The 54,703-nt window shown below is 69.8% G+C and carries 60 protein-coding genes and 3 tRNA genes (2 of these 63 cut by a window edge); 33 read left to right on the forward strand and 30 right to left on the reverse strand.

Going from position 1 to position 54,703, the window contains the following annotated elements; all coding sequences use genetic code 11:
- The 5 genes in view from ASD66_RS07230 to ASD66_RS07250 are tightly spaced (at most 49 nt apart) and all read left to right on the forward strand, a layout consistent with a single transcriptional unit that may run on beyond the window.
- Positions 1–992: the 3' portion of a lysine N(6)-hydroxylase/L-ornithine N(5)-oxygenase family protein gene (locus ASD66_RS07230; protein ID WP_056890426.1), read on the forward strand. It extends 319 nt beyond the left edge of the window; 992 of the gene's 1,311 nt are visible here — the last part of the coding sequence; the start codon falls outside the window, past its left edge; its stop codon occupies positions 990–992.
- Positions 989–1,522 (forward strand): GNAT family N-acetyltransferase, encoded by a 534-nt coding sequence (locus tag ASD66_RS24905; protein WP_056890427.1) that lies wholly within the window; start codon positions 989–991, stop codon positions 1,520–1,522. Before ASD66_RS07230 ends, ASD66_RS24905 begins: the two co-directional genes overlap by 4 nt.
- A gap of 49 nt (positions 1,523–1,571) precedes the next feature.
- Positions 1,572–3,365: an IucA/IucC family protein gene (locus ASD66_RS07240; RefSeq protein ID WP_200949899.1), complete on the forward strand. Its 1,794-nt coding sequence runs from the start codon at positions 1,572–1,574 to the stop codon at positions 3,363–3,365.
- A 49-nt stretch (positions 3,366–3,414) separates the two neighbouring features.
- On the forward strand, positions 3,415–5,427 hold the full coding sequence (locus tag ASD66_RS07245; RefSeq protein ID WP_056890429.1) for a penicillin acylase family protein: 2,013 nt from the start codon (positions 3,415–3,417) through the stop codon (positions 5,425–5,427).
- Positions 5,424–5,960, forward strand: coding sequence for a GNAT family N-acetyltransferase (locus ASD66_RS07250; protein ID WP_056890430.1), 537 nt, complete (start codon positions 5,424–5,426; stop codon positions 5,958–5,960). Before ASD66_RS07245 ends, ASD66_RS07250 begins: the two co-directional genes overlap by 4 nt.
- Before the next feature lie 20 nt (positions 5,961–5,980).
- On the opposite strand, the gene ASD66_RS07255 is transcribed toward ASD66_RS07250, so the two are convergent.
- Positions 5,981–6,940 carry an alpha/beta hydrolase gene (locus ASD66_RS07255; RefSeq protein ID WP_056890431.1) on the reverse strand — a complete coding sequence of 320 codons (960 nt, stop codon included), beginning with the start codon at positions 6,938–6,940 and terminating at the stop codon, positions 5,981–5,983.
- A 165-nt stretch (positions 6,941–7,105) separates the two neighbouring features.
- Between ASD66_RS07255 and ASD66_RS07260 the strand changes: the two genes are divergently transcribed.
- From ASD66_RS07260 to ASD66_RS07275, 4 genes are all read left to right on the forward strand, one after another.
- Positions 7,106–7,693, forward strand: coding sequence for a hypothetical protein (locus ASD66_RS07260; RefSeq protein WP_056890432.1), 588 nt, complete (start codon positions 7,106–7,108; stop codon positions 7,691–7,693).
- A 107-nt stretch (positions 7,694–7,800) separates the two neighbouring features.
- The gene (locus ASD66_RS07265) at positions 7,801–8,406 is read left to right on the forward strand and encodes a YceI family protein (protein ID WP_056684592.1); all 606 of its coding nucleotides are present in this window, start codon (positions 7,801–7,803) and stop codon (positions 8,404–8,406) included.
- A gap of 154 nt (positions 8,407–8,560) precedes the next feature.
- On the forward strand, positions 8,561–9,454 hold the full coding sequence (locus ASD66_RS07270; RefSeq protein ID WP_056890433.1) for a GNAT family N-acetyltransferase: 894 nt from the start codon (positions 8,561–8,563) through the stop codon (positions 9,452–9,454).
- Between the two features lie 71 nt (positions 9,455–9,525).
- Entirely contained in the window at positions 9,526–10,383 is an 858-nt protein-coding gene (locus ASD66_RS07275; RefSeq protein WP_056890434.1) for an ABC-2 transporter permease, read from the forward strand.
- A gap of 129 nt (positions 10,384–10,512) precedes the next feature.
- Here ASD66_RS07275 and trxA read toward each other — a convergent pair whose 3' ends face one another.
- Complete coding sequence (gene trxA / locus ASD66_RS07280; protein WP_056890435.1) at positions 10,513–10,860, reverse strand: thioredoxin; 348 nt, start codon at positions 10,858–10,860, stop codon at positions 10,513–10,515.
- Positions 10,861–10,959: 99 nt separating this feature from the next.
- Between trxA and ASD66_RS07285 the strand changes: the two genes are divergently transcribed.
- Positions 10,960–11,532, forward strand: coding sequence for an NADPH-dependent FMN reductase (locus ASD66_RS07285; protein WP_056684580.1), 573 nt, complete (start codon positions 10,960–10,962; stop codon positions 11,530–11,532).
- A gap of 27 nt (positions 11,533–11,559) precedes the next feature.
- Here the strand turns inward: ASD66_RS07285 and ASD66_RS07290 are convergent, their stop codons facing one another.
- The 5 genes from ASD66_RS07290 to ASD66_RS07310 all read right to left on the reverse strand — a co-directional run bounded on the left by ASD66_RS07290 (position 11,560) and on the right by ASD66_RS07310 (position 16,180).
- The gene (locus tag ASD66_RS07290; protein WP_235529982.1) at positions 11,560–12,621 is read right to left on the reverse strand and encodes an alanine racemase; all 1,062 of its coding nucleotides are present in this window, start codon (positions 12,619–12,621) and stop codon (positions 11,560–11,562) included.
- Between the two features lie 25 nt (positions 12,622–12,646).
- Positions 12,647–14,671 carry a spermidine synthase gene (locus tag ASD66_RS07295; RefSeq protein ID WP_056890437.1) on the reverse strand — a complete coding sequence of 675 codons (2,025 nt, stop codon included), beginning with the start codon at positions 14,669–14,671 and terminating at the stop codon, positions 12,647–12,649.
- A 77-nt stretch (positions 14,672–14,748) separates the two neighbouring features.
- Positions 14,749–15,156, reverse strand: coding sequence for an arsenate reductase ArsC (locus tag ASD66_RS07300; RefSeq protein WP_056684572.1), 408 nt, complete (start codon positions 15,154–15,156; stop codon positions 14,749–14,751).
- Complete coding sequence (locus ASD66_RS07305; protein WP_082599358.1) at positions 15,153–15,824, reverse strand: aquaporin; 672 nt, start codon at positions 15,822–15,824, stop codon at positions 15,153–15,155. The genes ASD66_RS07300 and ASD66_RS07305 overlap by 4 nt, the downstream gene beginning before the upstream one ends.
- Positions 15,821–16,180, reverse strand: coding sequence for an ArsR/SmtB family transcription factor (locus ASD66_RS07310; protein WP_056684569.1), 360 nt, complete (start codon positions 16,178–16,180; stop codon positions 15,821–15,823). Before ASD66_RS07310 ends, ASD66_RS07305 begins: the two co-directional genes overlap by 4 nt.
- A gap of 78 nt (positions 16,181–16,258) precedes the next feature.
- Here ASD66_RS07310 and ASD66_RS07315 point away from each other — a divergent pair, with 78 nt between their 5' ends.
- Entirely contained in the window at positions 16,259–16,681 is a 423-nt protein-coding gene (locus ASD66_RS07315) for an ArsI/CadI family heavy metal resistance metalloenzyme (protein WP_056890438.1), read from the forward strand.
- Here ASD66_RS07315 and ASD66_RS07320 read toward each other — a convergent pair.
- The gene (locus ASD66_RS07320) at positions 16,603–17,397 is read right to left on the reverse strand and encodes a VOC family protein (protein ID WP_162254254.1); all 795 of its coding nucleotides are present in this window, start codon (positions 17,395–17,397) and stop codon (positions 16,603–16,605) included. The two genes, ASD66_RS07315 and ASD66_RS07320, sit on opposite strands and share 79 nt — an antisense overlap.
- 148 nt (positions 17,398–17,545) lie before the next feature.
- Between ASD66_RS07320 and ASD66_RS07325 the strand changes: the two genes are divergently transcribed.
- Together ASD66_RS07325 and ppsA are read left to right on the forward strand one after the other, a co-directional pair.
- Positions 17,546–18,427, forward strand: a complete 882-nt coding sequence (locus ASD66_RS07325) for a pyruvate, water dikinase regulatory protein (protein ID WP_056684563.1) — start codon at positions 17,546–17,548, stop codon at positions 18,425–18,427.
- Positions 18,424–20,796 carry a phosphoenolpyruvate synthase gene (ppsA, locus tag ASD66_RS07330; protein ID WP_056890439.1) on the forward strand — a complete coding sequence of 791 codons (2,373 nt, stop codon included), beginning with the start codon at positions 18,424–18,426 and terminating at the stop codon, positions 20,794–20,796. The genes ASD66_RS07325 and ppsA overlap by 4 nt, the downstream gene beginning before the upstream one ends.
- 179 nt (positions 20,797–20,975) lie before the next feature.
- On the opposite strand, the gene ASD66_RS07335 is transcribed toward ppsA, so the two are convergent.
- Both ASD66_RS07335 and ASD66_RS07340 read right to left on the reverse strand, forming a co-directional pair.
- A tRNA-Arg gene (locus ASD66_RS07335) sits at positions 20,976–21,048 on the reverse strand.
- Between the two features lie 63 nt (positions 21,049–21,111).
- Positions 21,112–21,447 carry an ArsR/SmtB family transcription factor gene (locus tag ASD66_RS07340; protein WP_056685258.1) on the reverse strand — a complete coding sequence of 112 codons (336 nt, stop codon included), beginning with the start codon at positions 21,445–21,447 and terminating at the stop codon, positions 21,112–21,114.
- A gap of 141 nt (positions 21,448–21,588) precedes the next feature.
- Here ASD66_RS07340 and ASD66_RS07345 point away from each other — a divergent pair, with 141 nt between their 5' ends.
- A complete protein-coding gene (locus ASD66_RS07345; RefSeq protein ID WP_056684557.1) occupies positions 21,589–23,424 on the forward strand; it encodes a phosphoenolpyruvate carboxykinase (GTP) in 1,836 nt (611 codons plus the stop codon).
- Positions 23,425–23,537: 113 nt separating this feature from the next.
- On the forward strand, positions 23,538–24,524 hold the full coding sequence (locus ASD66_RS07350) for a hypothetical protein (RefSeq protein WP_056684554.1): 987 nt from the start codon (positions 23,538–23,540) through the stop codon (positions 24,522–24,524).
- Positions 24,525–25,046: 522 nt separating this feature from the next.
- Here the strand turns inward: ASD66_RS07350 and ASD66_RS07355 are convergent.
- Together ASD66_RS07355 and ASD66_RS07360 are read right to left on the reverse strand one after the other, a co-directional pair.
- A tRNA-Ser gene (locus ASD66_RS07355) sits at positions 25,047–25,137 on the reverse strand.
- 60 nt (positions 25,138–25,197) lie between these two features.
- A complete protein-coding gene (locus ASD66_RS07360; protein WP_235529983.1) occupies positions 25,198–25,644 on the reverse strand; it encodes a hypothetical protein in 447 nt (148 codons plus the stop codon).
- Positions 25,645–25,744: 100 nt separating this feature from the next.
- On the opposite strand from ASD66_RS07360, the gene ASD66_RS07365 reads away from it, so the two are divergent.
- Entirely contained in the window at positions 25,745–26,119 is a 375-nt protein-coding gene (locus ASD66_RS07365) for a hypothetical protein (protein WP_056684551.1), read from the forward strand.
- 51 nt (positions 26,120–26,170) lie between these two features.
- A tRNA-Ser gene (locus tag ASD66_RS07370) sits at positions 26,171–26,258 on the forward strand.
- 86 nt (positions 26,259–26,344) lie between these two features.
- Here ASD66_RS07370 and ASD66_RS07375 read toward each other — a convergent pair.
- The 3 genes from ASD66_RS07375 to ASD66_RS07385 form a co-directional block, all read right to left on the reverse strand.
- Positions 26,345–26,581, reverse strand: a complete 237-nt coding sequence (locus ASD66_RS07375; RefSeq protein ID WP_056890440.1) for a biotin/lipoyl-binding carrier protein — start codon at positions 26,579–26,581, stop codon at positions 26,345–26,347.
- 111 nt (positions 26,582–26,692) lie between these two features.
- Positions 26,693–27,769, reverse strand: coding sequence for a hypothetical protein (locus tag ASD66_RS07380; RefSeq protein WP_235529984.1), 1,077 nt, complete (start codon positions 27,767–27,769; stop codon positions 26,693–26,695).
- 10 nt (positions 27,770–27,779) lie between these two features.
- A complete protein-coding gene (locus ASD66_RS07385; RefSeq protein WP_056890441.1) occupies positions 27,780–28,565 on the reverse strand; it encodes a carbon-nitrogen hydrolase family protein in 786 nt (261 codons plus the stop codon).
- 58 nt (positions 28,566–28,623) lie between these two features.
- Between ASD66_RS07385 and ASD66_RS07390 the strand changes: the two genes are divergently transcribed.
- From ASD66_RS07390 to ASD66_RS07405, 4 genes are read left to right on the forward strand one after another with little or no spacing between them, the layout of a single operon-like run.
- Positions 28,624–29,199 (forward strand): molybdenum cofactor guanylyltransferase, encoded by a 576-nt coding sequence (locus tag ASD66_RS07390; RefSeq protein ID WP_056890600.1) that lies wholly within the window; start codon positions 28,624–28,626, stop codon positions 29,197–29,199.
- 48 nt (positions 29,200–29,247) lie between these two features.
- Entirely contained in the window at positions 29,248–29,616 is a 369-nt protein-coding gene (locus ASD66_RS07395) for a DUF6457 domain-containing protein (protein WP_156388561.1), read from the forward strand.
- A 39-nt stretch (positions 29,617–29,655) separates the two neighbouring features.
- Positions 29,656–30,624, forward strand: a complete 969-nt coding sequence (locus ASD66_RS07400; protein WP_056890442.1) for an NAD(P)H-quinone oxidoreductase — start codon at positions 29,656–29,658, stop codon at positions 30,622–30,624.
- A 51-nt stretch (positions 30,625–30,675) separates the two neighbouring features.
- Positions 30,676–31,287: a bacterial proteasome activator family protein gene (locus ASD66_RS07405; RefSeq protein ID WP_056684536.1), complete on the forward strand. Its 612-nt coding sequence runs from the start codon at positions 30,676–30,678 to the stop codon at positions 31,285–31,287.
- Here ASD66_RS07405 and ASD66_RS07410 read toward each other — a convergent pair.
- From ASD66_RS07410 to serS, 5 genes are all read right to left on the reverse strand, one after another.
- The gene (locus ASD66_RS07410; protein WP_156388562.1) at positions 31,284–31,904 is read right to left on the reverse strand and encodes a hypothetical protein; all 621 of its coding nucleotides are present in this window, start codon (positions 31,902–31,904) and stop codon (positions 31,284–31,286) included. The two genes, ASD66_RS07405 and ASD66_RS07410, sit on opposite strands and share 4 nt — an antisense overlap.
- Before the next feature lie 14 nt (positions 31,905–31,918).
- Positions 31,919–32,515: a hypothetical protein gene (locus tag ASD66_RS07415; protein WP_056890444.1), complete on the reverse strand. Its 597-nt coding sequence runs from the start codon at positions 32,513–32,515 to the stop codon at positions 31,919–31,921.
- A 70-nt stretch (positions 32,516–32,585) separates the two neighbouring features.
- A complete protein-coding gene (locus ASD66_RS07420; RefSeq protein ID WP_056890445.1) occupies positions 32,586–33,377 on the reverse strand; it encodes a Cof-type HAD-IIB family hydrolase in 792 nt (263 codons plus the stop codon).
- A complete protein-coding gene (locus ASD66_RS07425; RefSeq protein ID WP_056890446.1) occupies positions 33,374–34,210 on the reverse strand; it encodes an HAD family hydrolase in 837 nt (278 codons plus the stop codon). Before ASD66_RS07425 ends, ASD66_RS07420 begins: the two co-directional genes overlap by 4 nt.
- The gene (serS, locus tag ASD66_RS07430) at positions 34,210–35,484 is read right to left on the reverse strand and encodes a serine--tRNA ligase (RefSeq protein WP_056890447.1); all 1,275 of its coding nucleotides are present in this window, start codon (positions 35,482–35,484) and stop codon (positions 34,210–34,212) included. Before serS ends, ASD66_RS07425 begins: the two co-directional genes overlap by 1 nt.
- A 115-nt stretch (positions 35,485–35,599) precedes the next feature.
- Between serS and ASD66_RS07435 the strand changes: the two genes are divergently transcribed.
- Positions 35,600–37,180: a diacylglycerol kinase family protein gene (locus ASD66_RS07435; protein WP_056890448.1), complete on the forward strand. Its 1,581-nt coding sequence runs from the start codon at positions 35,600–35,602 to the stop codon at positions 37,178–37,180.
- Positions 37,181–37,306: 126 nt separating this feature from the next.
- Positions 37,307–37,792 carry a nitroreductase family deazaflavin-dependent oxidoreductase gene (locus tag ASD66_RS07440; RefSeq protein ID WP_056890449.1) on the forward strand — a complete coding sequence of 162 codons (486 nt, stop codon included), beginning with the start codon at positions 37,307–37,309 and terminating at the stop codon, positions 37,790–37,792.
- Positions 37,793–37,931: 139 nt separating this feature from the next.
- On the opposite strand, the gene ASD66_RS07445 is transcribed toward ASD66_RS07440, so the two are convergent.
- Both ASD66_RS07445 and pheA read right to left on the reverse strand, forming a co-directional pair.
- The gene (locus tag ASD66_RS07445; RefSeq protein ID WP_056890450.1) at positions 37,932–38,327 is read right to left on the reverse strand and encodes a DUF4446 family protein; all 396 of its coding nucleotides are present in this window, start codon (positions 38,325–38,327) and stop codon (positions 37,932–37,934) included.
- Between the two features lie 23 nt (positions 38,328–38,350).
- Entirely contained in the window at positions 38,351–39,289 is a 939-nt protein-coding gene (gene pheA / locus ASD66_RS07450; protein ID WP_056890451.1) for a prephenate dehydratase, read from the reverse strand.
- 22 nt (positions 39,290–39,311) lie between these two features.
- Here pheA and ASD66_RS07455 point away from each other — a divergent pair, with 22 nt between their 5' ends.
- A complete protein-coding gene (locus ASD66_RS07455) occupies positions 39,312–39,917 on the forward strand; it encodes a TMEM165/GDT1 family protein (RefSeq protein ID WP_056684505.1) in 606 nt (201 codons plus the stop codon).
- A 25-nt stretch (positions 39,918–39,942) separates the two neighbouring features.
- Positions 39,943–41,178: an arginine deiminase gene (locus tag ASD66_RS07460; protein WP_056684501.1), complete on the forward strand. Its 1,236-nt coding sequence runs from the start codon at positions 39,943–39,945 to the stop codon at positions 41,176–41,178.
- Between the two features lie 5 nt (positions 41,179–41,183).
- On the opposite strand, the gene ASD66_RS07465 is transcribed toward ASD66_RS07460, so the two are convergent.
- The 3 genes from ASD66_RS07465 to ASD66_RS07475 all read right to left on the reverse strand — a co-directional run bounded on the left by ASD66_RS07465 (position 41,184) and on the right by ASD66_RS07475 (position 44,379).
- Positions 41,184–42,386 (reverse strand): hypothetical protein, encoded by a 1,203-nt coding sequence (locus ASD66_RS07465; RefSeq protein WP_057294105.1) that lies wholly within the window; start codon positions 42,384–42,386, stop codon positions 41,184–41,186.
- Positions 42,387–42,659: 273 nt separating this feature from the next.
- Positions 42,660–43,595, reverse strand: coding sequence for a DUF5926 family protein (locus ASD66_RS07470; protein ID WP_056890453.1), 936 nt, complete (start codon positions 43,593–43,595; stop codon positions 42,660–42,662).
- 10 nt (positions 43,596–43,605) lie between these two features.
- On the reverse strand, positions 43,606–44,379 hold the full coding sequence (locus ASD66_RS07475; protein ID WP_056890454.1) for a glycerophosphodiester phosphodiesterase family protein: 774 nt from the start codon (positions 44,377–44,379) through the stop codon (positions 43,606–43,608).
- Positions 44,380–44,410: 31 nt separating this feature from the next.
- Between ASD66_RS07475 and ASD66_RS07480 the strand changes: the two genes are divergently transcribed.
- The 3 genes from ASD66_RS07480 to ASD66_RS07490 are packed head-to-tail and all read left to right on the forward strand — an operon-like array spanning position 44,411 to position 47,108.
- A complete protein-coding gene (locus ASD66_RS07480) occupies positions 44,411–45,586 on the forward strand; it encodes a benzoate/H(+) symporter BenE family transporter (protein WP_235529985.1) in 1,176 nt (391 codons plus the stop codon).
- A 53-nt stretch (positions 45,587–45,639) separates the two neighbouring features.
- Positions 45,640–46,233 carry an RNA polymerase sigma factor gene (locus ASD66_RS07485; RefSeq protein ID WP_056890456.1) on the forward strand — a complete coding sequence of 198 codons (594 nt, stop codon included), beginning with the start codon at positions 45,640–45,642 and terminating at the stop codon, positions 46,231–46,233.
- Positions 46,230–47,108 carry a hypothetical protein gene (locus ASD66_RS07490; RefSeq protein ID WP_056890457.1) on the forward strand — a complete coding sequence of 293 codons (879 nt, stop codon included), beginning with the start codon at positions 46,230–46,232 and terminating at the stop codon, positions 47,106–47,108. The genes ASD66_RS07485 and ASD66_RS07490 overlap by 4 nt, the downstream gene beginning before the upstream one ends.
- A 155-nt stretch (positions 47,109–47,263) precedes the next feature.
- Here the strand turns inward: ASD66_RS07490 and ASD66_RS07495 are convergent, their stop codons facing one another.
- Positions 47,264–48,064 carry a hypothetical protein gene (locus ASD66_RS07495; RefSeq protein ID WP_056890458.1) on the reverse strand — a complete coding sequence of 267 codons (801 nt, stop codon included), beginning with the start codon at positions 48,062–48,064 and terminating at the stop codon, positions 47,264–47,266.
- Between the two features lie 144 nt (positions 48,065–48,208).
- On the opposite strand from ASD66_RS07495, the gene ASD66_RS07500 reads away from it, so the two are divergent.
- From ASD66_RS07500 to ASD66_RS07510, 3 genes are all read left to right on the forward strand, one after another.
- Positions 48,209–48,787, forward strand: a complete 579-nt coding sequence (locus ASD66_RS07500; RefSeq protein WP_056890459.1) for a hypothetical protein — start codon at positions 48,209–48,211, stop codon at positions 48,785–48,787.
- Positions 48,788–48,994: 207 nt separating this feature from the next.
- Complete coding sequence (locus ASD66_RS07505; protein WP_156388563.1) at positions 48,995–49,546, forward strand: calcium-binding protein; 552 nt, start codon at positions 48,995–48,997, stop codon at positions 49,544–49,546.
- A 192-nt stretch (positions 49,547–49,738) separates the two neighbouring features.
- Positions 49,739–50,668 (forward strand): hypothetical protein, encoded by a 930-nt coding sequence (locus ASD66_RS07510; protein WP_156388564.1) that lies wholly within the window; start codon positions 49,739–49,741, stop codon positions 50,666–50,668.
- A 46-nt stretch (positions 50,669–50,714) separates the two neighbouring features.
- On the opposite strand, the gene ASD66_RS07515 is transcribed toward ASD66_RS07510, so the two are convergent.
- The 3 genes from ASD66_RS07515 to ASD66_RS07525 all read right to left on the reverse strand — a co-directional run bounded on the left by ASD66_RS07515 (position 50,715) and on the right by ASD66_RS07525 (position 53,006).
- On the reverse strand, positions 50,715–51,305 hold the full coding sequence (locus ASD66_RS07515; RefSeq protein WP_056890462.1) for a TetR/AcrR family transcriptional regulator: 591 nt from the start codon (positions 51,303–51,305) through the stop codon (positions 50,715–50,717).
- A gap of 97 nt (positions 51,306–51,402) precedes the next feature.
- Complete coding sequence (locus ASD66_RS07520; RefSeq protein WP_056890463.1) at positions 51,403–52,617, reverse strand: ATP-binding protein; 1,215 nt, start codon at positions 52,615–52,617, stop codon at positions 51,403–51,405.
- A 104-nt stretch (positions 52,618–52,721) separates the two neighbouring features.
- Positions 52,722–53,006, reverse strand: a complete 285-nt coding sequence (locus ASD66_RS07525; RefSeq protein WP_200949901.1) for a hypothetical protein — start codon at positions 53,004–53,006, stop codon at positions 52,722–52,724.
- A gap of 209 nt (positions 53,007–53,215) precedes the next feature.
- Between ASD66_RS07525 and ASD66_RS07530 the strand changes: the two genes are divergently transcribed.
- A complete protein-coding gene (locus tag ASD66_RS07530; RefSeq protein ID WP_056890464.1) occupies positions 53,216–54,082 on the forward strand; it encodes an Fpg/Nei family DNA glycosylase in 867 nt (288 codons plus the stop codon).
- A 10-nt stretch (positions 54,083–54,092) separates the two neighbouring features.
- Positions 54,093–54,425 carry a rhodanese-like domain-containing protein gene (locus ASD66_RS07535; protein WP_056684462.1) on the forward strand — a complete coding sequence of 111 codons (333 nt, stop codon included), beginning with the start codon at positions 54,093–54,095 and terminating at the stop codon, positions 54,423–54,425.
- Between the two features lie 6 nt (positions 54,426–54,431).
- Here ASD66_RS07535 and ASD66_RS07540 read toward each other — a convergent pair whose 3' ends face one another.
- A protein-coding gene (locus tag ASD66_RS07540) for a hypothetical protein (protein WP_056890465.1) crosses the window boundary here: on the reverse strand, positions 54,432–54,703 show its 3' portion. Its footprint extends 289 nt past the window's final position; only the last 272 of its 561 coding nucleotides appear in the window; the start codon falls outside the window, past its right edge; its stop codon occupies positions 54,432–54,434.

Genomic DNA, 54,703 nt, shown 5'->3' on the forward strand with positions numbered 1-54,703 from the left:
TCGACTCGGTGCGCTTCGACTCACCGGTCACTCGCATCGAGCACGACGGGTCGGCGTACGTCGTGACCACCGGCTCCGGCGAGCAGCACGTGGCGAGGCGGTTGGTGCTCGGCACCGGCACGCAGCCCTACGTCCCCGAGGTGGCGCGTGGGGTGCTTGGTTTCGAGACAGGCGCAGAGCGCCTTCCTCAACCAGCGGGGGTCACGTGTCACTCGGCGGACTACCTGCGGCGCAAGGCCGAGCTCCAGGAGCTCGAGTCGATCACCGTCATCGGCAGCGGGCAGAGCGCCGCCGAGGTGTACGCCGACCTGCTGGCCGGCATCGACGAGCACGGCTACACGCTGACCTGGGTGACCCGGTCACCGCGGTTCTTCCCGATGGAGTACACCAAGCTCACCCTCGAGCTGACCTCGCCGGAGTACACGTCGTACTTCCAGGGCCTGCCGGGCGAGACCCGGGAGGAGCTCCTGCGCGGGCAGCGCTCGCTCTACAAGGGGATCAGCGCAGAGCTGGTGAACCACATCTACGACGAGCTCTACCGGCGCCAGGTGCACGGCGGCACCGAGACCACGCTGGTCACCAACACGGCGGTGACCGCCGCGTCGGCCGTCGACGGTGGAGTCCGGCTCGAGCTGCACCACGTCGAGGAGGACGAGCACTTCGCACTGGAGACCCGGGGCGTCGTCTTCGCGACGGGCTACAACCGCGAGGTGCCGGAGTTCCTCTCCCCGATCCGCGACCGGATCCGGTGGGACGACCACGGTCGCTTCCTCGCCGACGCCAACTACGCGATCGACGTGGCCGGCAACGAGATCTACGTCCAGAACGCCGAGGAGCACACCCACGGCTTCGTGGCCCCCGACCTCGGCATGGGCGCCTACCGCAACTCCAGGCTGATCGCCGCGATGCTCGGCCGCGAGGCCTACCCCATTGAGAAGCGGATCGCCTTCCAGGAGTTCGGCGTCCCCGACCACCTCAGGAGCGCACCGTGAGAATCACCCTGGAACCCGTCGTCGTCGACCGCGACCTCGGGCTGCTGCATGCGTGGGTGACCCACCCGCGCTCGCTCTACTGGGAGATGCAGGGCGCCACCGCCCTGGACGTGGCCCGCGAGTACGACGCGATCCGCGCGAATCCGCACCACCACGCGTGGCTGGGTCGGGCCGACGGCACCCCGCAGTTCCTGACCGAGACCTACGAGCCGCAGCACGGTCCCCTGTCCGGGCTGCCCGAGATCGCGGAGGGCGACCTCGGCATGCACGTGCTGGTGGCACCGCCCTCGACGTACCGCCCCGGCTTCACGACCGAGGTGTTCCGCGCGGTGATGGAGTTCTGCTTCGCCGATCCCGCCGTACGCCGGGTGGTGGTCGAGCCCGACGCCCGCAACGAGAAGATCGCCGCACTCAATGCCGCCGCGGGCTTCGTCGTCGAGCGCCACGTCGACCTGGGCCACAAGACCGCCGCGCTGTCGTTCTGCACCCGGGCGGCGTTCCTCGACTCTGCACTGGGGGTGCCGGCATGAGCACCCCATTCGAATGCTCACTTCGTTCTGCCTCGAACAGGGACCCCGCATGAGAAGCCACGACGTGACGCACCTGCAACCCGATCTGCTCGCGACCGCCCAGATCTCCCTTGTCTGCAAGGCGATTGCCGAGTTCTCCCACGAGCGCCTGCTCGCCCCCGTCGCCGACGGCCACGCCTGGGAGCTGGTCTCCCCCGACGGCTCGGCCCGCTACACCTTCACCGCGCGCCGCCACCAGCTCGAGCACTGGGTACTCGACCGTGACTCGCTCGAGCGCACCGTCGACGACACACAGCGCCCCGTCGACGACACACAGCGCCCCGTCGACGTCCAGCAGTTCCTCGTCGAGTTCGCACCCCTGCTGGGCATTCCCGATGCACTGCTGCCGACCTATCTCGAGGAGCTCGCCTCGACGCTGGCCTCCTCGATGTGGAAGCTCGGAAACTCCACGGCGTCGGCCGACGACCTGGTGCACGCCGACTACCAGGCCCTCGAGGCCGCGATGACCGAGGGCCACCCGGCGTTCGTGGCCAACAACGGCCGGATCGGCTACGGCGGCGACGACTTCGCGGCCTACGCCCCCGAGACCGGCAACGAGGTGCGCCTGCTGTGGGTCGCCGTACGCCGCGACAAGGCGGCGCTGTCCCTGGGCAGTGGCCTGACCGAGGAGTCGCTCTACCGCGACGAGCTGGGCGCGGAGACGCTGGCCGGCTTCGAGGCGACCCTGGCCGACCTCGGGCTCGACGCGCACGACTACCTCTACCTCCCGCTGCACCCGTGGCAGTGGGTCAACCGGGTGGCGATCACGTTCGCCCCCGACGTGGCCCGCCGCGACATCGTGCTCCTCGGCGAGGCGCCGGACACCTTCCGGGCGCAGCAGTCGATCCGCACGTTCTTCAACACCAGCAACCCGCAGCGGCACTACGTGAAGACCGCACTCGCGATCCAGAACATGGGCTTCCTGCGCGGGCTCTCGCCGAAGTACATGCGGGTCACCCCGGCGATCAACGACTGGGTGCACGACCTGGTCGCCGCCGACGACGAGCTGCGGGCCCGTGGCTTCGGCGTGCTGCGCGAGTGCGCCGCGATCGGCTACACCGGTGACGCGTTCCACCACCTCGGCTTCACGTCGCCGTACCAGAAGATGATCGCCGCACTCTGGCGTGAGAGCCCGCTGCCGCAGCTGCGCACCGGGGAACGACTGGCCACGATGGCGTCGCTGCTGCACCGTGACGCCAAGGGCTCCTCGCTGGCCGCCGCGATGATCGTGGAGTCCGGGGTCGCGCCGGTGCAATGGCTGCGCAGCTACCTCGACGCCTACCTGCGGCCGCTGGTGCACTGCCTGCTGCGCTACGACCTCGCGTTCATGCCGCACGGGGAGAACCTCGTGATGGTGATCGAGGAGCACGTGCCGGTGCGGATGTTCATGAAGGACATCGGCGAGGAGGTCGCCGTGATGGGCGACCTGCCCCTGCCCGAGGAGGTCGAGCGGATCCGCGCGGCGGTGCCGGCCGACGAACAGTCCCTGGCGATCCACACCGACGTCTTCGACGGCTTCTTCCGCCACCTGGCCGCAATCCTCGACGAGGACGGCGTCCTGCCGGCCGCCGACTTCTGGAGCGAGGTGCGGGCCTGCATCGAGCGGCACCTGACCGACCACCCGGAGCTGGCCGACGGGGCGGCGAAGCACGACCTGCTGCGTCCGACGTTCCGGCACAGCTGCCTCAACCGCCTGCAGTTGCGCAACACGCTGCAGATGGTCGACCTGACCGATCAGGCAGGTTCCCTGCTGTTCGCCGGGGAGTTGGCGAACCCGGCCGCTCCTGCAACGGTTGCGGAATGACCACCCCATTCAAATGCTCACTCCGTTCCGCTTTGAACAGGGACACCGAATGAGCTCCGAGGTCATCCACGACGCACACGGCATCCCGCACATCCGGGCCGACTCGCTCGAGGAGCTCGCCTTCGCCCAGGGACACGAGATGGCCACCGCCCGGGCCGGCCAGCTCGAGCTCGAACGACTCCGCAGCGAGGGGCGAACGGCCGCCCACCTCGGCCGGGCCGGACTCGAGTGGGACCGCTTCTCCCGGCGGGCCGGCATCGATGACCTCGCACAGCGCGGCTACGACGCGGTCGACGACGAGACCCGCGACTTCCTCGTCGCCTTCACCGACGGCATCAACGTCGCCTTCCGTGACCGGCGCTGGATGCCCTGGACGCCGCTCGGCGTCTTCCTCGTCCAGCAGCTCCAGTTCGGCGCCTACCCGTCCAAGCTCTGGCGCCACAGGGTGTCCACCACGCTCGGGCCGGCGGGGGTGCGGGCCCTCTCGGTGGAGCCGCCGACGGTGGCCGGCAGCAACGCCTACGCGCTGGCCGGTGACCGCACCACGACCGGCCTTCCGCTCGTCGCCGGCGACCCGCACCGGGTCTTCGAGGCACCCAACGTCTACCTCCAGACCCACCTCGCCTGTCCCGACTTCGACGTGGTCGGCTTCTGCTTCCCGGGCGTGCCCGGCATCCAGCACTTCGGCCACGCCGGCTCGGTGGCGTGGGGCCTGACCAACGCGATGGCCGACTACCAGGACCTGTACGCCGAGCAGCTCGAGGTGCACGACGGCCGGTTGGTGGCACTCGGCCCCGACGGCTGGGAGCCGGTCGAGGTGCGCGAGGAGTTCCTCGACATCCTCGACGACGAGCCCGAGCCGGTCGAGATCGTGGTCACCGAGCGCGGACCGATCGTCTTCGAGTCCGACGCGCTCTCGTTGCGCACCGCCTCGTGGGCGCTGGGCGACCTGGGCTTCGGTGCCCTGCTCCCCCTGCTGCGCTCCCAGACGGTCGCCGACGTCGAGTCCGCCCTGGAGCACTGGGTCGAACCGGTCAACAACTGGGTGATCGCCGACTCCGCGGGCGTCGTACGCCACCGGGTGGCCGGCCGGGTGCCGCAGCGGGACCTTGCCAACCGGTTCGGCATCGTGCCGGCCTCCGACGGCCGGCACGCATGGTCCGGCTGGGTGGACGACCTGCCCGTCGTCGATCCCGGGAACGACGGTCGCGTGGTCACTGCGAACGAGCGGACCACCCCGGCGTACGACGCGATCAGCAGTCACTTCGCCGAGTCCTGGCGCGCGGACCGCATCGGCACGCGCCTCGACGCCGAGGAGTCCTGGTCTGCCGAACGCGCGATCGAGCCACTCACCGACGTCCGCCAGCTCGGTGGCGACGCGCTCCTCGCCGCGGTCGCCGCACTCACCGACCTGTCGCCGGAAGCCGCTGATCTTCAACGCACACTGGGGTCCTGGGATCTCGCGATGGCCGTCGACAGCGCCGGAGCAGCGGCCTTCAACGACGTCCGCGAGCGGATCGTGCTGGCTGTCAGCGCCCACCCGGCGTTGGCCGGGCTGACCGATGCCACGGTGTACGGCGACATGTACGTGCCGTGGCTGTGGTTGCCCGGACGCGTCGGCCAGTCCCTGACCAAGCTGCTGGCCCACGGTGAGGGAATCGGCATCGACCTGCCGGCACTCGTGCGGGCCGCCGTCGAGGAGTCCGCCACCGCCACCCCGCGGGCGTGGGGCGAGCGCCACGGCTTCGGGCCGTTGACCGGACTGGCCCAGTTCGGGCTGGACGACGACGTCGTGCCGGTGGCCGGCGAGCCGCTCCCCGGCGACGCCGAGTGCGTCGCGGCAATGGGCTGGCTGCCCGGCACCGACACCTCGGTGCGGGGGCCCGTCGCCCGCTACGTCTGGGACCTCGCCGACCGCGACCACAGCCGGTGGGCCGTCCCGCTCGGCGCCTCGGGCATCCCCGGAGACCCGCACCAGGTCGACCAGTTCGAAGCCTGGCGCGACGGGACGCTTCTCCGGGTCACCACCGACTGGGACACCCTTCGCAAGGAGCACTCGTGACGATCACGCTGAACGCCCGCCTCGCCCTCCGCCCGGTGCACCCCGAGTCCGACGGTGCCCTGCTCCACGGCTGGGTCACCGAGGAACGGGCCAGGTTCTGGGGCATGCTCGAGCGGCCGCTCGACGAGGTCATCGACATCTACACCTACATCCAGGAGCAGCCGCACCTGGCGGCGTACCTCGTCTGCTGGGACGACGAGCCCTGGGCGCTGTTCCAGACCTACGACCCGGCGGTCGACGAGATCGGTGAGTTCTACGACCGACGGCCCGGCGACGTCGGCGTGCACCTGCTGATGGGCCCGGGGAAACGACCCGACGGGTTCTCGGAGGCGATGTTCACGCACCTGCCCGGGTGGGTCTTCAGCGATCCCGGGGTGCAGCGCATCGTGCTGGAGCCCGATGCCCGCAACAACGCCTCGGTGAGCCTGATGCCGCGGATCGGCGCCCGTCTCGGACCCCAGGTCGAGATGCCGCAGAAGACGGCCCAGTTCGCGTTCATCGAGCGCTCGGGGTGGACCGCGCCGAGCGTGTAGACCGCGTGGCTCCGCGCCGGTCAGACGGCGAGGTCGTCGACCGCACGCAGCCGGCGCCCGCCGACCGTGTCGCGCACGAAGCCGGCCACCCGGTCGATCGCCTCGCTGCTCTCGGGCAGCAGGTCGCCCAACACCGGGAACGCGTGCACCTGGCCGTTCCAGATGTGCAGCGTCACCGGCACGCCGGCCCGCTGGAGTCGCTCGGTCATCAGCTCCGCGTCGTAGCGCAGGATCTCGTCGGCGGCACAGATGATCAGCGCCGGCGGCAGTCCTGCGAGGTCGCGGTTCACCGGCGACGCGGCGGGGTCGAGGATCGGCTTGCCGGTGACCAGGCGGGTGATCGCGTCGAGGCGTCGGGCCGGGATGTAGTGGTCGCGCCGGGCGTTGACGTGGTTGCGCCGCTCGGTGTTGTCGAACTCGAGCCACGGTGACAGGCCGACGACACCGCCGAGGCTGATTCCCTGCGCGGTGGCCTCGATCGCCACGGCGAAGGCGAGGTGGCCCCCGGCGGAGTCACCGGCCAGCACCATCGATGAGGCGTCGAAGCCGCGCCGGATCATCCAGTTCGTGGCGTCGACGCCGTCGGCGATGCTCTGGTCGACAAGGGCCTTGTCGTGCTGGCGGTAGGCGACCGACAGCACCGGGACTCCGGTGCGCAGGGCCAGGTGCTCGACGATGCGTCGGTGGGTGGCGAGCCCGCAGAACACGAAGGCGCCGCCGTGGAAGTAGACCAGGCCCGCTGTCCCGGGCTGTGCGTCGTGGGGCGTGACCAGCTCACCGATCCAGCCGTCGCCGGTGACCTTCTCCACGCGCGTGCCGCGGTGGCGCGGGGCGATGCGGGCGCCGATGTCGAGAGCGTGGCGCAGGGGCGCGATCGGCCCGTTCACCGGGAACCAGCGCAGTGCGGGCCGGGCGACGAGCTTCGCGGCCGTCCCGAGCGCGACGGACCGGCAGCTGGTGCGTTCATGGATCTCGATCACGACTCAGTCCTTCCGCCCGAGCGCTTGCTCGTGCAAGCGTCCGGCGACTGTACGACGCCCGGGTGGCCCAGGTCACGTGTTTCAAGCAAGTTGAGTCTTCAAATTTCTCGGACTTTTTCCAACAGGGGTGGGCAATTCGGGCCCCGATCACTACTGTCCAGAGGCATGAGCGACGCCGATGAGCCGCGACCTGAGTACGTCTCCTACGAGGACTTCGGCCGCCAGTTCTTCGTTGCCGCCGTCACCGCCGACCGGATCCTGGCCGGTGTCGACGTCCTCGCCGGCGAGCCCATCGAGTTCGGCCCCATCGGGGTCGGGCCCGGCCGATTGGCCAAGGTGGACGCCAAGGGCCGTATCGGCCGTCCCACGGCCAGCCCACGCCCCGGCGAGCTGGTCGGCTACCGCGTCGACCTTCCGGTCGACCTGCACCCTACCATCGACCTGCAGCTGGACACGCACCGGTTCGACGCGCACCTCGTCGTACCGCTCGAGCTGACCGCGCGAGCGCTGGACGGCTGCACCATCTTCATCGAGGCAGTTCCTCCTCGGGCCGAGCAGGTCGAGCTCGAGCTGAAGGCCGGTGGCCTGCGCGCCTCGCTGCTGCAGAGGGTGGCCGGGGTCGAGGGCGAGATCCAGCGCTTCGTGGCGAAGTACGTCGCCCGCGAGCTCGACAAGCCGGCACTCCGGGCGGCGCGCACGATCGACGTGGCTCGCGCGATCGACTCCTCCTGGAGCGGACCGAGCGCTCAGTGATGTGACACGCGCCACATTGGGTGCAACTCGGGAATGACCTCGCCTAACCTGTAGTTGAAAGTTCAATGAATGCCACGAACACCTCAACTTTCAGGAGCAGACCCGCAATGAGCATCTTCAGCCGCAGCAAGTCCACCGCCACCGCCGAGCCCGTCTTCGACGCCGGCACCAGCGCCCTCGCTGACATCTCGGGCGACTACACCATCGACGCCTCCCACACCTACATCGGCTTCCAGGCTCGCCACGCGATGGTCACGACCGTCCGCGGTGCGTTCAAGGAGTTCGAGGGCACCGCGACGATCGACGCCGCGAACCCGGCCGCCTCGAAGGCCGAGCTGACCATCGCCGTGAACAGCGTCGACACCGGTGTCGCCGACCGCGACGGCCACCTGGCCTCCGGCGACTTCTTCGACGTGGAGAACTTCCCGACCATCACGTTCACCACCACCAAGGTCGAGGCGGACGGCGACGACTGGGCCGTCACCGGCGACCTCACCATCAAGGACGTCACCAAGCCCGTCACGGTTCCGTTCGAGTTCACCGGCTCCGCCCAGGACCCGTTCGGCAACGTCCGCGTGGGCTTCGAGGGCGAGATCGCCGTCAACCGCAAGGACTGGGGCCTCTCCTGGAACGCCGCGCTCGAGACCGGCGGCGTGCTCGTCTCCGAGAAGGTCAAGCTCAAGTTCGACGTCTCCGCGATCAAGAACGCCTGACGAACCGTGGCTTCTTGATGCGCGAACCGTGCGTTCTTGCGCCTCGAACCATGGATTGTTGATGCGCCAGCCGGCCGGTCCCCTTGGGGCCGGCCGGTTTCGTCGTCCCTGAAAACCAGGTGCGCCCCGGGCGACCTGACCGGACAATCGGGACATGCCCCTCCTCGCAGGCCTGACCACCCGGCCCCTCGCCCTCGACGACGCAGCGGCCGTGACCGCGCTGATGGCCGCCGAGGAGCTGGCCGACATCGGCGAGGTCGCCATCGAGGAGGCCGACATCGTCAGCGACTGGCAGCGCCCCAGCTTCGACCTGGCCGCCTCCACCATCGGCGTCCTCGACGGCGACCGCCTGATCGGGTACGGCGAGCGCTCGCTCGGCAGCAGGGCCGACGCGGCGGTCGACCCGGCGTACCACGGCCGCGGCATCGGCACGTTCATCGCCGAGTGGCTCGAGGAGCACGCCCGCCGCGCCGGTGCACCGCTGCTGGGCATGCCAGTGCCGCAGGGGTCTCCGGGCGACCGGCTGCTCGAGGCCCGCGGCTACCGGGTTCGCTGGACGTCGTGGGGGCTGGAACTCCCACCGGGCAAGGCGATTGAGCCTAGGCCGCTGCCCGAGGGGTTCACCCTGCGCGAGGCGCGAGCCGACGAGGCACGTTGTGTCTGGACAGTCGTCGAGGACGCATTCCTCGAGTGGTCGGTGCGGGAACGCGATCCGTTCGAGGACTTCGCTGCCAAGGTGATGGAGCGACCGGGTTTCCAGCCGTGGAACCTCCGGGTCGTCGCCGACGAGGCCGACGCGGTCGTCGGGGTCTCGTTCGTGATCGACGGCGAGTACGGCGCTTTCATCGAGAAGCTCGCCGTACGCAAGGATCTTCGCGGCCGCGGCCTGGCGCAGGCACTGCTCTCCGACTCGTTCACCGTCGCGCGGGAACACGGCGCCACCCGTTCGGAGCTCAGCACCGACTCGCGCACCGGGGCACTGGGCCTCTACGAGAAGGTCGGCATGGAGGTCACCTCGACGTGGGTGAACCGCGCCCTCGACCTGTAGCCCACTTCGTGTCCGTCATGGGATGCTGACCCTCGTCACTGCCAGGGCTACGCATTCCGGGAGCAACCCACATGACCGAGAAGTCTCGATCCGGCAAGAAGGTCGTCCGCGCCGAGAAGACCCCGGCACCCAAGGGCGGCGCCGGCCCCTCGGGCGGTGGCGGCGACGTCGAGGACCCCGGCCCTACCTGGAAGCCGACGCCCGAGGCGAACAAGAAGGCCACGACGTTCCGACTCATCGCCGCGACCCTGTGGGTGCTCGCGATCGCCGGAGAGATGTTCGGCATCTTCTACGTGCTGCGCCAGGACGACGTCAACATGGTGCTCCTGATCGCACTCATCGTGGTGATCGGCGCCCTGGCCATGGGTGGCTCGTTCCTCTGGAAGAAGGCCAACCGGCTCGATCCGGCCTCACGCCAGGACACCGTGCGGTTCTTCGTGCAGAACCAGCTGGGCGCGATCATCACGGTGATCGCGTTCCTCCCGCTGATCGTGATGATCTTCCTCAACGACACGATGGACAAGAAGGACAAGGCGATCGCCGGCGGCATCGGCATCGCTGTGATGGCCGTCGCCACCCTGTTCGGGATCGAATGGGACTCGCCTTCTGTCGAGCAGTACACCGAGGAGACCAACCAGGTCGAGGACGTCGTCGGCGAGAACCTCGTCTACTGGACCAAGTCCGGTGAGGTCTTTCACCTCTGCGCCGACGTACCCGCGGTCAACCGCGAGTCGAAGGACGGCAAGATCTATGAAGGCACGGTCGCCGAGGCACACGAGGCCGGCAAGTCGCGGCTGACCAAGCAGGTCGACTACGAGGCCAAGGTCTGTGGTTTCGACACCGGCACCTCGGGCGGCTCCGACGCACCCGCTTCGGACGAGCCCGAGCCCAGCGGCGCCGTCGAGCCGTCACCTTCATCCAGCGAGTAGCCCCGCGGGCCGGGCCGACTCACTCGCTGGGCTGCGACCCGGATCGTGCAGGTGCATGGTCTGGACACGAAATGCGGCCACATCGACGTCACAACCATGCACGTGCACGATCGTGGTCGCCCGCTGCGGTCAGGCTTCTTCCTCGACGGCTGACAGGTCGAGGTCGCGCACGGCGGTGATGACCTGCTCAAGCGCCTCGGCGGGGAGTGCGCCGGGCTGGGAGAAGACCAGCTGGCCCTGCTTGAAGGCCATCAGCGTCGGGATCGAGGTGACCCGGGCCGCGGCGGCCAGCTGCTGCTCCTCCTCGGTGTTGATGCTGCCGAAGACGATGTCGGCGTGCTTCTCGGCCGCCGCCTCGTAGATCGGCGCGAACTGGCGGCACGGGCCGCACCACGACGCCCAGAAGTCGACCAGCACGATGTCGTTGCTGGTCACGGTGGTCTCGAAGTTGGCGGCACCCAGTTCGATGGCAGACATGGCGTCGAGCCTAACCCGACACGCGTTGTGCTCAACCGGCCTCACCCGCCATGGTGGGTACGGCGCACTCGGCACCAATGACTGATGTGGAGGACTGCGATGACCGTGCACACCGTCGGACACCTGATCGGCAGCCTGTCGAAGGACTCGATCAACCGCCGCCTGGCGACGGCGCTGATCAAGCTCGCCCCCGACAACCTCACCTTCGAGGAGGTGGTCATCAAGGACCTGCCGCTCTACAACCGGGACCTCGACGTCGACTACCCGCCGGCCGCTCGCGCCCTCAAGGATCACCTGTCCCGGGTCGACGCGATGCTTTTCGTCACCCCGGAGTACAACCGCGACATCCCCGGCAGCCTCAAGAACGCCATCGACTGGGCCAGCCGGCCGTACGGCAAGAACTCGTTCTCCCGCAAGCCCTCCGCGGTCATCGGCGCCTCCGTCGGCGCGATCGGAACGGCGGTCGCCCAGCAGAACCTGCGCAGCGTGCTGAGCTTCTGCGACTCGCCGCAGATGAACTCGCCCGAGGCCTACATCCAGTTCACCGACGGGCTCGTGGACGACGACGGCAACGTCACCAATCCCGCGACCGAGGAGTTCCTGCGCGGCTTCATGGCCAACTTCGGCGAGTTCGTCACCCGCGTGCGAGCCGTGATCCCGCCCGAGGCCTGAGCCCGGACCGGGGTGACGCCTCGCCGTTCACGTGTTCCGCCCGCGGGCGTCGACCCGCCACTGCAGTCGTACGCCGTCCTCGAGCACAGTGAAGGTGTAGGCCAGGTTCACCGCGTTGCAGGCATGGTTCGGCACCACCCGGACCCGACTGCCGAGCACCGGGAGCGGGCCGCCCATCTCGACCACCGCGTGGTGCTCGGAGAGCCCGATGATGCGCGCCTCGGGGTGGTCGAGCAGCCGGCCGAAGCCGGTCGCGTACACCGCACGGTCGGCACCGAGCGCCTTGCTGCCCGCGTCGAGTACGGCGCGACCGCCGGCGTGGCTGATCACCGTGGCGACACAGGTCAGCGCGATGTCGTCGGGCCGGGAGCTGCCGAGCTCCCACTGCTGGGCGTCGCCGAAGACGTAGACGCCGGGCCGCAGCTCGGTGACCGCCGAGTCGTCCTCGAGGCTGGCCGCCAGGCTCGGCGTCGAGCCGCCGCTGACGATGCGGGCAGGCAGCCCCACGGCCTCGAGGGCGGCGGCCGCTGCGGCCAGTGCCGCGGACTCGTCAGCCGCCGCGGTCGTCGTACGGTCCGGTGCGTAGCTGTGGCCCGGGAAGGTGAAGACGCCGACCACGTCGTGGCCGGCCTGGCGGGCTGCCGCCGCCACCGTGCCGGCGGAGTCGGGGGCGACGCCGGTTCGGTGATGTCCGCTGTCGACCTCGACCAGCACGCGTTGCGGTCCGGCCAGCGCCAACTGCGCGGCGGCCTCGGCGGAGTCGACACCGACGCTGACCGTGGCGCGTTCGGCGAGTGAACGGAGGCGGGCGGCCTGGGCCTCGGAGACCCAGAGCGGATACGCCACGAACACGTCGTCGCACCCCGCCTCAACGAAGACCTCGGCCTCACCGATCGTGGCCACGGTGATGCCGGCCGCACCTGCATCGATCTGGCGGCGGGCGATCTCGACGCACTTGTGGGTCTTCACGTGCGGTCGCACCGCCACGCCGCGGGAGGCCGCACTGGCGGCGACCCGCGCGATGTTCGAGTCCATCCGCGCGGCGTCGATCTCGAGGTACGGCGTGGGCTGCTCGTCGACTCGGGTCACACCGTGAATCTAGCGGCGGCGCACGTCACGCAGGCACGGTGGCGCGAGGCTTGAGCAGGAACGCGGCGAGGTAGAGCACCCCCACCACGATCAGCAGGTTGCGGTAGCCGGTGAGCAGCGCGGCGTACTCCAGACACCCGCCGACGATCGCGCCGAGAAGGTTCACGCCGAACGCCGCCTGGGAGTCGCCGGACTCGGCGAACCGTTTGGCGAACGCGATGTTGGCCAGGTAGATCGGCGCGAAGGCCAGCAGCACCGCCACCAGCAGTCGCGGGGTGAAGGACAGTCCGAGCAGCCAGCTCGGCTGGACCACCCAGGCGACCGCGAGCGAGACGGCGACCAGGGAGAACACCACGGACAACGACGGCGTGCGGAACCTGCGGGTGGTCTCCACGGCCGCCAGCACGATCAACAGCACGCCAGCGAAGACCATCGCGTTCACGAACCAGGTGGTGCCGAACAACAACGCGAAGGTGGCGATGTTCTTGGTCTCCAGCAGCAGGAACGCGGCCCCCATGAAGAACAGGTCCGCGTAGGGACGCATCGCCCGCAGCGGGCCGCCGAACGCCCGCACCAGGAGGAGCGAGATGAGCAGGATCCCGCCGAGCGCCCACAGGTAGATCGTCGGGATCATGCCGCCGTCGTAGTAGAGGAACGGTGCGTTGTCGGTGGCCGGCTCGAGGTACGACGACGGCAGCGCGTGGTTGTCCGGCCCGCACCTCTGGTTGGAGGGGTCCTTCGCGACCGAGACGACCGCCGTGGCCGCCCCGTAGGTGTCGATGCACGGCGCGTGGCCGAACGCCGCGGCCGCCGTACCGCCGAGCCGGTCGATCAGCCAGTCCTGACGGTAGTAGTTGTACATCGCGAAGACACCGTCGTCGGTGAGGTGATCGCGGGCGGAGCGCAAGGCCTCCTCGGTGAAGAGGAACGACTCGAGTCGGATCTGCGAGGCACCGCTGACCAGCGACAGGGAGTCGGGCAACGCGAACAGGATCAGGTCGTACTTCTTGTCGGTGCGCTCGAGGAACGCCCGGCCGTCGTTGATGTGCCGGGTCACCCGCGGGTCCTGGTAGGCGCCGTCGGGGTTGCCGTCCACGCCGATCTCCACGATCCGCGGATCGATGTCGACGGCGTCCACGTGCTCCGCGCCCTTCTCGAGCGCGATCGCCACGTCGGAACCGGATCCGGCGCCGACGACCAGCACGTCGCGCAGGGGCGTCTGCTGGCGCCGTTCGTAGGGAGCGCCGTAGATCTCCGAGGCGCGGTTCAGCTTCCAGTCGGCCGAGGACATCGACTGGTGCGGCACGCCGTTCACCGAGATGTAGACCCGGGTGCCCGAGGGTGCGTCGACGGACTCCGTCGTGACCTTGTAGTAAGGCGACCAGGAGACGCCCGCGGCGGTGGACTCGGCGACCAGCGTGGCCACGAGAACGACCCCCGCCAGCAGCGCGAGCCAGCGCTGCCATCCGCCGACCAGCACGAGCAGTGCGATGCCGACGATGCTTCCCCAGACGTACGACGGGGCGTGCAGCAGGGAGAGCACCGAGAACGCGACGATCCCGCACAGTGAGCCGACCAGGTCCCACCGGTACGACGTGAGCGGGGGCAGCTGGGCGAAACAGCGGCCGACCGCCTCGGCGGGTCCGGCGAGGATGGCGGCAACCACGAGGAAGACGATCGGCAGCACCAGCCAGGCGGGAGGCCCGGTGGTCTTCAGTGCGGTGAAGAAGATGACGTCGGCGCCCTGCCGGTCGATGGAGACCGGGTAGTGACGCACGACGAGCACCAGGCCGGCGAGCAGCACCGGCGTCCACGGCAGCACCGACCAGGACTTGCGTGAGATGAGGAAGCCGATCCCGATGCCGAGGAACGAGCCGAGAAGCACGAAGTTCGTGAAGTAGGACAGGTGCACGATGTTCGCGCCGAGCCAACGGATGAGCGCCAGCTCCAGGAACAGCATGACGGCGCTGGCCAGCACCAGCCGGGGAGCCGGGCGCGCCACCGCGCGCAGGTCGAGCGAAGATGACTCCTGGGTCCCTGTGGTGACCATGACTCTCCCCGGTTCGCGCCGTGTGGTGCGGGCACGTCGAGCATGGCAGAACGGGAGTGCCGGCGGGAGGGACCGATCTAGACGTTCGGGGCGATCTCGGCGATCAGGGCCTCGATGCGGGTGCGGATCTCGTCGCGGATCGGGCGCACCGCCTCGACTCCCCGGCCGGCCGGGTCGTCGAGCTCCCAGTCCTCATATCGCTTGCCGGGGAAGAACGGGCACGCGTCGCCGCAGCCCATCGTGATCACCACGTCAGAGACCTGCACCGCCTCGGTGGTGAGCACCTTCGGCTGCTGGGCGGCGATGTCGACGCCGACCTCGGCCATTGCCTCGACCGCGGCCGGGTTGATCGAGTCCGCCGGCGCCGAACCCGCCGAGAGCACGTCGACCCGGTCGCCGGCGAGGTGCTGCAACCAACCGGCGGCCATCTGGGAGCGACCGGCGTTGTGCACGCAGACGAACAGGACGGTGGGCTTGCCTGTCATGGAAGCGCCTTTCCGGGCATGAGGTAGCGGACCAGGCCGAGGGCCAGGGCGCCGCCGATCAGCTGCATGAGCACGAACATCGGCACGTCGGCCGGGGCGATGCCGGCGAAGGTGTCGGAGAACATCCGTGCCACCGCGACCGCCGGGTTGGCGAAGCTGGTCGAGCTGGTGAACCAGTACGCCGCGGTGATGTAGCCGCCCACGGCGTACGCGACGGTGTCACCGCGACCGGTGCGCACGGCACCGAAGATGATCAGCACCAGCCCGAACGTCGCGACGACCTCGGCCAGCCACTGGCCGCCGCCGTCACGACTCGTGGCGGCGATCGAGATCGCGTCGAGGTCGAACATCAGGTTCGCCAGCACGGCTCCGGCGATTCCGCCGAGCAGCTGTGCGGCGATCGTGCTGGCGGCCTCGAGGCGGCCGATGCCGCCGAGGACGAGCTCGACCAGGGTCACCACGGGGTTGAACGCCGCCGAGACCGGCTGCAGGGCGAGGATCAGCGCGACCAGTGCGGCACCGGTGACCAGACTGTTCTCCAGGAGCTGGAGGCCGACGTCATTCGGCGACAGACGTGAGGCGGCGATGCCGGAGCCGATCACGGCCATCACCAGGAACGCCGTACCGACGAACTCTGCGACCGCGCGCCGAGTCAGATCCGGCGTCACCCGGCCACACCGCCGATGAGCGCGCCGAGGTCGGTCAGCGCCTCCGGCCGGACCGTGTAGTAGACCCAGACGCCGCGCTTGCTGCGGTCGAGGAGGCCGACCTCGTGGAGCACCTTGAGGTGGTGGCTGATCGTCGGCTGGGAGAGGTCGAAGGCGTCGTTGAGGTCGCACACGCAGGCCTCGCCGCCTTCGTGGGAGGCGACCAGGGACAGCAGCCGCAGGCGCACCGGGTCGGCCAGGGCCTTGACCAGTGGCGCGATCCGCTCGGCCGCGTCGGCGGTCAGTGGCTCCTTCATCAGGGGCGAGCAGCAGGCCACGGTCTGCACGGGCGTCAGCTCGATCAAGGACTTCGACATGAATCTATATTGACAGATGTCGATATCTGGGTGCAAGGTGGTGGGACATCGACATTCATCTATGTATTGGAGAAGCTCATGTCACGCGTCCAGCTGGCACTCAACGTCGACGACCTCGACGCCTCGATCGCCTTCTACAGCACGCTCTTCGGCACCGAGCCGGCCAAGCGCAGGCCCGGTTACGCCAACTTCGCCGTGGCCTCGCCGCCACTGAAGCTGGTGCTCATCGAGAACCCCGGCAACGGCGGGTCCATCAACCACCTCGGCGTCGAGGTCGCCGACACCGACACGGTCGACGCCGAGCAGACCCGGCTGGCCGAGGCCGGCTTCGCCTCTGTCGAGGAGCGCGGAACCACCTGCTGCTACGCCAAGCAGGACAAGTTCTGGGTCGAGGGCGCCCCGAACGGCGAGCGCTGGGAGATCTACACCGTGCTGTCCGACAGCGAGTCGTTCGGCAAGGCCGCGGTCGTCGAGGGCGAGGGCTCCGCCTGCTGCGCCTGAGGGGGCGGGAGGATGCAGAACTCGTTGCCCGACGGGTCGAGGTAGGAACGCCACGGCAGCTCACCCCACTCCGGGCGCAGTCGACTGCCGCCGTGCTCGGCGATGAGGGCCTCGACCTCGTCGGCGTCCTCGCCTCGCTCGAGTCGGACGTCGAGGTGCAGCCGGTTCTTCGTAGCCCCCTTGGGAGCCGGCTCCGCGCAGAACTCGAGCAGCGGGCCCTTCAGCGAAGGGTGGCGCAGCGACCGGGGCGCGGAGGCCGTCACCTCCGACCAGCTGGTCAGCCAGGCCCAGAACTCCCCATCGCGGTCGGGGTCGGCGGAGTGGAGCACGAAGCTCGCGACGGGACCGCTGTCGGCGTACTCCGCGCGATCCTCCAGCACGCACAGGGCGTTGCCCTCCGGGTCGGCGAGCACCACCCAGGGCTCGTCGCCCTGGCCGATGTCGAGGTGTCGCGCGCCCAGTCCGAGCAACCGGTCGACCTCCTCGCCCTGGCGTACGCCGCCGGCGAGGTCGAGGTGCAGCCTCGGCGAGGCCTCCGGCGGCCCGGTCACCGGTTGGAAACAGAGGTCGAGGGTCGGCCCGCCCTCGATGCTGAGCCGGGTCTCGAACCCGTGTTCCGGGTCGTCGGTCAGCGTCTCGCCGCCGACCACCGCCTCCCAGAACCGGCCCAGCCGCTGCGGTTCGACGGCGTCGATGACGAGGTTCTCCAGGTACATGAGCCCACCGTGGCGCAGCGGCCGCGACACCTCAAGCGATTATCCGCGGTCCGCACCACGGCCCTGACAGCCCGTACGACGCCCGGGTGCGCCATGCTGGTCACGCCGAGACACTGGTCTCGCCAGGAGCCGGGAAGGGACGCGCGGGGTGAACGACGACGACGACGGGGTGGTGCCGGTCTTCTTCCTGTCCGACAGCACGGGCATCAGCGCGGAGACTATGGGCAACGCCCTGCTGATCCAGTTCCCCGACCTGCGCTTCGACCGCACGGTGATCCCGTTCATCTCCTCCGTCGACGAGGCCCGCGAGGTGGTCGCGCGACTCGACCAGGCCCTGGACGAGAACGACCGGACGCCCCTGGTGTTCATCACGGCCGCCAGCGACGAGGTGCGGCTGGAGCTGCAACGCACCCGCTGTCCGGTCATCGACTTCTTCGACATGCACATGCAGGCGGTCGAGTCGATCCTGCAGACCCGCGGCACCCGGCTGCCCGCCCGGCTGCACGGTCTGGGTGACATCAAGCGCTACAACAGCCGCATGCAGGCGATCGAGTACACGATCGAGCACGACGACGGCCAGAGCGTCCGTGGCCTGGAGAAGGCCGACGTCATCCTGCTGGCGCCGTCGCGCTGCGGCAAGACGCCGACGTCGATGTACCTCGCGCTCCAGCACGGCCTGTTCGTGGCCAACTACCCGATCGTCGAGGACGACTTCGCGACCATCGAGCTCCCCGAGCCGGTGCGGCACCTGCGTGAGCGCTGCTTCGGGATGACGACCTCGCCCCAGCGCTTGGCCGCCGTACGAGAGGAGCGTCGGCCCGGGTCGACGTACGCCTCGCTGGAGCAGTGCACCTTCGAGCTGCGCCGCACCACCGAGATGTTCGCGCGACACCGACTCCCGGTGGTCGACTCCTCGACCATCTCGGTGGAGGAGATCTCGACCATCATCCTGCAGCGGCTCAAGAAGGATGAAGTCGACGCCCCCGAGCTTTCCCGCAACCGGAACACCCGCACCAGGAGCACACGATGAGCGAGTCCCCCAACGTCCGACCCTTCGCCGAGCTGGGGCTCAGCGACCTCGAACAGGTCGGCGGCAAGAACTCGTCCCTGGGCGAGATGGTGAGCAACCTCGCCGCACTGGGCGTCAAGGTTCCCGACGGCTTCGCGACCACCGCCGACGCGTTCCGGCGCTTCATCGGCGACACCGGCCTGGCCGAGGAGATCTCCGCGGCCCTCCGCGAGCTCGACACCGACGACACGCAACGCCTCGCCGAGGTCGGCCGGTCGCTGAGGGAGGCCGTCGCGAGCCGACCGTTCCCGGAGGACCTCGAGGCCGACATCCGTACGGCGTACGACGCGCTCGTGGCCGGGCGTGACGACGTGTCCTTCGCGGTGCGCTCCAGTGCGACCGCCGAGGACCTCCCCGACGCTTCCTTCGCCGGCCAGCAGGAGACCTTCCTCAACATCGTCGGCATCGACGGCGTGCTGCAGGCGATCCGCGAGGTGTTCGCCTCGCTCTACAACGACCGCGCCATCGCCTACCGCGTGCACCACGACTTCGACCACGACGCCGTCGCACTGTCGGCCGGCGTGCAGCAGATGGTGCGCTCCGACATCGGCGCCTCCGGGGTCATGTTCACGATGGACACCGAGTCCGGCTTCGACGACGCCGTGTTCGTGACGTCGTCGTACGGCCTGGGCGAGGCGGTCGTGCAGGGTGCGGTCAACCCGGACGAGTTCTACGTCTACAAGCCCGCGTTGCGCGCCGACCGTCCCGCGGTGCTCAAGCGAGGCGTCGGCTCCAAGGCCACCAAGATGGTCTACACCGACGACCCGGCGGTCGGGCGGACCACCGAGTTCGTCGACACCGACCCCGCCGAGCGCGGGTTGCTGAGCCTGACCGACGCCGAGGTCGAACAGCTCGCCCGGCACGCGCTGACCATCGAGGAGCACTACGGCCGGCCGATGGACATCGAGTGGGGCAAGGACGGCCTCGACGGTGAGCTCTACATCCTCCAGGCCCGGCCCGAGACGGTGATGTCGCGCGCCGGCGTGCAGCAGCGGTTCCGGATGAACGCCAAGGACGGCACGGTCGTCGTCGAGGGACGCGCGATCGGCCAGAAGATCGGCGCCGGAGCCGTGCGGGTGATGACCTCGATCGACCAGATGCACGAGTTCGTCGAGGGCGAGGTGCTCGTCGCCGACATGACCGACCCCGACTGGGAGCCGATCATGAAGCGGGCCTCGGCGATCGTCACCAACCGCGGCGGGCGCACCTGCCACGCGGCGATCATCGCCCGCGAGCTCGGCATCCCCGCGGTCGTGGGCACCGGACACGGCACCCGCGAGCTGGCCGACGGGCGCGAGGTCACCGTCTCGTGCGCCGAGGGCGACACCGGCCTGGTGTACGACGGCACGCTCGACTTCAGCATCGAGGAGACCGAGCTGTCGTCGATGCCCGAGATCCCCACCAAGATCATGATGAACGTCGGCACCCCGGAGCAGGCGTTCGCCTTCGCCCAGCTCCCCAACGCCGGCGTCGGCCTGGCCCGGCTCGAGTTCATCATCAACCGCCAGATCGGCATCCACCCCAAGGCGCTGCTCGACCTCGACTCCCTCGACGAACCGCTGCGCTCGCAGATCTCCGACACGGTCAAGGCCTACGCCACCCCCCGCGACTTCTTCGTGCAGCGGGTCGCGGAGGGCATCTCGATGCTGGCCGCCGCGTTCGCCCCGGAGCCGGTGATCGTCCGGATGAGCGACTTCAAGTCCAACGAGTACGCCAACCTCGTCGGCGGCGACCTCTACGAGCCGCACGAGGAGAACCCGATGATCGGCTACCGCGGCGCGTCGCGGTATCTCTCCGAGGACTTCGCGGAGTGCTTCGCGATGGAGGCCGAGGCACTGAAGTTCGTGCGCGACGAGATGGGCCTGACCAACGTCAAGATCATGATCCCCTTCGTGCGCACCGTCGCCGAGGCTGAGGGCGTCATCTCGCTGCTGGGCGAGCACGGCCTGGTCCGCGGTGAGAACGGCCTCCAGGTCGTGATGATGTGCGAGGTCCCGTCGAACGCGATCCTGGCCGACCAGTTCCTCGAGCACTTCGACGGCTTCTCGATCGGCTCCAACGACATGACCCAGCTGACCCTGGGCCTGGACCGCGACTCCTCGCTCGTCGCCGCCTCCTTCGACGAGCGCGATCCCGCCGTCCTCTTCATGCTCGAGCGCGCCATCAAGGCTTGTCGGGCCGCCGGGAAGTACGTCGGCATCTGTGGTCAGGGCCCGAGTGACCACCCGGACCTCGCCGAGTGGCTGCTCAAGCAGGGCATCGAGTCGATGTCGCTGAACCCGGACACCGTCGTCGACACCTGGCTCGCACTGTCCAAGGTCGAGGTCTGACACGGCGGTTCATCTCTGCGGAGCGACCCGGATTCGACACCTGCACGATCCGGGTCGCTCTTTCGCGGAAATCCGTGTCAGAGCTCGACACCTGCACGATCGTGGTCACCCCTCTCGCGACGAAGCCCGCCTGAAATGCGTGAAGGCCCCGACCAACTGGTCGGGGCCTTCTCGCTCTGCGCGCCTGTAGGGATTCGAACCCCAAACCTTCTGATCCGTAGTCAGATGCTCTATCCGTTGAGCTACAGGCGCTCATCCTCGCCGACGAGCGCGAGGACTGGAAGAGAATAGCCGAACCGGTGAGGTTCGGCGAAATCAGGAGCCCTCTCGCAGTTCGGCGAGCAGTCCCTCGGTGTCGCTCCAGACCGATTCGAGGATGCGACGTCCGGCCTTGAGGAGGTCCGCGATGTCGGTGGTGCTGATCGCGTAGACGACCGTCGTGCCCTCGCGCGCCGAGGTGACCAGTCCTGCCCTGCGGAGGACGGCCAACTGCTGCGACAGGCTCGAGGACTCGACCTGCAGATCCGCGAGCAGCTCGCGCACAGGCATGGGCCGCTCCTGGAGGAGCTCGAGGACCCGGATCCGCACGGGGTGTCCCAAGGTGCGGAAGAGGTCTGCCTTAGCCTGATTGATGGGGATACTGGTCGTCATCTTCACCTCCCTTGGTCTCACCGGAGATGAACACTACATTAGTTGCAAACTTCTTCAACTAGTGTAACCCTGCATGCACGGGGTGGAACTTACGCAGTCCCACCGAAACCGACACTTCCACCGAGAGGGTCAAGGCACACGATGGCAGACGTTGAGGCAACACTGGATGCGGCAGGGGTCACCAACCCCGACGTTCGTGAGTATGTCCGTTACTACGCGGAGCTCACCGGCGCAGAGCGCGTCGAGGTCGTCAGCGCCGCAGACGACGCCCGCCTGATCCAGGAAGCGCTGGACGCCGGCGAACTCTTCCCGGCCGGCGAAGGGCGCTACTACTCGCGCAGCTACCACAAGGACACCGCGCGCTCCGAGGAGCGCACCATCGTCGCGACCAACGACGAGAAGGACCGCGGCGTCTACAACAACTGGAAGCCCGCCTCGGAGATGAAGCCACTGCTCGAGGACCGCATGCGCGGCGCCTCGGCCGGCAAGACGATGTACGTCATCCCCTACCTGATGGCGCCTCCCGGCAACGACCTCGCCCAGTGGGCCAGTGGTGTCGAGCTGACCGACGCCCGCACCGTCGTGCTTCACATGATCCGCATGGCCCGCGTCGGTGTCGAGCACGTCAACGACGCCGGCAACGACTTCGTCCGCGCCGTCCACGTGACCGGCGACCTGGAGAACCTCGGCCAGGGCACGGACGCCGACCAGCGCTACTTCGTCACCGTCGGTGACGAGCGCACGATCCTGCACTTCGGGTCGTCGTACGGCGGCAACGCGCTCCTGGGCAAGATCGCCCACGGCCTGCGCCAGGGCGCGTACGACGGCTGGGCGAGCAAGAAGTTCCTCGCCGAGCAGTACATGCTCATCGGGATCCACGACAAGGAGACCGGCAAGGACTACCACATCTGTGGTGGCTTCCCGAGTGCCTCGGGCAAGACCAACCTCGCCATGATGCTGGCCCCCGACTCCCTCGGTGAGCGCTACCACGTGTCGTTCTACGGTGACGACATCGCGTGGCTCTGGGTAAACGAGGAGGACGGCAAGCTCTACGGGATGAACCCGGAGTTCGGTGTCTTCGGTGTCGCCAAGGACACCAACGAGAACACCAACCCCACGGCGCTGCACTCGGTCGACCCGGGCACCGGCACGATCTTCACGAATGTCGCCTACAACCCGAACACGCAGGAGGTCTGGTGGGAGGGCCGCACGCCCAGCCACCCCGAGGACGTGCACGGCTGGCTCGACTGGACCGGCTCGCCGATCGCCGACCGCAAGGACAGCGACTCGTCCCCGTGGGCGCACCCCAACAGCCGCTTCACCACGACGCTCGACAACGTCCCGAACATCGCGAAGGACTACAACGCCGCGGCCGGCGTCCCGATCGACGCGATCATCTTCGGTGGCCGCACCCGTGACCGCGAGCCGCTGATCCGCGCGATCACCGACCTCGCCGAGGGCGTCTACGACGGCCTCACCCTGGGTGCCGAGGCGACCGCCGCGGCCGAGGGCAAGGAGGGCGTGCTCCGCTACGACCCGATGTCCAACCGCCCGTTCATGGCGTACGGCGAGGGCGACTACGCGCAGCACTACCTCGACATCGTCGGTGCCGCCAAGGAGCAGCCGATCTTCGCGCACGTCAACTGGTTCCAGCGTGACCCGCAGGACGGCCACTTCCTGTGGAACGGCTACCGCGACAACCTGCGTCCGCTCCTGTGGCTCCTGCAGCTCAAGAACGGCGAGGTGAAGGGTCGCCAGACCGCGGTCGGCATCATCCCGCTCGAGGAGGAGCTCCAGCTCGAGGGCATGAACACCAAGCCCGAGGACCTCAAGACGATCCTGTCGATCGACAAGGCGCGTTGGCAGGAAGAGATGGCCAACCGCGAGGAGCACCTCAAGCAGTTCGACAACATGCCTGAGGCGATCTGGGAGGCCCACCGCCGCGTGGCCGCCGACCTGGAGAACGAAGAGGCCTGACCTCACCAGCACCTCAAGGACGGCCCCGGACTCATCGCGAGTCCGGGGCCGTCCTGCGTCCTCTGCCCGAACTCCGGCATAATCGGTCCCAGGCATCGAGTGGAGGGCGTGTCTTGGAACAACAGACTGGCCAGCAGCGTCGTGAGCTCTTCGAGTCCGCGGCGAGCAGGTTGTTCGAGGACGTCGCCGCAGCGGGCGGAGTCCCCGTCGACGACCCCGTGCTGTCGCGCGACCGGGCAGCCACCGACCTCCTGATCGAGCTCGGACTGCTGAGCCTCGAGGGCACCCGCTACGTCGTGGTCGACCCCCACTCGGCCCAGGCCGCGATCGTGGCGCCACTGGGCCAGCAGGGTGCGCAGATGATCGCCGAGTCCAGCCGCTGGGCCCAGGCCTTCAGCAGCCTCAGCCAGGCCTACCGGCGTTCACCCTCGACGGTCGACGGACCGATCACACGGTTGCGCGGTGACCAGATCGACCGGTTCCTCGCGGACGTCGTACCCAGCGCCCAGACCGAGCTGCTCACCGCCCAGCCGCAGACCGGCCACTCACTCGCTGCCCAGAAGGCCGCGGGCAACCGCGACGTCGCCGCGTTGCAGCGCGGCGTCTCCATGCGCACGATCTACCAGCACGCGGCCCGTCGCAGCCGCGGTGCGCGGGCGTACGTCGACCGGGTCACCGGTGCCGGCGGCGAGGTGCGCACCCTCGACGAGTTCTTCAACCGGCTGATCGTGGTCGACCGCGAGGTCGCGATCATCCCGGCCGGTGACGACCTCGACGTCGCCCTGGCGATTCGCGACGTCGACATGGTCGCTTACCTCGTCGACATCTTCGAACGCTTCTGGAACCGCGGCCGCCCCTTCAGCAGCAGCGAGGCGGGCGTGGTGAAGGGCATTGCCGACGAGCAGCGGGCGATGGCCATCCGCATGCTCAAGGAGGGCCACTCCGACGCCACCTGCGCCAAGCGGCTCGGGGTCAGCCCCCGCACGTACGCCGGCTACGTGGCGGAGCTGAAGGAGGCCTACGACGCGCAGACCCGCTACCAGCTCGGGTACCGCATGGGCCAGCAGGAAGCCCGCGACTCCCGACGCAAGAGGTCCTGAAATAGCGGCGAGGGCAACAACCGTGGTTGTTGCCCTCGCTCTGAGACGAGCCGGGGGGATGGCTCAGGGACCGAACATGTGGGGGGTTGGTTGGTCCTCGTCTCAGGTCTTTTGTTGTTGTCCTCGTCGTGCGGCTACTCGCTGTTGTCTGTGTTGGTCGAGGCGATGTGGCCCCAGCCGGTGTCGTCCAAGGCCTGCGCCTGCGCCCCGAAACTGCCTACCCCGAGAAGCAGTCCTGTCGTCAGCACCGTGGCCGCGACTCGACGGACGAAAGTCTTCATGTCGATTGTCCCCACTTCTATTCACATGTACCCCGCACAACCAGTGTGCGCCACCCCATTGCAGAACTCCACCAAATGGAACTGCACAAATCGGCATTGCAACTACTTGCAAATGTTACCCACTGTGACCATGCCCGCGACTCCCGAAAATGGGGGATGACCTGCATCGATCGAGACGGTCATGGTGCGCGGACACAGATGTCCCGCGGCACCTTCGACGGTGCCGCGGGACATCACAACGCGGAGGCGGAGGGATTTGAACCCTCGATGGGGTTGTAGCCCCAAACCCGCTTAGCAGGCGGGCGCCATAGACCGGACTAGGCGACGCCTCCAAGATGCGCGCCTAGGGTACCCAAAGAGGCGCGCAGGCACAGAATCGGGTGGCCCCGGTGTCAGCGGCGCGCGCCGGGGCGACCGTCGAGGTGGTCCTGCAGCTCGCGGACGAACTGCTCCCGGTCGACGGCCAGCACCTCGACGGGGATCGTCGTCGCACCGCCGCTGCGCAGGCGCAGCACGACGCACGGCGACCCGGCGATGGTGTCGGTGACGACCTGCTCGACGTCGAGCCATCGGGCCTGCCGGACGCCGGCACCGCGCACGAAGCGGACCCGGTAGCCGTCACCGGTCAGGCGGACGATCCAGGCCCTGCGGTTCAACACCCAGCCGAAGCCGAAGATGCCGACGACGCAGACGACCACGGCCGCGGTGAGCAGGGCGATCGGGGCGGAGAACAGCACCACGACCGCCGTGGCGACGAAGACCAGGCCCCCGAGGACGAGCAGGGCAAGGCCCAACATTCGGGCGGCGAGGAGCGGAGCGAGGCGATAGTCGGACGACACGGGCACGATTCTCCCCGACGCGCCGGGGGTGGCCGAATCCGGTCTTGTCTGGACGCGTGATGCAGGTCACACTCGATGCAATGACTCCCGGGAGGTCCGCATGAGAGACCAGGTGCAGCACGCGCTCGCGGCGCTTGCCCAGATGCTCGATGCTCCGGTGACCAACGGCACCGCTCTCGGGAACTGGCGTTGGACGGTCCGGCAACGCCTGGCCGCCGTACGCGACGGACTCTCGCTGGAGTCGGCCCAGGCCGCCGACGGGTGGCTGGTCGCGCGTGAGGGCAGCGTGCTGCGTGAGCGCACGGTGCTGATGACCAGACTGTCCGCGCTCGGACCGGCCGTTCTCGAGGCGGCCGACGTCTCCGCAGTGCGTGAGGAGCTGCGCCGGGTCGTCGCCGACATCAGCCACCACCGGCAGCGCCTCCACGACCTGGCCTACGACGAGGTCGAGCTCGAGCTCGGGGGCTCGGAGTAGCCGGCAGCCGCCCGGTTAGACTTCCCCGTGCACTCTCCCCGGAGAGGGCACGGAGGGGTGCCGGAGTGGCCTATCGGAACCGCCTTGAAAGCGGTCGTAGGGAGACCTACCGCGGGTTCGAATCCCGCCCCCTCTGCCAGTTGTCCTGACCGAGTCGATCGTGCCGGGCGTCAGTTCGGCCGTCTTCAGTTCGGCCGGTCAGTTCGGACGGTGAGTTCGGCCGGGTCAGGGCGCGTCGAGCAGGGTGACCAGGATGTCGCCCTCCTGCACCACGTCACCCGAGGTGACGCGCACGTTGGTCACCGTGCCGTCCTTCTCGGCGAGCACCGGGATCTCCATCTTCATCGACTCCAGCATCAGCAGTGTGTCGCCGGTGGCCACCGCGTCACCGACCGCGACCTCGACGGACATCACGTTCGCCACCATCTCCGCCACGACGTCGGTTGCCTGCTCGCGTGTCATGCCCGCGAACCTACTGGCCGCAGTACGGCGCGACTACAGCGCCCCTGTGGACTCTTCGACACCTGCTGGCGGGGGGCGAAGTGTCATGGACGCCGCGTTACACGCGGAGTGTCAGCGGAGGGGGCGGAAGCGGCTCGACTCCGGACGCGAGGCGGTCTGCTCCTCCGCGCGTCGGGCGCGACTGCCTCGCGGTCCGGTCAGCGCGAGGTCGACGCGGATCACGACGTACCCGAGGCCGAGGCCCAGGATCGTGGAGTAGACGATGATCAGGGCGGCCTCGAGCCAGCCGGTCATCGGGTTGATCAGGATGCCGGAGACCGAGCAGGTCGAGCCCACGCCGAACGCGCAGATCCACCAGCCCTGGCGCCGACGGGCCCGCAGGTGGGTGCCGTAGACCAGTGCCGGGACGCCCACCAGCACCTGGATCGGTCGGGGCACGGCACCGAGGTTGGCGCGCATCCAGCGGACTCCGTCGAGGATGTCGTCGACGAACTCCTCGGAGCCGTAGCGCCGGATCAGCTCGGCGTACGCCAGGGCCACGGTGAGGGCGACGGTGCCAACCGCCACGACGATCAGCCCGCGGCGGCCGAGGCCGTGCAGCCCGGCGCCGAGGCGGTAGACCAGCACGACGACGAGCATGAAGGCGAGGGCCAGGGAGACGTAGTCGTAGCGCTCGAGGGACACCGTCGGCCGGAAGCCCACGACACCGAGGGAGCCGACGCAGCCGACCACCACGGTCACGCAGACCTCACGGGCGGCGAGGCGGAACTTGCGGGCGGGCACGGTGGCCATCACCGCGAGCACACTCGAGATCACGGCGGTGAGTACGGCGGCACCGGTGCGCATCCGCTCCATGTCGGAGATCACGGTGGTCAGGCCCATCGCCAACGCGAGTGCGCCGAAGATGAACGGTCGACCCCCGGTGCGGGCCGCCAACGCCACCGCGTAGACCGTCGAGATCGTCACGGCCGCGGCCTGGTCCAGCCAGTCGGGGCCGAAGCCGAGCACCGAGCACAGTGCGGCCGCGACCGAGGCCAGCACCGCAGCCACCGCGAGCGCGATCGTGGTGGACCGGAGCCGCCCCGAGGGCGCGGACGCGGGCTTCTGGAACCGCTGTCCCATGCGCGACATCCGGGAAGGGGGACGCTCGGCGACCCGTCGACCGGTGGCGCGTTCAGGGCTGGACACGGCGCACAGGTTATCCCGGTGGGTGCCGACGGTTCGCCAGCGAGGGGTTGGTGGCCCGCGCCTCGTCGATGACCCGCCGCTCGAGACGCGCGGTGAGCACGGTCGGTTCGCCCCCGGCCTCGGCCAGCACCTCGCCGTACGGGTCGACCACCATGGAGTGGCCCGTGTAGCGCGGCGCGGCCTGACCGGCGGCCAGCACGTAGGTGGTGTTCTCGATCGCCCGGGCCCGGGCCAGCGTGCGCCAGTGGTCGACCTTGCGGGCGTGCTCGGGCTCCGTGCGACCGGGTACCCACGCGGCCGGCACGACCAGCACGTCGGCGCCCTCGTCGACCAGGGCCCGGGCCAGCTCGGGGAAGCGCAGGTCGTAACAGGTCATCAGGCCGATCCGGAAGCCCTGCACGTCGACCACGGTCGGCGTCCACTCCCCCGCCGTGAGCCGGTCGGACTCCTTGTAGCCGAACGAGTCGTAGAGGTGCACCTTGCGGTAGGAGGCGGTCGCGGCACCCCGCACCAGCAACGTGTTGAAGGGACGGGCCGGGTCGGGCGCGGTCTCGAACATGCCGGCCACGAGCGTGCGCTCCTGCGAGGCCGCCTGCTCGACCGCCGTGCCGAACGGGCCGTCGACGGGTTCGGCGTACGCCGAGATGTCCTCGCCGGGCTTGCCGAAGTCGCGGGCGAAGGCCTCGGGCAGTACGACGACCGCGGCGTCGACGTCCAACGCCGCCACGAACGCGCGGTTCTCCGCGGGGTCGAGGGAGGAGGCCTGTTGCACCAGGGCCACGGTGAGAGCGTCCATGCCGTCCAGCGTGCCAGACGCCGACACGGCCGACCGGGCCGACTGGAAGGATGGGCCCATGCCACTGCCTCCCCTCGACCTCGGCGCGATCATCCTGGCCGGCGGAACCGCGGCCCGGATGGGCGGCGTCGACAAGGCGTCGATCGAACTGCACGGCCGCACGCTGCTCACCCACACGCTCGACGCCGTGATCGACGCGGGCGAGGTCGTCGTACTGGGTGACTGGGTGGCCACCGACCGTCCGGTGACGTTCACCCGTGAGGACCCGCACCACGGCGGGCCGGTGGCCGGGCTGCTGACCGGACTCGACGCCTTCGCCCGGTCGCCGCGCCTGGTGGTCGTGCTCGCCGTCGACATGCCGAACGTGTCGATGGCGAGCCTGGCCCGGCTGCGCGCGGCGGTGGCCGAACGCGACGGCGCCGTGCTCTGCGATCTCAGTGGTCGACGACAGCTGGCGATGGTGCTGCGGGCCGATCGACTCCGAGCCGTGCGTCCGGCGTACGGCGAGGAACACGGCATGCCGCTGCACCGACTGCTCGACGGCCTCGACCTCGTCGACGTACCGGCCCTCGGCGCCGAGGCCCGCGACATCGACAGCTGGGCGGACCTGCGCGACCTTGCCGGTCCGGATTGAACCGTTCGGGGTCTTGCCATGAACCGCTCGGGGCACGAATCTGGAGGGGTGAACCTGCACGACTGGATCGATGAGCTGTGCGACGTGCTCGATGTCGAGCACGAGATCGACGAAGCCCTGGTGCTCGACCTCGCTCGGGTGGCGGCGCACAACGTGCAGCGACCGGCAGCACCCATCACGACGTACCTGCTCGGGTACGCCGCAGCCACGCATGCGGCCGACCCGGCGCGCGTGGAGGAGCTGGCCGGCCTGGCCAGCGGGCTGGCCGACACGTGGGAGCGTCCGGCGGATGCCCCCGACCCCGTGGACATCAACGACCCGATCCCCGACGACAGCTCGGTCGACCACAGCGGCGACAGCATCGCGGAGTTCGAGGACGACGGCACGCCCGCCGACGAGGAGGAGCTCGAGGACTGACCGGCTCACCGACTGGGTCGGGGTCCTACGCTGGGACACATGCGTGCCGTGATCGTCACCGAGCCCGGTGGCCCCGAAGCCCTGACCGTCGTCGACCTGCCCGACCCCGAGCCGGCTCCCGGGGAAGTCGTCGTACGGGTGGTCGCGACCGCCGTCAACCGTGCGGACACCCTGCAGCGACAGGGTTTCTACCCTCCGCCGCCCGGCGCCTCCGACGTGCTGGGCCTCGAGTGCAGCGGCACGATCGCTGCTGTCGGTGAGGCCGTCACCGAGTGGCAGGTCGGCGACAAGGTGTGCGCCCTGCTGGCCGGCGGCGGGTACGCCGAGCTGGTCGCGGTGCCGGCCGGCCAGGTCATGCCGGTGCCCGAGGGCGTCACGCTCGTGGAGGCCGCGGCCATTCCCGAGGTCGCCTGCACGGTGTGGTCCAACGTGTTCATGGTGGCCGGCCTGCAGCCGGGCGAGAAGTTCCTGGTGCACGGCGGTGCCGGTGGCATCGGCACGTTCGCGATCCAGCTGGCCTCGGCGATGTCGTCGAAGGTGTTCACCACGGCCGGGTCGGCGGAGAAGCTGGCGATCTGCGCCGAGCTGGGCGCCGACGTCACCATCAACTACCGCGAGGAGAGCTTCCTCGACGTGATGAAGGAGGCCGGCGGCGCCGACGTCATCCTCGACAACATGGGTGCGAAGTACCTCACCGACAACGTCAAGGCACTGGCCACCGAGGGACGCCTGGTGATCATCGGCATGCAGGGCGGCGCGAAGGGCGAGCTCGACATCGCCCGCCTGCTCAGCAAGCGGGGCGCCGTGATCGCCACGTCGTTGCGCGCCCGGCCGACCGAGGAGAAGTCCGCCATCTGCGGATCGGTGGTCGAGCACATCTGGCCGTTGATCGAGGACGGCCAGGTGCGGCCCGTCGTACACACCACCCTGCCCCTCGACCGCATCGCCGAGGCGCACCAGCTCATGGAGGACAGCGGCCACGTCGGGAAGATCCTGGTCACTCCGTGACGGCGGGTGGAGTCACTCCGTGACGCATTGGGTGCCGGATAGGGTGAGCCCATGAGCGAGAACCAGCCCGAGGACCACGTCGTCGTCATCGGCCCGGACGGCCAGCCGATCGGCTCGATCCCCGCAGACGCGCTGACTCCGTCCGCGGTGAACGCCGCGCAGCGTGAGGACGGCGAGGGTGGCGAGGACGACGAGAAGCACATCACCGAGCTGGTGGAGCAGCCGGCCAAGGTGATGCGCATCGGCAGCATGATCCGCCAGCTCCTCGAGGAGGTGAAGTCGGCGCCCCTCGACGAGGCCAGCCGCAACCGCCTCAAGGAGATCCACCAGTCGTCGATCAAGGAGCTCGAGGCCGGTCTGGCACCCGAGCTGATCGATGAGCTGGAGCGGCTCTCACTGCCGTTCGCCGAGGGCACGCCCAGTGAGAGCGAGCTGCGCATCGCGCAGGCCCAGCTGGTCGGGTGGCTCGAAGGTCTCTTCCACGGCATCCAGACCGCGATCTACGCCCAGCAGGTCGCCTCGCGCGCCCAGCTGGAGCAGATGCGCCGCGCGCTCCCGCCCGGCATGCTCAACCAGGCCGCCGCCGGCCAGGAGCAGGGCGCGCCCGGTGAGGGCGCGCCGGAGCAGCAGGGCGAGGGCCCGGCGTCCGGCATGTACCTCTAGGTCGTACGCCGGGCAGTGATCGTGCCGGCGACCAGAGCGATCAGCACGACCCCGCCGATGAACGGCCAGGCCGGCAGGCCCTCGTCCGGATCGTCGGAGTCGGCACGCACGGCGTGATCGGGAGACGGTGACGCCGCCACCTGTCCCGGACCGATCGCCTTCTCGATCCGCGCCAGGGTGGGCTTGGCGGCGGGCTCGGAGCCGCTGCACGATCCGGTGAAGACGACGTCGTCGCCGGAGGCGTCGTCGCCGCGGCCGGCGTACACGCCCTGCGACGTGGTCAGGAACAGGTAGGGAGTGCCCTCGGGCACGTCGAGCCCGCACGCGGAGGGCTGCGCGTTCGTGGCCACGCGCATCACCGGCGAGACCTCACCCTTGTAGGCCCGGTCGACCGCGACCGTGAACACGCGGTGCTGGGTGCCGGCCGGGGCGTCGACCGAGGTGACCGAGCCAGTGAAGACCTGGTCGGCTCCTTCCACGAGCCGGGACGTCGGGACCATCGCGCACGAACAGGCCTGCGCGGGCCCGCCGAGGAACACGAGCGAGGCGGCCGCCAGCGCCAGCACGGCCAGGAGCCGGCCGAGCAGGGCGCCGTGCAGCCCAGGGAGTCGGGACACCCGCCCAGGCATGGTCACGCGCGTCGGGAGCGACCGAGGAAGCGGGCCAGCACGAGGACCACCCCGCCGATCAGGGCGAGCAGCAGCCCGGGAGCTACCGCCTTGGTGGCGCCGGGGGGCGCGGAGTCGTCGACACGCTGGGTCGTCACCTCGGTCTCCTCCGGGGTGGTCTGCTGGTCGGCCGGGAGCGTGCCCTTGCCGAGCACGCCCTCGACGTCGGCGCGCACCTCGGGCGAGATGGCCTGCGTGCCCTGCCAGCTGCGGGCCTGGAAGTCGGCACCGGTCACGGACCTGGCGACGAAGAGGTAGCGGCTGCCCTTCCTGATGCCGACGAGCCCGCACTTGTCGCGCTTGGTCGGCGAGCTGACCGTCACCTCACTGGTCACCCGGGCACCCTTGTAGACCCGGTCGACCTTGACGACGTACAGCGTGGTCACGCCGGCGTCGGCCGGGCTCGCGGTGACCTGCGAGACCGTGCCGGTGAAGACCGCGGTGGCCTGCTTGAGCTGCTGCGGTCGCTGGGGCGCGGGCGTGTCGCAGGCGTACGCCGTCGCCGGGCTGAGCGCCACCCAGCCGAGTGCGAGCAGCACGAGCACCATCAAGCGCCGCATGGCCACCTCCAGGATCGTTGTCAGGTCTCAGCGTCTCAGGTTAGACGGGCGGGCAACACGAAGGGGTTCCTCACAGCGCGAAGAGGCGGGCGAGTGTCGTGGCGACACCGTCGTCGGCGTTGCCGGGCGCGACGTGGTCGGCCACCCGGCGTACGGCGGGGTGTGCGTTCTCCATCGCGTACGACGTGCCGGCCCACTCGAGCATGGGTACGTCGTTGGGCATGTCGCCGAACGCCACGACGTCGGCGGCGTCGATGGAGAGCTCGTCGCACAGGCGGGCCAGCGTGGTCGCCTTGGTGACGCCGCGCGCCGACATCTCCAGCAAGGAGAACGACGACGACCAGGTCACCTCGAGCTGGGTGCCGACCAGCTCCTCGGCCCGGCGCCAGTAGGTCTCGGGGCCGATCTCGTGGTGGATCGCCAGCAGCTTGACCACGGTGTCGTCGAAGATCGACTCGAGCGGGCCGGTCGGGATGCCGAGCGGCTCCCGGTGCCGACCCATGAAGCCCTCCTCGCGGGCGAAGCCGCCGGTCTTCTCGAGCGCGAAGAACGTGCCCGGCACCGCCTTGCGCAGGGTGTTCGCCACGGCCAGCGCGGTGTCGCGCGGCACGGTCAACGCGTTGCGCACCGTGTGTGTCGCGACGTCGTAGACGATGCCGCCGTTGGAGCAGATCGCCAGTCCGTGGCCGCCGACGTCGGTCCAGAGCTCGTCCATCCAGCGGATCGGGCGGCCGGTGACGAAGACGACCGGCACCCCGAGGGCCTCGACGGCCAGCAACACCTCACGGGTGCGGTCGCTGACCTTGCCGTCAGGGTCGAGCAGCGTTCCGTCGAGATCAGTGGCGACCAGTCGCGGCGTCATCCGAAGTAGAGGTCGAGCTCGGCCGCGGCGCCGTCCCGGTCGACCGGCAGCGTCACGTGGTCGGCTGCGGCCTGCACCTCGGGCACGGCCTGGCCCATGGCGACGGAGCGCCCCGCCCAGGCGAACATCTCGAGATCGTTGCGGCCGTCACCGATGGCGAGGGTGTCGCCGGCGTCGATGCCCAGCTCGGCGGCCACGTGGGCCAGGCCGGACGCCTTGGAGATGCCCTGGGGGGCGAGGTCCATCCAGGCGGTCCAGCCGATCACGTAGTCGGTGCCGTGCAGGCCGAGCTTCTTGGCGAGCTCCTGGAAGTCGTCGACCGTGGCATCGGGGTCGCGGATGATCACGCGGCTGACCGGCTCACCGACGAGGTCGGCCACGTCGGTGATCGTCATCTCGCCCGAGAGCTCCCCGTCGGGGAACAGTCGGTTGACCCGGTAGCCCCTGCCGCGCTCCTCGACGCCGACCAGGGCGGTCGGGTGGTGCTCGAGCACGGCGGCCACGGCGCCCGAGGCGTCGAAGGTCTCCTCGTGCACGACCTCGACGGGCGGGTAGCGCAGCACGACCGCACCGTTGGAGGCCACGATCCAGGTGCGGTCGCCGCCGTCGAGGGGCAGCCCGAGCTGGTCGGCGATCGGTGTCATGCCGTGGAGCGAGCGGCCGCTGGCGAGCACGATGTGCGCACCCGCTGCGGCTGCCCGTCGTACGGCCTCCACCACGGTGGGGGTCACCTCACCGTGCACGGTGCCGGAACCCTCGACCCAGCGCAGCAGCGTGCCGTCGATGTCGAGGGCGATCAGCTTCGGCGCCCAGCCGCGGTCGGGGCTGGGCACTAGACCACCGGCTCCAGCACTTCGCGCCCCTGCAGGAACGGCTGCAGCGCCTTGGGCACCCGCACCGAGCCGTCGGCCTGCTGGTGCGTCTCGAGGATCGCCACGATCGCCCGTGGGATCGCGGTGAGCGTGCCGTTGAGCGTCGCCACCGGCCCGGTCCCGTCGTCGAAGCGGCCGCGGATGTTGAGGCGGCGGGCCTGGAACTCGGTGCAGTTGGAGGTCGAGGTGAGCTCGCGGTACTTGCCCTGGGTGGGGATCCACGCCTCGCAGTCGAACTTGCGCTTCGCGCTGAGGCCGAGGTCACCGGCGGCGGTGTCGATCACCTGGTAGGCGAGCTCGAGCTTGTCGAGGAACTGCTTCTCCCAATCGAGCAGGCGCAGGTGCTCGGCCTCGGCCTCCTCGGGCGTTGTGTAGACGAACATCTCCACCTTGTCGAACCAGTGCACCCGGATGATGCCCTTCGTGTCCTTGCCATGCGAGCCTGCCTCCTTGCGGAAGCAGGGGCTGAACGCGGCATAGCGACGCGGCAAAGTCTCGCCGTCGAGAATCTCGTCGGAGTGGTACGCCGCCATGGCGACCTCCGAGGTGCCGACGAGGTACATGTCCTCGCCCTCGATGCGGTAGACGTCATCGGCGGCCTGGCCCAGGAAGCCGGTGCCCTCCATGGCCCGCGGCTTGACCAGCGCCGGTGCGATCACCTGGGTGAAGCCCATCTCGCGGGCCTGCTCCATGGCCAGGTTGATCAGCGCGAACTCCAGCTCGGCGCCGATGCCGGTGAGGAAGTAGAACCGGCTCCCCGAGACCTTGGCGCCGCGCTCGAGGTCGATCGCGCCGAGCAGCTTGCCGAGCTCGACGTGGTCGCGGGGCTCGAAGCCCTCGGCGGCGAAGTCACGCGGGGTGCCGACGGTCTCGAGCACGACGAAGTCGTCCTCGCCACCGGCCGGCGCCTCGTCGGCGGCCAGGTTCGGGATGCTGAGCAACGCCTCCTGCCACTCGGCCTCGGCCACGGTCTGCGCCGCCTCGGCCGCCTTGACGTCAGCAGCCAGGATCTTGGTCTTCGCCAGCAGCTCGGCCTTCTCGTCACCCTGCGCCTTCGGGATGAGCTTGCCCAGCTGCTTCTGCTCTGCGCGCTTGGCCTCGAACGCGGCGATCGAGCTGCGTCGGGCCTCGTCGGCGGAGAGCGCACGATCCACGACGTCGTCAGAGAGTCCGCGCTTGGCCTGGGCAGCACGCACGCGGTCGGGTTCGTCTCGGAGGATGCGGGGATCGATCATGCGGGCAAGGCTATCGGGAGGGTGGTCCGCCGGTCGCGCCGAATACCCGGTTGGCCCCGGGGTGACGGCATACTTTGGGGCTGACCGCCCAGTAACCCCACGAAACGGCCTGCCTGTGATCGACCGCCCACGCGCCATCATCCTGAGTTGGTCCGCGCTCTGCTTCGGCTTGTTCGTGCTCATCACGGTGCTGGTCACCAACGCCTGGGGGCCCCTGCACGAGCTCGACCACGACGTCACCCGCTCGGCCGCCGAGTGGACCCGTGACCGCGGCGCCCTGCCCGACGTACTGCACGTCCTGGAGCTGGCCACCGGCACCATCGCCAGCGCCGTCGCCACGCTGCTGGTCGGCGTGCTCCTGTGGGTGAAGGGCCACCACCGGGCCGGGCTGTACGTCGTGGGGGTGGTCGCGTTGACGATGGCCTCGGTGCACACGCTCAAGTGGGTCGTCGACCGCGACCGGCCGAAGTGGTGGGTCCCTGAGGAGCAGCTGACCAACGGCTCGTTCCCGTCCGGGCACGCGTCGTACGCCGCGGCGATCGGTGGGGCGCTGATCGTCATCTCGGTGATGCTCGTACGCCGGCGCGGACTGCGGCACCTGACCGTGTGGGCCCTGGTGCTGGCCTTCCTGCTGATCTGCGCCGACCGGCTGCTGCTCGGACGCCACTTCCCGAGCGACCTGGCCGCCGGACTGCTGCTGGGTGCCGGCTTCGTGCTGCTCGGGCTGGCCTTCTACTCCCCGCTCCCGAAGAGCACGGCACTGACCACGGCGCCCCTGGTCGCCTCGGTGCCCGCATCGAGCCGTGACCTGCACGTCGTCCTGAACCCGATCAAGGTCGAGGACGTCGGGCAGTTCCGCGCGATCGTGTCGTCCATGGCACGCGAGGCCGGCTGGTCCGAGCCCTCGTGGCACTACACGACCGTCGAGGACCCGGGCACCGGCATGGCCCACGCGGCCTCCGTCTCCGGCGCCGACCTGGTGATCGTGTGCGGCGGCGACGGCACGGTGCGCGAGGTGTGCGCCGAGCTGGCCGGCACCGGCATCCCGGTCGGCATCATCCCGGCCGGCACCGGCAACCTGCTGGCCCGCAACCTCGACATCCCGCTCTACATCCGCTCCGCGATCGACGTCGCCCTCAACGGGCAGGACCGCGCGATCGACATGGTCGAGGTCTCCGGCGACGGCATCGAGGACTCGCACTTCATGGTGATGGCCGGCATGGGCTTCGACGCCGCGATCATGGAGGGCGTCAACGAGGACATCAAGAAGCGGGTCGGCTGGCTGGCCTACGTGCTGTCGGCGTTGAAGTCGCTGATGTTCCCCGCGGTGAAGGTGGAGGTGTCGGTCGACGACGGGCCGGCCACCGTGCACCGGGCCCGCACCGTGCTGGTCGGCAACGTCGGCTTCCTGCAGGCCGGCATGCCGCTGCTGCCCGACGCCTTGATCGACGACGGTGTGCTCGACGTGGTGCTGCTGCACCCCAAGAAGTTCCTGTCGTGGATCCCGCTGGCGATCCGGGTTCTGACCAAGCGGTCGAAGACCGACGAGACGATCGAGCGCTTCACCGGCCGCAAGGTCGTGGTCCGCGCCGCTGCCGACACCCCGCGCCAGCTCGACGGCGACTCGATCGGGTCCGGCCGCGAGCTGGTCATGGAGTGCATCCACGGCCGCCTGCTGGTCCGCGTCCCCCGCTGACTCCGCCTCCGCTCCCCGACCCCTCCCCCCCGGTGTAACGCGGGGTTACGGTCGCTCCACACGCGTTCTGACGCGGGCGAACCGTCAACACCACCGCACAAGTGCCGCGGCACTAGGCTGCCCGCCATGTACGACGTCTACGCGCGGCTGGTCCGGCCACTCACGATCCTCCTGGGCAGCCAGCCGTGGCTGCCCCGCATCAACAAGCAGATCGTCGCGGTCGACCGGTTCCTCCAGCGAGTCACCCGGGGTCGGATCGGACTGGTCAAGCTGGGTGGTCTCACCGGACTGATGCTGACGGTGGCGGGCGCCAGGAGCGGCGTGCCGCGTCGTACGCCGTTGCTGTGCGTGCCCCACGACGGGGGCTGGCTGATCGCCGGGTCCAACTGGGGCGCACCGAGGCCGCCGGCCTGGGTGGGCAACGTCGCTGCCGCCTCCGACGCGTCGGTCAACTTCGAGGGCCGGTCGTACGCCGTGGTGCCCCACGAGGCCGTCGGCGCCGAGCGTGAGGAGCTGTGGGCAGTGATGAACCGCACCTGGCCCAACTATGCGAAGTACGAGCAGCGCACCGATCGCACGATCCGGGTCTTCCACCTGCGCCCGGTCGGCTGATCCCGCTCACCTCTCACGCCGCACGACGGCACTTGTGCGGTGTCGTAGACGGTTTGCCCGCGTCAGAACGCGTGTGGAGCGTCCGTAACCCCGCGTTACTCCGGGGGGCGGGGGGACGGCGGCGGCGGCGGGTTTCGGGCTACGGGCGGGCGTGCCCGATCGCTTCCTCTTCCTCCGGGGAGAGCTGCTGCTCGCACTTCCACGACGCGATGCTCTTCGCGTAGGTGCGGGCCTCACTGCGCCCGTGGATCGAGGTGACCACCACCCCGTGACCGCCGTCGTCGAGCAGCGCCATCGACCAGCTGAGGTGACCGCCCATGTCGCCGAACGCGTCGTAGCGCACGACGGCGAGGTGCTTGAGCGCGTCGGTAGCCTCCCGACGAAGCGCCGCGACCTCCCGACGCAGACCGTGCACGTCCTCCGGCAGGGCGGCCTCACCTTCCCCGTTGCCGATCACGCGGCGGCGGGTCGTCAGGGACACGGCGAGGGCGACTGCGGCAAGAGCAATCGCAAGACAGGCAAGGACAATCTGCATGCCTCGCAGCCTAGTGAGGAGAGTCAGTGACCATCGCGCAGGCGCGCGAGCCAGCGCTCGGCTTCCCGGAAGTCCGCGTCGCCGGTGCCCGCTGCGATCTCCGGTCGTACGCCGTCCACGCGGGCGTAGGACCCGAGGAAGCGCACGTCGTCGCACATGCGGTGCAGGCCCATCAGCGCCTCACCGACCCGGGCCTCACCGATGTGTCCCTCACAGTCGATCGAGAAGCAGTAGCGGCCCAGGCCCTGGCCGGTCGGTCGGGACTCGATCCGCGACAGGTTGACCCCGCGCAGTGAGAACTCCTCGAGCATCTCCAGCAGCACGCCGGGGTGGTCGTCGCGGATGAAGGCGACCAGCGACGACTTGTCCGCACCGGTCGGCGGCGCCGGAGCCCCGGGCCTGGTGACCAGCACGAAACGGGTCTCGGCGTCGGCGGTGTCGCCGATCCGGTTGGCCAGCACCGCCAACGGGTAGTGGCTCGCCGCCAGTGGCGCGGTGATCGCCGCGTCCCACTCGACTCCGCCCCCGACCAGCCCGGCAGCGGCCGCGGCGGTCGACGACGTGTGCACCACCTCTGCGTGTGGCAGGTGGGTTGCCACCCAGCGCCGGGTCTGCGCCGCAGCGTGCGGATGCGTGGCGACGCGACGGATGGCCTCTGCCGAGGTGCCCCGCCGGGCCAGCAACGAGAACTCGATCGGCACCGTGATCTCGCGGGTGATCATCAGCGGCTCACCGGTGGCCAGCTCGTCGAGGGTGACCGGCACCGAGCCCTCGACGGAGTTCTCGATGGGTACGACGGCACCCGCCGCCTCGCCGTCCCGTACGGCGTCGAGCGCCACCGTGACCGTCGTGCACGGGATCAGCTCGGCGCGATCGGCGGCCGGCAACGAGCGCGCCGCCTGCTCGGTGAAGGTCCCCTCGGGGCCGAGGTAGGCGTAGCGGGCTGGGGGAACTCCGGGCATGGCCACAGGATAGGTTCACCGCATGGATCTGGTCGTGGCCGCACTCGCCTTCGGCGCCATCTTCGTCGTCGAACTGCCCGACAAGACGTTCATCGCCACCCTGGTGCTGAGCACCAAGTTCCGGCCCCTGCTGGTGTGGATCGGTGTCGGCCTGGCGTTCTTCGTGCAGACCCTGATCGCCGTGCTCCTCGGCAAAGCAGCCGGTCTGCTGCCGGCCGACGCCGTGCACATCGGCGCGACGGTGATGTTCCTGATCGGGGCCGCCCTGCTCTACCGCGAGGCCGCGAAGGCCGACGCCGAGGAGGCCGAGACCGAGCAGGAGTTCGCCGAGAAGGCGGGCACCGCCCCCAAGCAGGGCCTGGCCGCCGTCGGGGCCAGCTTCCTGGTGCTCTTCGCCGCCGAGTGGGGCGACCTGTCGCAGCTGCTGACCCTCTCGCTGGTCGCGAAGTACGACGACCCGGTGAGCGTCTTCGTCGGCGCCTGGGGTGCGTTGCTCGCGGTCAGCGGACTCGCCGTGATCCTCGGCCGGGTGCTGATGAAGTACATCTCGCTCAAGGCGCTGCACCTGCTCGGCGGCACGGTCTGCCTGCTGCTGGCCGGTTTGACGATCTACGAACTGCTCAGCTGACCCTGCCGGGACTAGAGTGCGTGGCATGTTCACGCACGGCGCCGACAGCGAGGTCGGAACCCTCAAGACAGTCATGCTCCACCGGCCCGGACCGGAGTTGAAGCGGCTCACCCCGCGCAACAACGACCGGCTGCTCTTCGACGGGATCCCGTGGATCAGCCGCGCCCAGGAGGAGCACGACGCCTTCGCGGAGGCACTGCGCAACCGCGGTGTCGAGGTGCTCTACCTGACCGAGCTGCTGACCGAGACGCTCGCCAGCGAGGACGCTCGCAACCACGCCATCACCACGGCACTCTCGGGGCTGCACCTCGGCGACACGTTGCGCACCTACCTGGCCACGGCCCTGCGCGAGAGCTCCCCCGCGGAGCTGACCGAGCTGCTCACCGCAGGCATCCGCAACGACGAGGTGCGCGGGGGCCACGGCCTGGTCACCTCGCTGCTGCCGAGCGACGAGTTCCTGATCGACCCGCTGCCCAACCTGCTCTTCACCCGCGACTCGAGCGTGTGGATCAAGGACCGGGTCGCGATCACCTCTCTCGCGATGCCGGCCCGGGCCCGCGAGACCCAGCTGACCGAGCTGATCTACAACGAGCACCCGCGGTTCCGCGACGCCCCCGGAGGCACCCGCAAGATCCACGGCTGGCACCACGAGCACGTCGAGGGCGGCGACGTCCTTCTGCTGGCTCCCGGCGTGATCGCCGTCGGCGTCGGGGAGCGTACGACGCCCGCCGGCGTCGAGCGACTCTCCCGCCAGGTGTTCCACGCCGGTCTCGCACACACGGTGCTCGCCGTACCCATCGCGCAGGAACGCGCCACCATGCACCTCGACACCGTGTGCACCATGGTCGACGTCGACAAGATCGTGATGTACCCCAACGTCGCCGACTCCCTGCAGGCCTTCACCGTGACCGCGAACCACGCGGAGACCGACAACTTCGCCGACCTGCAGCTGCACGTCTCCGAGGCGGCGCCGTTCCTCGTCGCGGCCGCCAAGGCCATGGAGATTGACACGCTCCACCAGATCGACACCGGCCTCGACCCGGTCACCGCCGAGCGTGAGCAGTGGGACGACGGCAACAACACCCTGGCCATCGCGCCACGGGTGGCCGTGGCCTACGTCCGCAACGACGAGACCAACGCGCGGCTCGAGGAGTCGGGCATCGAGGTCATCGCGATCGAGGGCTCCGAGGTCGGCTCCGGTCGCGGCGGCCCGCGCTGCATGTCGTGTCCGATCACGCGCGAGCCGCTCAAGGTCGGCTGAGACGACTACATCCGGGCGACGATCTTCTCCGCCATCGGCACCAGTCGCTTGCGCATGTCGGCCGGCGTCCAGTCGGCGTTGCCGTTGCTGAGCCCCGCAGTGAGTTCGACCTTGACGTTGCCCTTGAGCACGATCAGGGAGAGGCTGCTGCTCCCGACCAGCCAGGCCCGGTCACCCAGGTCGCGAACCTTCTCGCGGTAGTCCGAGACGTCGACCCGACTCTGTGCCGCCGCGAGCGCCGCGCCCGGCGTCGGGTGCGTCTCGATGCTCGCCAAGGGCGACAGCGAGCCGTCCATGTAGGGAAGCCCGTCTGCGCCCTGCTCCTCGCCGAAGGGCTTCATGGCGGTGGTCCGGCGGCAGGTCGTGTTCACGAAGTCGGTCGGGTACGTGCTCCCCGACGGCGTCGTGTAGGTGCGTGAGACGAGGTCCGGGGCAGCTCGATATCCCGCGCCCTCCTCGAACTCGTCGTGGGTGAAGACCGAGCACGCGTCGACCACGACGTCGCTGCCGAACTTCTTCGCCGGCGGGATCTCGGCCGCGTCGGTCGGGCGTTCGTCGACCCGCTCGTTCAGCACGCCGACGACCTCAGGGACTCCGTCTGTCGCAAACGCCCGGTCGTGACTGAGCGTGAGGGTCAGAGCGGCCGCGCCGTGGATCCAGGCCACTCTGGTGACTCGTTCGTCCGACTGGATGTAGCCGCCGTCGACGCCGGGGAGGGGCTCGCCGCCGTCGAGCAGCTCGGTGGGGTCTCCGAGGAGCTCCTTGTCGGCCGAGATGTTGATGTCCAGGACTACACGGGAGAGGTTCTCTCGCCTCTCCTCGACCGAGCCCACGCTGCACGACGAACGGGTGCGCGACAGTGGGTCACCGGGAGGCAGCGACTCGGCGTACTCCTCGCTGACCTCGTGAGGCCCTGCGGGGAGCGTGCCGATGAGTTCCTCCACGGTCGCCGGTTGCAGCACCGCGCAGGCGTTGGCATACGGCCCGGCCGCGGCGTTGCCCGCACCGCCCCCTGCGCCCCCGTCCTTCTCGTCTCCGTCGTCGTTCAGAAGGAGGAAGCCGCCGACGGCACCTCCACCGACGACGAGGACGACGAGTGCGAGAACCCAGACCCAGGCCCGCGACCTGCGCCGGGGAGGCGGCATCGGAGGGCCGGGCTGCTGCCAGTACGGCGGCGGAGGCGGCGGGGGTGTGGTTCCCGAGCTCATCGGAGTCCTCATCGGTCGGCCCGGGTCGTCAGCACCGCAGGGTGAAGGGTTGTGATCGTACGGCGACACTTGTGCACCGTTGTCGGCTCTTCCAAACCCGTCCGGAAACCACAAAAGGCCCGACCCACGGGGGTCGGACCTGAGGAAATGTGAAAGCCCGGCCGCTGTTGACGGGGGATACAACAACGACCGGGCGAGGAAAAACCTACGTCATGAGTGGCCCGAACACAACTACACGTCCAAAAGTCGATGTACGAAATGTCCGGGGACCCCTCAGCGGATCGTCACCTGCCGGTTGGCCAGGCCGGACCGGGCCGAACGCTCCTCGGAGGTGAGTTCCGCACCTGCCGCCAGGACCTCCGCGAGATCGGTCGCAAATGCTGCGGCTGGCGCCTCGAGCACGTCCGCACCCGTGCCCACCGGGAGGTCCCAGACCGGCACCAGGAGGCCGTGCGCGCGGAACATGCCGACGAGGCGACCACCCTCGACGAGCGCGTCCTTGCCCTGCACGTGGAGCTTCGCCAGCGCGGAGAGGAGCTCGTCCTCGGGCTCGGGCATCACCCAGCGCAGGTGCTCCTTGGGACCCACGTTGGTCCAGTACGCCGCATCGACGCCGGCCAGTCGCGCGGTCGGGTTGACCGCACCGTTGGCCTGCTCGAGCGCGGCCAGCATCGCCGGCGTCTGCTCCTCGACGTCGTCGATCCAGAACGCGAAGCCGTCGTGCACGGTGATGTCGAGGGGCGCGTCCTCGATCAGGTCCTGCAGGCGCGGGCCCTCGCAGGGAGCGTCGGTCAGCCCGACCACGCCGGCCTCGGCGGTCAGGGCCTTCTCCAGCACGGCGCCGAGGTCGCGGGCCGGGTCACCGAAGTTGTGCTGCACCTGGAGGCCGAGCCAGACCGCGCCGTCCTCGCGCACCATGGCCGGCGCAGCACCGGGCAGCAGCGTGCACAGCCGGACGGCGCGGTCGCTGTCCTTGAGCCGCAACGGGGCGCTCGCGGCCGGCACCAGCTCACGCAGCGCGATCAGGTCGCTCTCGGAGGCCAACCCCTCGAACGGCCGGGCCACGAAGGCCTGCGGCGGACCGTCGGCGGCACCGTGGCAGGCCTTGTAGCGGCGGCCGGATCCGCACGGGCACGGCTGGCGGGGACCGACGCCGCCCTCGGCCGGTGCTGCGGTGTCGCGGGTCTTCTTGCGTGAGCTCTTTCCCATGGCGGGCAGGCTACCCGCGCACGCGCTCCAGCATGTACGCCGGCCGGTCGGTGATGATCGCCTCCACACCGAGCCTGCGACACAACGCCAGCTGCTCGTCGGTGTTGACCGTCCAGACATGGACCCGGCGCCCTGAGTCCTGCAGCCGACGACCGAGCCCGGGGTGGTCGGTCAGCTCACGGATCCCCGGCCCGATGATCCAGTCCTTGCCGACCAGGCGCCGCAGCATCGGCCAGTGGTGCGCCTTCTCCACGAGCATCACGACCGGCAGGTCCGGGGCCATCCGCTCGACGCGTTGCAGGGCGGTGAACGAGAAGCTCATGACGCGGATCGGCGAGTCGGCCGTGGTCCAGCCGAACTCGCGGAGCAGCTCCACGAGACGACGCTCGACCAGGCCGCCGTACCGCGTCGGGTGCTTGGTCTCGATGGCCACCTCGATGCGCCGTCCGGCGTCGGCCACGGTCTCGAGCAGCTTGCGCAGCGTGAGCACCTTGCCGAGCTCGGGATCCATGTCGGGCGACTCGTCGTCGAGGTCTGACCACGGGTTCTTCCACGACGAGAAGTCGAAGGCGTTCAGCTCGTCGAGGTCCATCGTCGAGACCACGCCGCGGTTGCTCGCCGTACGCCGCAGGTCGCGGTCGTGCACGCAGACCAGGTGGCCGTCGGCGGTCAGTCGTACGTCGCACTCCAGGCCGTCGGCGCCGGTCTCGATCGCGGCGAGGTAGGCGCCCAGTGTGTGCTCGGCGATCTCGTGGCTGGCGCCCCGATGGGCAACGACCTGCATGCAGCGAATCGTGCCAGATACGCTGCCGTCCGTGACCTCACGCGCCGGTACGACGCACGCCGTGCTGGCCGGTGTCGTGTGCGGGGTCGTCGGGTTCACCAGCTCGTTCGCGGTCGTGCTGACCGGTCTGCGCGCCGTCGGCGCCTCGTCGGACGAGGCCGCCTCCGGCCTGCTGGCCCTGTGCCTGACGATGGGCGTGGGCACGGTCGCCTTCTCGTGGCGTCGCAGGATGCCCATCACGATGGCCTGGTCGACTCCGGGTGCCGCGCTGCTGGCCACGGCCGCCGTGCCGCACGGTGGCTTCCCGGCCGCGGTCGGCGCGTTCATCCTGTGCGGTGTGCTGCTCGCCCTGTGCGGGTTGGTGCGGCCGTTGGGCGAGCTGGTCGAACGCATTCCCACCTCACTCGCCAGCGCCATGTTGGCCGGCGTGCTCCTCACGCTGTGCGCGGCGCCGTTCCTCTCGCTGGTCGACGACCCCGCCGCGATCCTGCCGGTGATGCTGGTGTGGTTGCTGCTGACCGCCTTCGCCCGGCGTTGGGCCGTGCCCGGAGCTCTCGTCGCGGCGGTCGTCGTGATGGCCGCGCACGGCGTCTTCGGCGAGCTCGGAGCCGGTGACGCGACGCCGGTGGTGACGCTGGTGGCGCCGGCCTGGGACGGCGGGGCCCTGATCGCGATCGCGGTGCCGCTGTTCATCGTCACGATGACGTCGCAGAACATCCCCGGCATCGCCGTGCTCGCGTCGTTCGGCTACCGCCCCGGCATGCGCGGCCCGCTGCTCTACACCGGCACGGCGTCCGCGGTCGGCGCGGTCGGTGGCGGACACGCGGTCAACCTGGCCGCGATCTCCGCTGCACTGGCTGCCGGCCCGGAGGCGCACCCGGACCCTGACCGTCGGTGGATCGCCGGAGTGTCCTGCGGCGTCACCTATCTGGCCTTCGGGCCTCTGTCGTCGATCGTCACCGCCGCGGCCTCCGCGGCCCCGGCCGGCTTGATCGAGACCATCGCCGGCCTCGCCCTCCTGGGCACCCTCGCCGGCGCCGCGGCCTCGGCGCTGCGCGACGAGGACCACCGTGAGGCCGCGGCACTGACCCTCGTGGTGGCCGCGTCCGGCATGACGGTGGCCGGTGTCGGCGCCGCGTTCTGGGGGCTCGTCGCCGGGTCGGCGTACCTGCTGGTGACCGGCCTTGCGCGCCGTACCAACGCCTGATCCGGCGGCTCCGCACCCGCCGATTTCGGGCGGGTCTGGTAGAACCTCCGGCTATGCCGGGCGGTGAGGACGAACTCGAGCAGGCCCTGGGCCGGATGCTCGACGGTGACGAGTCCGGCTTCCGGTTCGTCTATCGCAGCATCCAGCCCGCACTGCTGCGCTACCTCAGCGTGCTGGTGGGTCCGGACGACGCCGAGGACGTCGCGTCGGACAGCTGGGGCCAGGCGGTGCGCGACCTCCGCAGGTTCCACGGCCGGGTCGACGGGTTCCGGGGATGGATCACGACGATCGCCCGCAACCGCGCCCTCGACCACCTGCGAGCCAGGGGCCGCCGTCCCGCGACGCCCACGCCCCACGAGGAGCTGCCCGAACCGGCTCCGGGTGACGACGCCGGGCAGGGGGCCCTGACCTCCATGTCGACCCACGAGGCAGTCCGGCTGATCTCGGCGCTCCCGCGCGAGCAGGCCGAGGCGGTGATGCTGCGCGCCGTGATGGGACTCGACGCGAAGACTGCCGGACAGGTGCTCGGGCGCAGCCCCGGTGCCGTGCGTACGGCGGCCCATCGCGGCCTCAAGACGTTGCGCGAACGCCTCGACGCAGGGGCCAGTAACACTTTCGGACCTCCCGACGCTGATGGAGTGAGATGAGCACGCGACACGGGTTCCGCCTCAGCCGCAGGTCTGCCGACAAGGCACTCGACCTCCGCGGTGGCACCGGCTCGCCCGAGCTGGATGCGCTGCTGGAGGCAGCCGCCGCTCCCGGCCCGACTTCCGGCGAGGTGTCCGGTGAAGCCGGAGCCCTGGCCGCGTTCCGCGTTGCCGGTCTCGCGTCCGCACCTTCGACTGGAAGGGCCACGTCCATGAAGCGCGCCACCTCACGCCTGCTGACCGCCAAGGCCTTGGCCGTCGGCGTCGTCGCCGTCTCCGGGGTCGGTGGTGTGGCCCTCGCTGCCACCACCGGTCACCTGCCCAACCCGGCCGCCGGCGACCATCCCAACCTGGGCAGGTCGCAGGACGCGCCGGGCCTGAACGCCACCGGCGACGACCCGGCCGCCGACCCGACCACAGGTCCCGCCGACCCGGGCGACGTGCCCAGTGCCGAACCCACCACCGGTCCCTCGCTCGCGGGCCTGTGCAAGGCCTTCCAGGCGGGTGAGTCCAGTGGCCACCCGAAGAACCTGACCAACCCCGCGTTCACCGCGCTGGTGACCGCCGCCGGTGACGAGGCCTCGGTGTCGACGTACTGCGTCGGCCTGGTGGGTGAGCCCACGGCGAGGCCTGAGCACCCGGCGAAGCCGGAACACCCGGCCAAGCCCGCGCACCCCGCCACGCCGACCCATCCCGCGAAGCCCGAGCACCCGGTCACGCCGATTCACCCCGAGAAGCCGGACACCCCCGCCACGCCGGAAGTCCCGGCCACGCCGAAGCGTCCCGTCACGCCCCCGGCGCCGACCCACCCCGAGACGCCGGCCACCGCCGAGGTCCCGACGAACCCGGAGCGGCCGGCCACTCCGGCCGACTGAAGACTTCGGACCGGCCTCCCCACCCTGCTGCGGCTGGTCCGAGCCCCTGAGATCGGGCGACAACCCCACATTGTCGCCCGATCTCTCATTTGTGAGGCCTCATCCGTCAGGTCTCAGCCTTCAGGCCTCATCTGCCAGGGATGGCGGGCCGTCATTCATTCGGCGGGAGCGGCCTCGGCGGTCGGCGAGCTGGTCGGCTCCTCGGTCGGTTCGGCGCTCGTCGTCGGCGACGGGTCGGTGCTGGGCTCGCTCGACGATGACTCGGTCGGCGTGGTCGACGCCGTCGCAGAGGGGTCGGTGCTCGGGTCCGCCGAGGGCGACTCACTCGTCGTGGGGTCGCTGCTCGGCGTGGTCTGGTCGTCGTCCTGCTGGTCCTTGGGCGAGTCGTTCGACGAGTCGCTGCCGGTCACCCGCGAGATCGTGGTCCCGTCCTTGGAGTCGGTGCCGCCGGTGATCGACGAGACCGTGCGCCCGGCGATCAGCTCGAAGGCGGTGATCACGAGCATGGCGGCGAGGAAGAACCCGGCCGCGACGAGGGCGATCTTCTTCCACGGCAACAGCGCGAGCCGTTGGCCCAGCGTCGGGGCGTCAGGTTCGTCGGTGGCGTGCGCCAGCTCGGCCCGCGCCTCGTCAAGGTCTTCCTCGGCCCGCCCCAGTCGGCCCTCGACCTCGCGCTCGTCCGACGTACGACCGGCCCGGCGCACCTGGGACTGCGCGGACTCCACGGCAGACTGGGCCGCCTTCTGCGCAACCGCGATGCGGTGCCTGCTGCGCGCCAGCCCCTGGGAGTAGAAGGCGCTGGAGACGGTCAAGGCGAGACTGCCCAGTGCCGCGCCGATCAGCGTGCCGGCGGCGCCCAGGGTCGAGAGCATCACGGCGGTCGAGACCGCGGCCAAGGCACCACCGAAGGCCTTGATCCAGTCGATCTCAAGTCGTGGCTTCTCGTCGTCAGTCATTACGCTCGAGTATGCCGGAGTGACCGAGGCCACGGCCGCCGTCCACCCTCACTGGAGGTGGGCTCCTCGGACCATTTTCCGCGTTCCGCAACGCTACTGGCGACCCGCTCCTAGCCTGAGCCGACTACAGAGAGCGGGTTCGGAATGAGCAGGTCCCGCAGTCGACTCCTGGCCGCAGGTGCCCTGGCCGTGGGCGTGGTGCTGGCCGGGATGCCTGTGGGCAGCCCGGCTGTCGGTGAGCCCGAGTCGTGCCGGGGCGTCGCGGCCACCATTGTCGGCAAGCCCGGCAGACCGATCGGCGGCACCAACACCCGAGACGTGATCGTCACCAATGGCGCCAGCGACGTCTACGCCCGTGGCGGTGACGACCTGATCTGCGTCACCAACATCGCCGGCCACAGTGTCGAGGACAGGGTCACGATCTCCGCCGGTGACGGTCGCGACACCATCGACACGACAGCGACTCACGGCGTTGGCAGCAGTGCCTATCTCGGCGCGGGTGACGACACCTACATCGGCGGCTCCGACCGAGACTGGGTGGAAGCTGCCGATCCCTGGAGCGAGACGAGTCCCGCCGAAGGCACTGACTCGATCGACACGAGCGGCGGGCCCGACTACGTCCTCACCGGCGGCACCCCGGCGGTCCCCGACGGCGACAGCATCGACCTGGGTCCAGGCGCCGACCAGATCGAGGTCATCGGCGCCCTCGCACCCACGTCCTAGGCGGCGGGAACCGGCTCAGACCTGTTGACCGTCGCACGACTGACACCGCGAGGCACGTGGGTCTTCGACAATGCGGCCGGCCGTGCGTCGCGCAACGGGTCGACCGTCCTGTCATGGACATCCTTCGAGCGATTCGAGCTCAACCACAGTCGCAACAGCACGGTGTCGTTCACCGGAGGCCCTCGTGCCGAGCACGTTCGCTCGCTCGTGGCCCTGGATCGGGCGTCGCTCGGTGAGGGCAACGACACCCTCGAGGTCTGGCCCGAGAGACTGGCCGATTCTCCGGCCATGAGGATCGCGGGCGCGGGCGGCAACGACCTCCTGCGCCTGGGGCGCGGTGACAACGACGGCAACGTCGACCTCGACCTCGCCGCGGGCACGGTCCGATTCGTACGTCCGACTCAGGCCGGCCGCACGTCGCGGGTCACTGGCTTCGAGCGCACCCACGTGTACGCCATGTGGGCCCGTGTCCTCGGCACCACCGGTGCCGACCGGATCGGCTGGGATGCGTGCCACGGTTCCGTGTCGGGCCGCACCGGTGACGATGCACTGATCTACCTCCCGATCCAGGGGGATTCCTGCGGCTACATGGGCGACGCGGCCACGATCCGCATCTACGGCGGCCGCGGCAACGACCAGCTCCGAGGCGGCTTCATGCCCGACGTACTCCTTGGAGGTAGCGGCCGTGACACCGCTGACGGACGCGCCGGCCGCGATCTGTGTCGGGTCGAGTTCGCTCAGCACTGTGAACGCCGCTGAGGCCACCGCCCCGATTCAGTGGCCGTGAACCCCGCCGTGCAGGACAGGCTGGCGCGAATGTCTCCTTGGGCCGACGCGGCAGAAACCGGTTGACTCCGCCACAACCGGCCCTCATATTAGATGGCGTCATCTAGATTGCCGTCTCTATCTCGGGGAGTCCCCATGTTCCGTCTGCGCAGGTCCGCGCCACACGTGGCGCTGGCAGCCGCTGCACTGGCAACCGTGCCGTACGTGGTCCTGAAGCTGATGTGGTTGAGCGGCTCCACGATCGGAATCACCGACGCCGCGGCGGACGCCGAGATGGAGGGCACCCGGTTCGTGGTGGGCAACGTCGTCACCGTCCTGCTGATCCTGGTGGCCCTGCTCTTCCTGATTGCCCTGACCAGACCATGGGCCCAGAGGGTGCCGACCGGGATCGTGTTCGTGCTGGGTGCTGGCGCCACGGGACTGCTGGCTCCGATCCTGCTGGGTCTGCCGCTCGGGATGGCGATCCAGCTGACAGTGCTCGGCGAGGTGAAACCGGCCGAGGACACCGGCATGGCGCCGTGGGTGTTCGGGCTCGTCTACAGCGGGTTCGGGCTTCTCGCGGTCGCAATGGCCGTTCTGGTGGCGGCATACGTCGTGGACCGGTGGGGTCGTCTCATCGCGCGGCCGCCGCGCCGGCCATCGTCGGCGGCCACTCTCGGTGGTGCCTTCGGATTGCTGCCCTTCGCCGGCGCCATGGGCTACTGGGGCACGTTCGGGCCGGGGACGAGCGGACCGCAAGGCATGGACCTGCCGGCCCAGCGAACCGTCCTGGTTGTCACGGGAGTCTTGGCCGTCGCGGCGTTCGTCGTTCCGTTCCTGTCGCAGCCCGCCCGTCGGTGGCCGCGAATCGCCTGGTTGATCACCTGGACCGGCTGCTGCGTCAGCGCACTGCAGGGGCCGACCCTGATCCTGCTCGCACAGGATGGCGACATCCGACCGGCGATTGCTCTCATCGCGCTGATGGCGGTCCCGGGCAGCGCCATCTACGGCCTCGCCCTGCTCCGCGCGCACACGTCCGCGCCATCCGCGGCCGCGGAGGATCCTCGGGTCGACCGGGAAGCTGATCTCCAGTCTCCGATCCCGGATCCGGGCTGAGCGCGAGAACGCAGTCGCGTGCCCCAGCCGACACGACCTCCAGCGTTCAGGTCAGGTCATCGTCCAAGAGCGCGATCGCGCGACTGGCGCTCGCGATCGGCACGTCCATCCACACCGGGATCTGACCGCCGACCAGACTCCGCACCATTCCGTACGGCGTGTCCCGGCAGGCCAGCGCCACCAACTCGAGACCTCTCGGCACGGTACGGCCGAAACGGCGTTGCGTGAGGCTCGCAAGGTGCGCGGCGACTGGGTCGTTGAGCCCCTCGAGTTCCGTCACCAGGTCGGCGGGCGGGTCGGCCATCAAGGTCGCGTAGCGGTAGAGGGTCAGCGTTCGAGCTTCGGCGGGGTGCTCGCGACAGAACGTGGGGATCAGGAGGCCGGTGGCCACGATGGCGTCGACCGGGTCATCAGTCGCAGGCAGGGTGGCGAAGGTGCCGTGGAAGCGTTTCACGCATCGCACCCACGCCGACACGAACAGCGAACGGCGGGAGGGAAAGCGGTGATAGATGGATCCCGAGGGTGCCCTCAGGACTGACGTCACATCGGCGATCGTGGCCGCGTGACCCCGCTGATGCACGACTCCTATCGCCGCATCCAGGATCTCCTCCCGCGAGTAGAGCGCGCTCCTGGCCATCCGCACATAGTAGTGCGGATCTAGAAGCGCCTCTCTAGTGCCTGAAGCACGCCGGGGCGAAGTGCCCCTGCCGACTCACCTGCACGGGTGGTTCAGGTCAGGCGTGGTCGCGCAGGTAGCGGCCGAAGTGGGGCACGGTGAACGCGATCCGGCCGCGTTCGCCTGAGTAGATCAGGCCCTTCTTCAGCAGCGAATCGCGTGCTGGGGAAAGGGATTGGGGCTTCTTGCCCAGCTCGGTCGCCACGTCAGCGGTCGGCACCGAGCCGATGTCGTCGAGCTCCTCCTCGCCCTTCTCGGCGATCGCGACCGCGGCGTCGGCCATGGCGCGGAGGTACTCGCGCTCCCCCGGCGTCGCGCGCTCGTAACGGCTCCCGAAGAAGCCGACGGCGAGCTCGGTCTCGGCCTCGGGCGCAGCGACGGCGACGTCCTCACCGGTGATCGGTGAACGGGGCGCGAGGTCCCAGACCGCCTTGCCGTAGGCCTGGATGAAGTAGGGATAGCCACCCGTCGCGGCGTACATCGCGGCCAGCGCCTCCTCGGTGTAGCAGGCGTCCTCGTCCTCGGCCGGCGCGGAGAGCGCGCGGTCCGCGGCCTCGCGGGCCAGCCGGTCGATGCGCTGGTAACGGAAGAGCCGCTCGGAGTAGGACTTGCTGGCCGAGAGCACGGCGGGCAGGTGCGGCAGTCCGGCACCGACGACGATCACCGGCAGCCCGGACTGGCTGATCTCGTGGCACGCCGCGCACAACGCGGACACGTCGTCGGGGCCGAGGTCCTGCATCTCGTCGATGAACACCGCGACACCTTTGCCGACGTCGGCGGCCAGGCCACCGAGGTCGGTGAACAGCTCGACCAGGTCGATCTCGATGTCACCGGAGTCGGCGCGGCCCTTGACCACAGGGGCGTCGATGCCGGGGTTCCACTGCTCACGCAGCTTCGCATTGGGTCCGGCGTCGCGCTGCGCGAACGCCCGGATCACGCCGAGCACGTGGTCGACGTCGTCGGACTGCGGGTGCCCGAGCTCGCGCACCGCCTGATGCAACGCCGACGACAGCGGACGGCGCAGCCCCTGGTCGGGTCGCGCCTCCAGCTTGCCGGTGCCCCAGTGGCGGCGTACGGCGGCCGAGCGCAGCGCGTTGAGCAGCACGGTCTTGCCGACACCGCGCAGCCCCGTCAGCACCAGTGACCGCTCGGGCCTGCCCCGTGCGATCCGTTCGAGGACGACGTCGAAGGCGCCGAGCTGTTCGTCGCGTCCGGCGAGCTCGGGAGGGCGCTGGCCGGCGCCGGGAGCATAGGGGTTACGGATCGGGTCCACGATCGAACACTATCGAGGAGTCTAGGAATCTCCGTAGACATTCCTAGCGAGTCCGATCAAGACGTCCTGCGTGGCGGTCGCCCGGAGAACCGGGCCGCAGGACGTTACGCCGGACGTCCTGCGTGGCGGTCGCCCGGAGAACCGGGCCGCAGGACGTCGTGAGCGGGGTGGGCTTCGTCGTACGCCGAGGCAAGGCCGGCGCGCAACGCGTCGATCAGGTCGGGCACCTCGTCGACGGCGAGCCGGAACGACGCGGCGCAGACGTTGTCGCGCCACAGCGACAGCACCACCACGCCGGCCTCGTGGTGCCAGGTCACCTTGAGCGCACGGTCGCCACCGCGGGCGTCGAGGTGGATCGACCCCGCCCGGGAGAACGGCGAGCGTGCCATGGACCAATGATGCCCCTGCCCCGGGCATCTGTCACCGGCTTGACCCGTCCGGCCGCCGCCGGCTCCACCGAGCAGCACCCGTGCGCGGACCGTTCAACATGCAGTTCGCGCGCCGGACCGGCCGGCTGAGCGGGGCCACGGGCGGCGTACGGCCGAACTGCATGTTCAACGGCACACTCGACGACCTGGAAGGCCACTAGGCTGGGCGCGTGCCCGAGCTGCCGGAGGTCGAAGCGCTCACCCGGGACCTCGCGTCCCGGCTGGACGGGCGCGCCATCGCGAAGATCCACATCGCCGCGTTCAGTGCACTGAAGACCTTCGACCCGCCGCTGTCGGCGGTGGAGGGCACCTTCGTCGAGGGCGTCACCCGGCACGGCAAGTTCCTCGACATCAGCACCGGCGGCCTCCACGTGATCCTGCACCTGGCCCGCGCCGGCTGGGTGCGCTGGCGCGACGAGGTGCCCAAGCTGCCGCCGAAGCCGAGCAACAAGTCGCCGATGGCCGCCCGCATCGTGCTGGACGACGACAGTGGCCTCGACATCACCGAGGCCGGCACCAAGAAGAGCCTCGCCCTGTACGTCGCCCGCTCGCCGCAGGACGTCGAGGGCATCGCCCGGCTGGGCCCGGACCCGCTGGCCGAGGAGTTCACGGTCGACGTGCTCCGCGAGATCCTGCACGACGCCGGGCGCGCGCAGATCAAGGGCGTGCTGCGCCACCAGGGCACCATCGCCGGCATCGGCAACGCCTACTCCGACGAGCTCCTTCACGCCGCGAAGATGTCGCCGTTCAAGCCGGCCTCCTCACTCGACGACACCGAGGTCAACGTGTTGTACGCCGCGATCCGCGACGTACTCGGTGCGGCGGTGGCCCGCGCCGACGGTGTCGCGATGAGCGAGCTCAAGGGTGAGAAGAAGTCGAACCTCGCCGTGCACGGCAAGACCGGCGCGAAGTGCCCGGTCTGCGGTGACGTGGTCCGTGAGGTGTCGTTCGCCGACTCCAGCCTGCAGTACTGCGCGACCTGCCAGACCGGCGGCAAGCCGCTGGCCGACCGCCGGACCAGCAAGTTCCTCAAGTAACCTCGGGCGCATGCACGTTCCCACCGTCAGCATCACCGGCGTCCCCGATCCGTTGCCCGAGGGGCTGCACGTCCTCGACGTGCGCGAGCAGGTCGAGTGGGACCACGGCCACATCGACGGCGCCCAGCACATCCCGCTCTCCGAGCTCGGCAACCGGCTCGACGACGTGCCGCACGAGCAGACCCTCGTCGTGTGCAAGGTCGGCGGCCGCTCGGCGCAGGCGACCGCCTGGCTGGCCAGCCAGGGCCGCGACGTGGTGAACCTCGACGGCGGCATGCTCGACTGGGAGGGCGCCGGCCGTCCCATGGTGAGTGAGACCGGCCAGGCGCCCCAGGTGGTCTGAGTCGACCTATTCGGTGGCCATGTCCGAGGGGAGCATGGTCAGCAGGCTGCTCGGGAAGTCACTGGGCAGGTTGGACAGGAGGTCGCTCGGGATCTCGCTGGGCAGGCCGCTCGGCAGCTCGCTCGGCAGGCCGGACGGGAGCTCGCTCGGCAGGTCTGAGGGGATGTCGCTCGGCAGGTCGGAGGGCAGGCCCGTGGGCAGGTCACCGACACACTTCTCGGCGTAGTACTCGCCGAACGCCCGGCCCTTCTTCTCGTCGTCCTTGCCCAGGTCGTCGA

The sequence above is a fragment of the Nocardioides sp. Root151 genome (genome assembly GCF_001427925.1).
Taxonomy (GTDB): Bacteria; Actinomycetota; Actinomycetes; order Propionibacteriales; family Nocardioidaceae; genus Nocardioides.

Bases quoted from the DNA above. Each gene is read 5' to 3' on its own strand.
- ASD66_RS07240 (WP_200949899.1), top strand. From the start codon at position 1,572: ATGAGAAGCCACGACGTGACGCACCTGCAACCCGATCTGCTCGCGACC.
- ASD66_RS07245 (WP_056890429.1), top strand. From the start codon at position 3,415: ATGAGCTCCGAGGTCATCCACGACGCACACGGCATCCCGCACATCCGG.
- ASD66_RS07260 (WP_056890432.1), top strand. From the start codon at position 7,106: ATGAGCGACGCCGATGAGCCGCGACCTGAGTACGTCTCCTACGAGGAC.
- ASD66_RS07265 (WP_056684592.1), top strand. From the start codon at position 7,801: ATGAGCATCTTCAGCCGCAGCAAGTCCACCGCCACCGCCGAGCCCGTC.
- ASD66_RS07270 (WP_056890433.1), top strand. From the start codon at position 8,561: ATGCCCCTCCTCGCAGGCCTGACCACCCGGCCCCTCGCCCTCGACGAC.
- ASD66_RS07275 (WP_056890434.1), top strand. From the start codon at position 9,526: ATGACCGAGAAGTCTCGATCCGGCAAGAAGGTCGTCCGCGCCGAGAAG.
- trxA (WP_056890435.1), bottom strand. From the start codon at position 10,860: ATGTCTGCCATCGAACTGGGTGCCGCCAACTTCGAGACCACCGTGACC.
- ASD66_RS07285 (WP_056684580.1), top strand. From the start codon at position 10,960: ATGACCGTGCACACCGTCGGACACCTGATCGGCAGCCTGTCGAAGGAC.
- ASD66_RS07295 (WP_056890437.1), bottom strand. From the start codon at position 14,671: ATGGTCACCACAGGGACCCAGGAGTCATCTTCGCTCGACCTGCGCGCG.
- ASD66_RS07300 (WP_056684572.1), bottom strand. From the start codon at position 15,156: ATGACAGGCAAGCCCACCGTCCTGTTCGTCTGCGTGCACAACGCCGGT.
- ASD66_RS07310 (WP_056684569.1), bottom strand. From the start codon at position 16,180: ATGTCGAAGTCCTTGATCGAGCTGACGCCCGTGCAGACCGTGGCCTGC.
- ASD66_RS07315 (WP_056890438.1), top strand. From the start codon at position 16,259: ATGTCACGCGTCCAGCTGGCACTCAACGTCGACGACCTCGACGCCTCG.
- ASD66_RS07320 (WP_162254254.1), bottom strand. From the start codon at position 17,397: ATGTACCTGGAGAACCTCGTCATCGACGCCGTCGAACCGCAGCGGCTG.
- ppsA (WP_056890439.1), top strand. From the start codon at position 18,424: ATGAGCGAGTCCCCCAACGTCCGACCCTTCGCCGAGCTGGGGCTCAGC.
- ASD66_RS07340 (WP_056685258.1), bottom strand. From the start codon at position 21,447: ATGACGACCAGTATCCCCATCAATCAGGCTAAGGCAGACCTCTTCCGC.
- ASD66_RS07345 (WP_056684557.1), top strand. From the start codon at position 21,589: ATGGCAGACGTTGAGGCAACACTGGATGCGGCAGGGGTCACCAACCCC.
- ASD66_RS07365 (WP_056684551.1), top strand. From the start codon at position 25,745: ATGAGAGACCAGGTGCAGCACGCGCTCGCGGCGCTTGCCCAGATGCTC.
- ASD66_RS07375 (WP_056890440.1), bottom strand. From the start codon at position 26,581: ATGACACGCGAGCAGGCAACCGACGTCGTGGCGGAGATGGTGGCGAAC.
- ASD66_RS07385 (WP_056890441.1), bottom strand. From the start codon at position 28,565: ATGGACGCTCTCACCGTGGCCCTGGTGCAACAGGCCTCCTCCCTCGAC.
- ASD66_RS07390 (WP_056890600.1), top strand. From the start codon at position 28,624: ATGCCACTGCCTCCCCTCGACCTCGGCGCGATCATCCTGGCCGGCGGA.
- ASD66_RS07400 (WP_056890442.1), top strand. From the start codon at position 29,656: ATGCGTGCCGTGATCGTCACCGAGCCCGGTGGCCCCGAAGCCCTGACC.
- ASD66_RS07405 (WP_056684536.1), top strand. From the start codon at position 30,676: ATGAGCGAGAACCAGCCCGAGGACCACGTCGTCGTCATCGGCCCGGAC.
- ASD66_RS07415 (WP_056890444.1), bottom strand. From the start codon at position 32,515: ATGCGGCGCTTGATGGTGCTCGTGCTGCTCGCACTCGGCTGGGTGGCG.
- ASD66_RS07420 (WP_056890445.1), bottom strand. From the start codon at position 33,377: ATGACGCCGCGACTGGTCGCCACTGATCTCGACGGAACGCTGCTCGAC.
- serS (WP_056890447.1), bottom strand. From the start codon at position 35,484: ATGATCGATCCCCGCATCCTCCGAGACGAACCCGACCGCGTGCGTGCT.
- ASD66_RS07440 (WP_056890449.1), top strand. From the start codon at position 37,307: ATGTACGACGTCTACGCGCGGCTGGTCCGGCCACTCACGATCCTCCTG.
- ASD66_RS07445 (WP_056890450.1), bottom strand. From the start codon at position 38,327: ATGCAGATTGTCCTTGCCTGTCTTGCGATTGCTCTTGCCGCAGTCGCC.
- pheA (WP_056890451.1), bottom strand. From the start codon at position 39,289: ATGCCCGGAGTTCCCCCAGCCCGCTACGCCTACCTCGGCCCCGAGGGG.
- ASD66_RS07455 (WP_056684505.1), top strand. From the start codon at position 39,312: ATGGATCTGGTCGTGGCCGCACTCGCCTTCGGCGCCATCTTCGTCGTC.
- ASD66_RS07460 (WP_056684501.1), top strand. From the start codon at position 39,943: ATGTTCACGCACGGCGCCGACAGCGAGGTCGGAACCCTCAAGACAGTC.
- ASD66_RS07465 (WP_057294105.1), bottom strand. From the start codon at position 42,386: ATGAGCTCGGGAACCACACCCCCGCCGCCTCCGCCGCCGTACTGGCAG.
- ASD66_RS07470 (WP_056890453.1), bottom strand. From the start codon at position 43,595: ATGGGAAAGAGCTCACGCAAGAAGACCCGCGACACCGCAGCACCGGCC.
- ASD66_RS07475 (WP_056890454.1), bottom strand. From the start codon at position 44,379: ATGCAGGTCGTTGCCCATCGGGGCGCCAGCCACGAGATCGCCGAGCAC.
- ASD66_RS07485 (WP_056890456.1), top strand. From the start codon at position 45,640: ATGCCGGGCGGTGAGGACGAACTCGAGCAGGCCCTGGGCCGGATGCTC.
- ASD66_RS07490 (WP_056890457.1), top strand. From the start codon at position 46,230: ATGAGCACGCGACACGGGTTCCGCCTCAGCCGCAGGTCTGCCGACAAG.
- ASD66_RS07495 (WP_056890458.1), bottom strand. From the start codon at position 48,064: ATGACTGACGACGAGAAGCCACGACTTGAGATCGACTGGATCAAGGCC.
- ASD66_RS07500 (WP_056890459.1), top strand. From the start codon at position 48,209: ATGAGCAGGTCCCGCAGTCGACTCCTGGCCGCAGGTGCCCTGGCCGTG.
- ASD66_RS07515 (WP_056890462.1), bottom strand. From the start codon at position 51,305: ATGGCCAGGAGCGCGCTCTACTCGCGGGAGGAGATCCTGGATGCGGCG.
- ASD66_RS07525 (WP_200949901.1), bottom strand. From the start codon at position 53,006: ATGGCACGCTCGCCGTTCTCCCGGGCGGGGTCGATCCACCTCGACGCC.
- ASD66_RS07535 (WP_056684462.1), top strand. From the start codon at position 54,093: ATGCACGTTCCCACCGTCAGCATCACCGGCGTCCCCGATCCGTTGCCC.